The organism is Streptomyces sp. NPDC059248, from assembly GCF_042753905.1.
In the GTDB taxonomy this organism is placed as follows: Bacteria; Actinomycetota; Actinomycetes; order Streptomycetales; family Streptomycetaceae; genus Streptomyces.
In genome coordinates this window covers 1-55,384 of sequence record NZ_JBHYZV010000047.1, presented here as the reverse complement: position 1 = coordinate 55,384, position 55,384 = coordinate 1, and the positions used below count along the sequence as shown (strand labels likewise).

Here is a 55,384-nt window from a genome sequence, read left to right as displayed (position 1 = left end):
GACCGCGAAGGCCGAGGTCGGGAAGCCGCTGCGGTTCATCCGGGGCAGCAGATCCCCGTCGGCCTCGCCCGCCAGGGCGTCGGCCAGGGCGTGCATCCCGGGGTTGTGGCCGATCAGGACGAGGTCCGAGACCTCGTCGGACACCTCGTTCACCAGTGCGATCAGTTCGCCGAGCGACGCTTCGTAGAGCCGCTCCTCGTAGACCGTGCGGGGGCGGTGGGGCAGCTCGCCGACTGCCAGCTTCCAGGTCTCGCGGGTTCTGGCCGCGGAGGAGCAGAGGGCGAGGTCGAAGCTGATCCCGGTGTCGGCGAGCCGGCGCCCGGCGACGGGGGCGTCCTTACGGCCCCGCTCGGCGAGGGGCCGCTCGTGGTCGGACACCTCGGGCCAGTCGGCCTTCGCGTGCCTGAGGAGCACGATCCTGCGGGAGTCGGTGGATCCAGGGGAGTCGGAGGCTGCCCCTCCGGAAGACGTGGCGACGCTCATGTCTCCCAGCTTCGCACGAAACGGGCCAGTGGGCGCGGGGTGTTGACGTCCCGCTTTCCCGCGGAAGCGCACCCGGAGGCGGCGGAACCCGAGCACGGCGCGGCAGGGGGTCAGTGGGAGAGCAGCTGGCGGAGGTACTCCACCATCGGGGCGATGACCGGCTGCCCGTTCGCCGCCTCGGCCCGGGCCGGTTCGGCGATCAGGGCGAGCAGCAGCGCGAAGGCGAGCACCGGAAGGGCGATCCCCCACCACGGCAGTCGGCTGCCGACGCCGCGGGTCGGCGAAGGGCTGGGGAGATGGGCGGACATGGACGCCTCCTCGGGCTGGTCCGCGGCTGGGGGTGGGGTGTTCTCCACCCTAGGGACCGCGGTCGCCCGCTCCCATCCGGCGACCCACCCACTCGACCCTGAGACCAGCCCCCTAGGGGATGGTGGGGACAACCCCACCATCCGCCGCCGGGGGCGCCACCGCGCCCGGTCCCGTGAGGTCCGCGCCCGGTCCCGTGAGGTCCGGCAACCGGCCTATCCGGGCGAGGCGATGGTGGCGATGATGCCGACCACGACGAAGAAGCCGATCATCGTCGCGAAGACGAGGAGAAGCTTCCGCTGGCCGTTCTGAGGGTTCGGTTCGAGAACTGGCTGCATGGCCTCAGTCTCGCATCCCCGTCTCGTCCTCGATCGTCCGGTCCCGCCCCGCGAGCACCCCGAGGACGATCTGCGGCACCAGCAGCCCCGCCATCAGCGTCAGCGGCAGGTCCCAGCCGCCGCTCCGCTCGTACAGCACACCGACGAGCAGCGGCCCGGGTACGGAGATCAGATAGCCGGTGGACTGGGCGAAGGCGGAGAGCCTGACCACTCCGGCGGCCGAGCGCGACCGCATGCCGATCATCGTCAGCGCGAGGGGGAAGGCGCAGTTGGAGATCCCGAGGAGCAGCGCCCACGCCCAGGCGCCCCCGGCGGGGGCGACGAGGAGTCCGGTGTAGCCGGTGAGTCCGCTGAGCCCGAGGACCACCACGATCGGGCCCTGGGTGCGGAACCGGGCGGCGAGCCGGGGGATGACGAAGGCGAGCGGTACGCCCATGACCATGGTGACGGCGAGCAGCACCCCGGCGGTCCCGGCGGGTACGCCCGCGTCCCGGAAGATCTGCGGCATCCAGCCCATGGTGATGTACGCGCCGGTGGCCTGGAGTCCGAAGAATCCGGCGAGCGCCCAGGCGGTGCGGCTGCGGACGATGCCCCCCGCGGGGCGGTCCGGGGCGGTTCCGGCGGGCGCCGGGTCCGGGGCCGCGGCCGGAGACAGGTCAGGAGCCTGGGGTGTGCGGGGACTCCGACCGCGTACGACCAGGACCCAGGGGACGACGGCGACGACGGCGAGCGCGCCCCAGACCGCGAGCCCGGTGCGCCAGCCGCCGCCCAGGGCCGCCGTCAGCGGCACGGTGCCGGCCGCGGCGACGGAGGTGCCGATGGCCAGGGCCATGGAGTAGAGGCCGGTCATGGTGCCGACGCGGTCGGGAAAGTACCGCTTGACGATCACCGGCATCAGGACATTGCTCACGGCGATGCCGACGAGCGCGAGCGCCGTGGCGGCGAGGAAGCCGGGGGTGCCGCCCGCGAAGGGGCGGAGCAGCAGTCCGGCGGCGATGGCGGCCAGGCCGGCGCAGACGACGGCGGCGGGGCCGTGGCGGCGGGCCAGCCGGGGCGCGGCGATCCCGAAGACGGCGAAGGTGACGGCGGGGACCGAGGTGAGGAGTCCGGCGACGGTGCCGCTCATGCCGAGTCCGGTACGGACCTCTTCCAGCAGGGCGCCGAGGCTGGTGATTGCGGGCCGGAGGTTGAGGGCGGCGAGGACGACGGCGACCATGACGAGCCGGGCGAACCAGACCGTGCCGGGGGTGCCGGGCGCGGGTGGGGCGGCGTCGGTCGGGGCGGTCTCCCGCGCGGGTTCGGCCGGGGCGCGGACGGCGGTGGCGGGGGCGGCGGGCTCGTCGGACATGGCTCCATCATAGAATCATGGGATGATTGGTCGTCCACCTCGGCCGACCGTCGTCGTTGATCATCGGCCCGTGATCCGTCAGCCTGTGACCCACCGGTTCCGGCGGTCGGCGCTGTCGCGGGCACCGGCACCCGGCCACCGGTGGCCGGTCCGCCGATCCGGCACCGGTGGCCGATCCGCCGGTCCGCCGTCCCCGACCGGACCGGACCGGACCGGACGGCCCCGGTCCGCCCGCTCGCCCGCTCGCCCGCTCGCCACCAGGAGCATCCATGTCGTTGACCTCCCCCCGGCGCTCGGGGCTCACCGATCAGGTGATCGCCCAGCTGCGGAACCAGATCACCTCCGGTGAGTGGCCGGTCGGCTCGCGTATCCCCACCGAACCGGAGCTGGTCGAACAGCTCGGTGTGGCGAGGAACACGGTCCGGGAGGCGGTACGCGCCCTGGCCCACAACGGGCTGCTGGACATCCGCCAGGGCTCGGGGACGTACGTCGTCGCGACGAGTGAGCTGGCGGGGGTGATGCAGCGCCGCTTCGCCGGCGCCTCCCGCCGGCATGTCGCCGAGGTCCGCTCCGCCCTGGAGGCCACCGCGGCCCGGCTGGCCGCCGAGCGGCGCACCGAACGCGATCTCGGTCAGCTCGACACCCTGCTGGACCGCCGGGAGGAGGCGTGGCGCGGCGGGGACGCCGGGCGGTTCGTCGCCGCCGACATGACGTTCCACCTGGCCGTGGTCGCCGCCGCGCACAACGACGTACTCGGCGAGTTGTACGCGGACCTCGGCGATGTCGTACGGGACCGGCTGGCCGACAATGTGGGGCCCGAGCTGCGGCCCGAGCACCATATGGACCACGCGGCGCTGGTAGCGGCGATCCGCGCGGGCGACGGCGACAAGGCGGCGGCCGAGGCGGCGAGCTACCCCTTCATCTGTCCGAGCGGCCCCCGAACGGCAGATGGGTGACCCAGACCGCGCGGATCCCCTGCCAGCAGCGGTCGGTCAGTTCCACGTACTGGGCCGCGCCCACGTCGACGGGCGGGCCGTCGACGTCGACGTCCCACCAGTTGTCGCACTCGATGTGCAGCCGGACCCGGTCGGTCACCGGATAGGGGTTGTGGCAGTACGCGGTGGCGCGCGAGCCTTCGGTCTCGGTACGGCACTCCGCCTGGTACGTCCGCGCGGACCCGGCCGGCGGGCTCTCCCCCGGTCCCGGCGCGTCCGCCGCCGGCCTGCCCTGCGACACGGCGTCGGGCACCGCCCCCACCAGGACGGCGGCCAGGGTCAGCAGGGGCGCGACGAGGGCCCGTGCGGCGCGCTGGGTCGTACGCACTGACGAGACCTCCTCGGCCGTACGGCGGCCCGCAGGACCGCGGCTGCACCACAAGGGGGATGGCCTCTCCACCCTCCCCCGGGGTACGGTCCGCCGCACCCGCCGGGGGCCGAACGGGCGACGCCCCGTCCCCCGCGTACTGCGGGAAGCGGGGCGTCGTACGCCGTACGCGGGAGCCGGTCAGGCACCCATCATGTGGACGCCGCCGTCCACGTGGACGACCGAGCCGGTGGTCCGGGGGAAGAAGTCCGACAGCAGGCCCACGATGCCGCGGCCGGCGGGCTCCGGGTCCGTCAGGTCCCAGCCGATCGGCGCCCGGTGGTTCCAGATGTCGGCCAGGTCCTCGAAGCCGGGGATCGACTTGGCCGCCATCGACTTCAGCGGACCGGCGGAGACCAGGTTGCAGCGGATGCCCTGGGGGCCCAGGTCGCGCGCGAGGTAGCGGTTGGTGGACTCCAGGGCCGCCTTGGCGACACCCATCCAGTTGTACTTCGGCCAGGCGACGGTGGCGTCGAAGGTGAGGCCGACGATCGCGCCGCCCTCCTCCTCCATCAGCGGCAGGCACGCCATCGCGAGCGCCTTGTAGGAGAAGGCGGAGACATGGACGGCGGTGGAGACGTCCTCCCAGGAGGCGTTCAGGAAGTCGAAGGCGCCCTGGGGGCCGAAGGCGATCGAGTGGACGATGCCGTCGAGCCGCCCGGATTCGTCGCGGGAGTGCTCCCGGACCCGGTCCGCGAGCCCGTCGAGGTGCTCCTGGTTGGTGACGTCCAGCTCGATCACCGGCACGGGCTCGGGCAGCCGCTTGGCGATGCGCTCGACGAGGGAGAGCCGGCCGAAGCCGGTGAGGATGACCTCGGCGCCCTGCTCCTGCGCCACTTTCGCGGCGTGGAAGGCGATGGAGGAGTCGGTGAGAACACCCGTGACGAGGATGCGCTTGCCCGCGAGGATTCCGCTCATGCTGATCAGTGACCCATGCCCAATCCGCCGTCAACGGGAATGACGGCTCCGGTGATGTACGAGGCGTCGTCGGACGCGAGGAAGCGCACCGCGGCGGCGATCTCCTCCGGCTGGGCGTAACGGCCGACCGGCACCTGGGCGAGGATGCCCGTGCGCTGCTCGTCGCTGAGCGCCTGCGTCATGTCGGTGTCGACGAAGCCGGGCGCGACGACGTTGAAGGTGATGTTCCGCGAGCCCAGCTCGCGGGCGAGGGAGCGGGCGAAGCCCACCAGACCGGCCTTGGAGGCGGCGTAGTTGGCCTGCCCGGCGGAGCCGAGGAGTCCGACGACGGACGAGATGAGGACGACGCGGCCCTTCCTCGCCCGCAGCATCGCGCGGTTGGCGCGCTTCACCACCCGGAACGTGCCGGTGAGGTTGGTGTCGAGGACGGAGACGAAGTCCTCCTCGGTCATCCGCATCAGCAGCTGGTCGCGGGTGATGCCGGCATTGGCTACCAGGACCTCGACCGGACCGTGCTTCTCCTCGATCTCCTTGTACGCCTGCTCCACCTGCTCGGCGTCGGTGATGTCGCACCGGACCGCGAGGAAGCCCTCCGGGGGCTCGCCGGAGCGGTAGGTGATCGCTACCTTGTCCCCCAAGTCGGCGAAGGCGCGGGCGATGGCGAGGCCGATGCCCCGGTTTCCTCCGGTGACAAGAACCGAGCGGCTCAACGGTTCACCCTTTCGATCGACGGACTGGTACTCCCGAGTACCCCCCGAAACTATCGGTCCGGGGCGGCTCCCGGAGAATCGGGCCCTGACAGCGCCTTCGACGCGGCACTGTCGGATCCCTACAGAAGTCCGGGAGGGGTTCCCGCGGAGATCCGGTCGGACGGGTGTACGAGAACGGCCGGTCCGGGAGGCGGCTCACCGCGGTGGGCGGGACCGGGGCGCACGGCCCCGGGGCCGCCGTCCGGTGGCCGGGTAAAGGAGCTGGGCAACGGCCGCCTCCCGCGACATGATCGGGCACGACCGGTACGGGGAAGGCGAACCGCCGGTCTCGACGACAGGAGACATTGGTGCCTCATTCCATCGACGCGGCGTTCACGGCGCTGCCGCTGCGCGCGCTCGCCGACGCGGCACTGGCCCGGGCCCGGGCCCTCGGCGCCGATCACGCCGACTTCCGGCTGGAACGCGTCCGCAGCGCCTCCTGGCGGCTGCGCGACGCCCGCCCGGCGGGTTCGTCCGACACCACCGATCTCGGCTACGCGGTCCGGGTGGTGCACGGCGGGGCCTGGGGCTTCGCCTCCGGGGTCGATCTGACCATGGACGCGGCGGCCCGGGTGGCCGGTCAGGCGGTGGCGATGGCGAAGCTGTCGGCCCGGGTGATCGCGGCGGCGGGTTCGGACGAGCGGGTGGAGCTGGCCGACGAGCCGGTGCACGCGGACCGTACCTGGGTCTCCTCGTACGAGATCGACCCCTTCGACGTCCCCGGCGCGGAGAAGGCGGCCCTGCTCACCGAGTGGAGCGCCGGGCTGCTGGCCGCCGACGGGGTCGCGCACGTCGACGCGTCCCTGCTCACGGTGCGGGAGAACAAGTTCTACGCGGACACCGCCGGGACCGTCACCACCCAGCAGCGGGTCCGGCTGCACCCCGAGTTCACGGCCGTCGCGGTGGACGAGACGACCGGCGAGTTCGACTCGATGCGCACGATCGCGCCCCCGGCGGGCCGCGGCTGGGAGTATCTGACAGGTACGGGCTGGGACTGGGGCTCCGAGCTGGAGCGGATCCCGGAGCTGCTGGCGGAGAAGATGCGCGCGCCGAGCGTCGAGGCGGGCCGCTACGACCTGGTCGTCGACCCGTCGAACCTCTGGCTGACGATCCACGAGTCCATCGGCCACGCCACCGAGCTGGACCGGGCGCTGGGGTACGAGGCGGCGTACGCGGGCACCTCGTTCGCCACCTTCGACCAGCTGGGGACGTTGGAGTACGGCTCGTCGGTGATGAACGTGACCGGTGACCGGACCGCGGAGCACGGCCTGGCGACCATCGGCTACGACGACGAGGGCGTCGCGGCCCAGTCCTGGAACCTGATCGAAGACGGCAGGCTGGTGGGGTACCAGCTGGACCGGCGGATCGCGAAGCTGACCGGTCTCGGCCGGTCCAACGGCTGCGCCTACGCCGACTCCCCGGCGCATGTCCCGGTACAGCGGATGGCGAATGTGTCGCTCCGGCCGGCGCCGGGCGGACTGTCGACGGAGGACCTGATCGGCGGGGTCGAGCGGGGCATCTATGTCGTCGGGGACCGGTCGTGGTCCATCGACATGCAGCGCTACAACTTCCAGTTCACCGGCCAGCGGTTCTTCCGGATCGAGAACGGCCGCCTCGCGGGGCAGCTGCGGGACGTCGCGTACCAGGCCACGACCACGGATTTCTGGGGCTCGATGGAGCAGGTCGGCGGCCCGCAGACGTATGTGCTCGGCGGGGCGTTCAACTGCGGCAAGGCCCAGCCGGGCCAGGTCGCCGCGGTCTCCCACGGCTGCCCCTCCGCCCTCTTCCGCGGGGTCGACATCCTGAACACCACGCAGGAGGCCGGACGGTGACCGGAACACCGGAGCACCACCCCTGCCGGGGGTCCGGGGGGCGTCCCCCGGGCAAGCACAGCCTGAACACGACGCAGGAGGCCGGCCGATGAGCCGTAGCACCAAGCCGCACGAGATCGTCGAGCGGGCCCTGGAACTGTCCACCGCCGACGGCTGTGTCGTCATCGCGGACGAGCACTCCACCGCCAATCTGCGGTGGGCGGCGAACGCGCTCACCACCAACGGGGTCACCCGGGGCCGGACGCTCACCGTCGTCGCGACCGTCGACGGCGCCGAGGGGACCGCGTCGGGCGTGGTGTCGCGGTCGGCCGTCACCGACGCCGATCTGGAGCCGCTGGTACGGGCCGCGGAGGCGGCCGCCCGGGCCGCCGGGCCCGCCGAGGACGCCCAGCCGCTGGTGGTCGGCGGCTCCCCCGATCCGGCCTTCACCGAGGCGCCCGTCGAGACCTCGTCGGCGGTCTTCGAGCGGTTCGCCCCGGCGCTGGGCGAGTCGTTCGCCCGGGCCCGCGCGGGCGGGCGGGAGCTGTACGGGTTCGCCAACCACGAGCTGACCTCGACCTATCTGGGGACCTCCACCGGGCTGCGGCTGCGGCACGATCAGCCCAACGGCACGCTGGAGCTGAACGCGAAGTCCCCGGACCGCTCCCGGTCCGCCTGGGCCGGGCGCTCCACCCGCGACTTCCGGGATGTGGACCCCGCGGAGCTGGACGCCGAGCTGGAGACCCGGCTGACCTGGGCCGAGCGGCGGATCGAGCTGCCCGCCGGGCGGTACGAGACCCTGCTGCCGCCCACGGCCGTCGCCGATCTGCTGATCTACCAGCTGTGGTCGTCCGCGGCCCGGGACGCGGCCGAGGGCCGTACCGTCTTCTCCCGGCCGGGCGGCGGGACCCGGATCGGGGAGCGGCTGAGCCCCCTGCCGCTGACGCTGCGGAGCGATCCGCGCGAGCCGGGTCTGGAGTCGTCGCCGTTCGTGATCGCGCACTCGTCGGGCGACGACGCCTCGGTCTTCGACAACGGGCTGCCGGTGGGCGCCACGGACTGGATCCGGGCCGGAAAGCTGGAGCGGCTGACGACCACCCGGCACAGCGCCGGTCTCACCGGTCTTCCGGTGTCGCCGGGCGCGGGCAATCTGATCCTCGACGGCGGCGGCGACCGGTCCCTGGAGGAGATGGCCGCGTCGACGGAGCGCGGGCTGCTGCTGACCTGCCTCTGGTACATCCGGGAGGTCGATCCGGCGACCCTGCTGCTGACCGGTCTTACCAGGGACGGCGTCTATCTCGTCGAGGGCGGTGAGGTGGTGGGCGCGGTGAACAACTTCCGGTTCAACGAGTCGCCCGTCGATCTGCTCTCGCGGGCCGTGGAGGCGGGCCGTACGGAGCGGACGCTGCCGCGCGAGTGGGGCGACTGGTTCACCCGGGCCGCGATGCCCCCGCTGCGGGTCCCCGATTTCAATATGAGTTCGGTGAGCCGGGGCGTATAACCTCGAAGGGGCACGGCGCGCCCCTCGGGTGTGCGCCGCCGCCGTCCCGCGCGTCGGGACACGTGGCGCGTATGACGCGCGTCACACCTGTTGGCATCGTTTGTATGGATCGCAGAACCGAGGAGACACGAGAGTCGTGACGGACATCGTCGACGAGCTGCGGTGGCGCGGGCTGATCGCCCAATCCACCGACGAGGACGCATTGCGCAAGGCGTTCGCGGACGGTCCCGTCACGTTCTATTGCGGTTTCGACCCGACCGCGCCCAGTCTGCACCTGGGGAACCTGGTGCAGATCCTCACCATGCGCCGGATCCAGCAGGCGGGCCACCGTCCGCTGGGCCTGGTCGGCGGGGCGACCGGGCTGATCGGCGACCCGAAGCCGACCGCGGAGCGGACGCTGAACGACCCGGAGACCGTCGCGGCCTGGGTCGGGCGGGTGCGCGGCCAGATCGAGCGGTTCCTCGACTTCGAGGGCCCGAACGCGGCCACCATGGTCAACAACCTGGACTGGACGCAGGGCCTGTCGGCGATCGACTTCCTGCGGGACGTCGGGAAGTACTTCCGGGTGAACAAGATGATCGCGAAGGAGGCGGTCGCCCGGCGGCTGAACTCCGACGCGGGCATCAGCTACACCGAGTTCAGCTACCAGATCCTGCAGGGCATGGACTACCTGGAGCTGTACCGGCGGTACGGCTGCGTCCTGCAGACCGGCGGCAGCGACCAGTGGGGCAATCTGACCGCCGGTACGGATCTGATCCACCGGGTCGACCCCGAGGCGCGGGTCCACGCGCTGGCCATTCCGCTGATCACCAAGGCGGACGGCACCAAGTTCGGCAAGACGGAGTCGGGCACGGTCTGGCTGGATCCCGAGCGGACCACCCCGTACGCCTTCTACCAGTTCTGTCTGAACGCGGACGACCGGGACGTCGCCAAGTTCCTGCGGATCTTCAGCTTCCGGTCCCGTGCGGAGATCGAGGAGCTGGAGCGGCTGACGGAGGAGCGTCCGCAGGCGCGGGCCGCCCAGCGGGCGCTGGCCGAGGAACTGACGACGCTGGTGCACGGCGCCGACCAGTGCGCGGCGGCGGAGAACGCGTCGAAGGCGCTGTTCGGCCAGGCGGAGCTGGCGGAGCTGGACGAGCCGACGCTGCGGGCGGCGCTCGCCGAGCTGCCGCGGGTCCGGGTCGCCGAGCCGGGCACGGTGGTCGACCTCTTCGCCGAGGTGGGTCTGGTCGCCAGCAAGTCGGCGGCCCGGCGGACCGTGAAGGAGGGCGGGGCCTACGTGAACAACGTCAAGGTCACGGCCGAGGACGCGGTGGTCACGGCGGACGAGCTGCTGCACGGCCGCTGGCTGGTGCTGCGCCGGGGCAAGAAGAACCTGGCGGCCGTGGAGATCGGCGCGTAGCGGGCGGTCCTCGCACGCGGGAACGCGGTACGTAGCGGGCGGTCCGCGCACGCGTGAACGCGGGACGTAGCGGAGAACGGGTCCGCGCGGCGGGTGCCGCGCGGACCGGTCGCCCCGGGGTCAGGCCCGCTGTCTGTTGCCCCGCATCGCGATCCACGCCCGGTCCCCCAGAAAGACGAGGATGATCGCGGCGCCCAGCTGGAACGCGTGGCGGCTCCAGTCGATACCGGCGGTCTCCGCCACTCCCAGTCCGGCCGCGATCCAGTTGCCGATCACGGCGCCACCGATGCCGCAGATGGTGGCGAGCCACAAGGGAAGATGCTGTTTGCCCGGCAGGATCAGCTTGGCGAGCAGACCCAGCACGAATCCCACGATGATCGCCCACAACCAGCCCATGGCTGCCTCCTCGTCAGGCTCTGCGTGAGCAGGTACGCCGCCATTCTGGGCCTTTCCGCCAAATGGCGCATGTCGGGTCGGCCGTCCGTGGCTCCCCCGGTCTCGTGGGGCGCCGGTCACCGGCGTACCGTGGTCCCGGCGGAACGGGGAGTGTTCCGGAGTGTTCCGCGGACGACAGGCGGTGGAGATGTGATGCGTCAGCGGGTGGGCACGGAGGTCTTCAGGATCACCGGGGCACGTCAGGGGCTGACCGAGGACGTCCGGGGGCGACAGCGCCGGTACATCGTCTCGATGACGGTACGCACCGTGTCGTTCGTGGCCGCGGCCGTCCTGTGGAACGTCCAGCGCCCGGTGGCGATCGTGGCGATCGTGCTCGGGATGCTGCTCCCCTATGTGGCGGTCGTCCTCGCCAACGCGGGCCGGGAGAAACCCCCCGCACTGCCGTCGACCTTCGCTCTCCCGGCGGTCCCGGCCGCCCTGGGGCCGGGCTCCGCGGCGGGCGCCGGCCCGGCGGCCGGGGACCGCTCCCAAGGCTCGGCAACGGCCGGGAAAACGTCGGATCAATAGTTCAAGTTCCGGTGCACGACGGCCCGTTGGCCGTGACATACTGCCTACGCGCTCCGCATCCCCCGTCGGAGCGACGGACCGACGCCGGGCAGCTCCCCCCGTGGCTGCTCGGCGTCGCCTTGAGCGGGCACATGCGTGGAGAATATGCCGGTGCTTATCGACCCGGTGAACGACGAGAATCCCATCTGCTCCGCCAAGGGCTGCCGTACGGCCGCCGTATGGGTGCTGGCGTGGAACAACCCCAAGCTGCACACCCCCGAGCGCCGCAAGACCTGGCTCGCCTGTGACGAGCACCGCGAGCATCTGTCGCAGTTCCTCGGGGTCCGCGGCTTCCTGAAGGAGGTCGTGGCCTTCCAGGAGTGGCACGACCGCCCCGGCGCCGACGGCTGAGGCCCGGACGGGGGCGGGACCCGGGGCGGACGAGGACGGACGGACGGGGAGGGGGCGGACGGGGGCGGGACCCGGCGCCCGGGGTACCCGGTCACCCGCCGATGGCCGACATCGGCCGGTCCGGCTGGAGGAACGCGGGATCGTCGAGGCCCGAGCCCGCCTTCTTGCCCCGCATCGCCAGCCGCCAGATCCCGGCTATCTCCTCGTCCGGCCGGCCGTCCCGCAGGGCGGCCCGCAGATCGGTCTCCTCACGGGCGAAGAGGCAGGTCCGCACCTGGCCGTCGGCGGTGAGCCGGGTACGGTCGCAGGCGGCGCAGAACGGGCGGGTGACCGAGGCGATCACTCCCACGCGATGGGGCCCGCCGTCCACGGTCCAGCGTTCGGCGGGGGCGGAGCCGCGGTCGTCCTCGCCCGCGGGTGTGAGCGTGAAACGGGTCCGCAGGGATGTCAGCACGTCCCCGGCTGTGATCATGCCGTCGCGCTGCCAGCCGTGCTGGGCGTCGAGCGGCATCTGTTCGATGAAACGCAGCTCGTAGTCGTGTTCGACGGCCCAGGCCAGCAGGTCGGGGGCCTCGTCGTCGTTGAGCCCCGGCATCAGGACGGCATTGACCTTGACGGGGTCGAGTCCGGCGGCCCGGGCGGCCCGCAGCCCCTCCAGGACGTCCCGGTGGCGGTCCCTGCGGGTGAGGGTCTTGAAGACCTCGGGCCGCAGGGTGTCGAGGGAGACATTGACCCGGTCGAGGCCGGCGGCCTTCAGCGCCGTCGCGGTACGGGCGAGTCCGATGCCGTTGGTGGTGAGGGAGATCCGGGGGCGCGGGTCGAGCGCGGCGCAGCGCTCCACGATGCCGGCGAGTCCGGGCCGCAGCAGCGGTTCGCCGCCGGTGAACCGGACCTCGGTGATACCGAGGTCGGTGACGGCGATCCGGACCAGCCGGACGATCTCCTCGTCGTCGAGGAGATCCGGTTTGGCGAGCCACCGCAGCCCTTCCTCGGGCATGCAGTAGGTGCACCGCAGATTGCACCGATCGGTCAACGAGACCCGAAGGTCCGTGGCCACCCGGCCGTAGGTGTCGACGAGCACGGTCGGGCCTCCTCCCCCGATGAGACGGACGGACAGGGCGACGGGGTACCGCATCCCGGAACCCGACGTCCGTTCCGAGCCTACGTCAGGGCTGTGACAAGACCGCCGCCTCGGGCGGCGACCGGGGGCGGGGGCGCGGCCGTATCGCGTACCGCCGATACGGCCGCTCCCCGTCACCGGCCCTGTGTCGTGGCTGTGGTCGGGCAGGTCAGTGCGCGCCGACGCCGGTGAGGGACTTGACCTCCAGTTCGGCGTACTTGCCCGCGTCCGGCTTCTCCTTGGTGAGGACGGAGCCGAGCCAGCCGAGGAGGAAGCCGAGGGGGATGGAGACCAGGCCGGGGTTCTCCAGCGGGAACCAGTAGAAGTCGACGCTCTTGAACATCGACGTGGGCTTGCCCGAGACCACCGGCGAGAAGATCACCAGCACCACGGAGGAGATCAGTCCGCCGTAGATGGACCAGAGCGCGCCCTGGGTGGTGAACCGCTTCCAGAAGAGGCTGTAGAGGATCGTCGGCAGGTTCGCGGACGCGGCGACCGCGAAGGCGAGGGCGACGAGCCCGGCGACATTGAGGTCGCGGGCGAGGGCGCCGAGCGCGATGGAGGCGACGCCGATGGCGACGGTCGCCCAGCGGGCCGCGCGTACCTCTTCCTTCTCGGTGGCCTGCCCCTTGCGGATGACGTTGGCGTAGATGTCGTGGGCGAAGGAGGACGACGAGGCGAGGGTGAGGCCCGCGACGACGGCGAGGATGGTGGCGAAGGCGACGGCGGAGATCACCGCGAGCAGGATCGCGCCGGCCGTCGAGTCGGTGCCGCCCAGATGGAGCGCGAGCAGCGGTGCCGCCGTGTTGCCCGCCTTGTTGGACGCGGTGATCTCGCCCTGTCCCACGATGGCCGCGGCGCCGAAGCCGAGGGCGATCGTCATCAGATAGAACGTGCCGATGATGCCGATCGCCCAGAGCACGGACTTACGGGCGGCCTGGGCGGTGGGCACGGTGTAGAAGCGGATGAGGATGTGCGGCAGTCCGGCGGTGCCGAGGACGAGGGCGATGCCGAGGGAGAGGAAGTCCAGCTTGGAGGTGCCCGTGGCGCCGTACTTCAGCCCCGGCTCCAGGAACGCGGCGCCGTGGCCGCTCTGCTCGGCGGCGGTGCCGAGGAGGTCGGAGATGTTGAAGTCGAACTTCAGCAGGACCAGGAAGGTGATGAGCAGGGTGCCCGCGATGAGGAGCACGGCCTTCACCATCTGGACCCAGGTGGTGCCCTTCATCCCGCCGATGGTGACGTAGAGGATCATGATCAGGCCGACGAGGGCGACGATGAGGACCTTGCCGGTGTCGCTGGTGATGCCGAGAAGCAGGGAGACCAGGACGCCCGCGCCGGCCATCTGGGCGAGCAGGTAGAAGATGGAGACCACGATCGTGGAGGTCCCGGCGGCGGTACGGACCGGGCGCTGCCGCATCCGGTAGGCGAGGACGTCGCCCATGGTGAACCGGCCGGAGTTGCGGAGCGGTTCGGCGACCAGCAGCAGGGCGACCAGCCAGGCGACGAGGAAGCCGATGGAGTAGAGGAAGCCGTCGTAGCCGAAGAGGGCGATGGCGCCCGCGATGCCGAGGAAGGACGCGGCGGACATGTAGTCGCCGGAGATCGCGAGCCCGTTCTGGAAGCCGGTGAACTGCCGTCCGCCGGCGTAGAAGTCGGCGGCGCTCTTGGTCTGCCGCCCGGCCCAGACGGTGATGATCAGGGTGGCGACGACGAAGAGGCCGAACAGGGTGATGATCAGCGGCCGGTGCTCGGTGGTCGCGCTCTCGGCGGCGAGGTGGAGTGAGTGGTTCACGCCCCGGCCTCCATCCGGGCCTTGATCGCCTCGGCCTTGGGGTCGAGTTCGCGCGCCGCGTGCCGTGCGTACCACCAGGCGATGAGGAAGGTGGTGAGGAACTGGGCGAGGCCGAGGACGAGCGCCACATTGATGTTGCCGAAGAGCTTGGTGCCCATGAAGTCGCCCGCGTAGTTCGACAGCAGGACGTAGACCAGGTACCAGGCGACGAAGGCGATCGTCAGGGGGAAGGCGAAGGAGCGGTAGGAGCGGCGCAGTTCGCCGAACTCCGCGCTCCGCTGCATCTCGGCGAAGCTCTCGGTGGTGGGCTGGGCGGGGACGGAGGCGGTGGAGCTCGCGGGTGGCGGCGGTGCGTCGGTGGTCACGGACTCTCCTGTTGACGCCGGGGTCGTCGGCAGATGGCTTGACAATCCAGACAAAGCGGGCCTCGGTATTTCGGGGGGTCGGGGGGCGGTTCGATGGTGCTCCACCTCCCGACAACGGCACGGAGAGCACGCCGGGCGGGTTCAACTTCGATGATTTTTCCTCCTCCCCGATCGCCCCGATGCCGTTTGTCCGCTCGAACACATTGATGACAACCAAGATCGACGCTAAGTTCACTTGCCATGTACCCGCCCATCGGTGCATCGCGCGCGAGGGGCGGGAGCCAGTGATCCGGCACCGTATTTCGATGATGTGGAGAACCCATGGCTCATCCGGGAACCAGACGGCGGCGTGTGACGGCCCTTACCGCGGGTCTCGCGCTCACCGCCACGCTCGGCTTCCTCCCCGCGGGCGCCGCTTCGGCCGCGGACGCGGCCGTATCGGCCGGTGCGGCCGCCGCGGTTCCGGCGGCGTCGTTCGACGGCCCCCAGCTGTCGTACGTGGTCAATGTGAAGGGCGGCCACGGCACCGCCAAGTCGGTCAAGAAGGCGATAGCCGCCGCGGGCGGCTCCATAGTCATCGCCTACGACCAGATCGGCGTGATCGTCGTCCACTCGAAGAACCCGTCGTTCGGACAGACGATCCGCACGGTCCGCGGTGTCGAGTCCGCCGGTGCCACCCGTACGGCGCCGATCGCCGCCGCCACGGACACCGCGATCGACTCCGAGCGCCCGCTGACGGCCCAGGAGGCGAAGGACGCGGCCGCGGTCGCCACCGACGCCCAGGACCCGCTGGAGCCGCTCCAGTGGAGCCTGCCCGCCATCAAGGCGGACCAGGCCCACCAGCGCACCCTCGGCAGCAAGAAGGTCACGGTCGCCGTGATCGACACCGGTGTCGACGACACCCACCCCGACCTGGCGCCCAACTTCGACACCCGCGCCTCGGCCAACTGCGTCACCGGCAAGCCGGACACCACCCCCGGCTCCTGGCGCCCCGGTCCGACCGAGTCGGACCACGGCACGCATGTCGCGGGCACCATCGCCGCGGCGAAGAACGACGTCGGCGTCACCGGTGTCGCGCCCGGTGTGAAGGTCTCCGGCATCAAGGTCTCCAACCCCGACGGGTTCTTCTACACCGAGTCCGTGGTCTGCGGCTTCGTCTGGGCCGCCGAGAACGGCGCCGAGATCACCAACAACAGCTACTACGTGGACCCGTGGCTGTTCAACTGCGCCACCGACCCGGACCAGACCGCCCTGGTCGAGTCCGTCACCCGCGCCACCCGCTACGCCGAGCGCCGGGGCGCGGTGAACGTGGCCGCCGCCGGCAACTCCCGGATGGACCTGGCCGCAGACCAGCTCACCGACACCACCAGCCCCAACGACGCTCCCGCGCCGACCACGCGGACCATCGACCCGAGCGTCTGCCTCGACATCCCGACGCAGCTCCCGGGCGTCGTGACGACCTCGTCGCTGGGCGCCAAGGGCCTGAAGTCGTCGTTCTCGAACTACGGCAACGGCGTGGTGGACATCTCCGCGCCCGGCGGTGACGCCACCCGCTACCAGGCTCCCGACGGCGGCGCGGTCGACGGCCGCATCCTGTCGACGCTGCCCGGCGGCAAGTACGGCTACAAGGCCGGTACGTCGATGGCCTCCCCGCATGTCGCGGGTGTCGTCGCGCTCATCAAGTCCAAGTACCCCTACGCCCCGCCGGCGCTCGTGAAGGCGCTGCTGTACGGCCAGGCCGACGACACCGCCTGCACCAACCCGTACGACTTCAACAACGACGGCGTCGTGGACGCGGTCTGCGAGGGCGACAAGCGGAAGAACGGCTTCTACGGCGAGGGCGTCACCGACGCGCTCGACGCGGTACGCCGCTGATCCCCGCCCCGTGACACCGTCACGGGGAGCGTGAAGGAGAGGGCCGGACGGATGTCCGGCCCTCTCCCCTTTTCCCCGCCGTACGAGCCCGCGGTTTTACGGCTCCGGAGGCCTGCCGGGCCGTACCGCGGCGAGCACCCCGAGGGCGAGCAGCAGTTGCCCGGCGCTGTAGAAGAACATGATCCAGAAGTCGGGCTCGGGAAGCTGCGGCCAGTCGGCGACCCCGGTCGCGATGATCAGGTCCGAGACCAGGAACAGCGCGCCGCCGGCCCCGGCGAGCGGGCCGAGCACGGCCGACCGCCAGGCCATGACGGTCAGCAGCAGGGCGTATCCGGCGACCGGGATCCTCAGCTCGGCCGGGAGGTCGGGCCAGAGCAGGGCAACGGCCGTGACCAGGGCGACGCCGTAGACGGGCGCGGACCACGCCGGGGGCGCGGCACCGCCCCCGATCCGGGCGAAGAGCGCCAGATAGCAGAGATGGCCCACGGCGAAGGAGCCCATCCCGAGCAGAAACGCCCACTCGGCGCCGGAGAGCAGGAAGACGTCCCCGCCCCAGCCGAAGAGGAGCGCCACGACCAGGAGCCGGGGGCCGCCCCGGACCAGGACGAAGGCCGCGATCAGCGGCATCAGCAGCGGTTTGGCGATCCGGTGACCGGTCTCGGCGCCGGCCACGAGGGAGCCCAGATCGGCCAGGAGCGCCACCGCGAAGGCGGCGGTCAGCACCCGGGCGGCGAGTTCGGCCCGGTCGACGGGCGTCCGGCCGATGGGCAACCGGTCGGCCGGCGTCCGGCCGGCCCGTGGGGAGTGCGGGGAGTGCGGGGACTCGGGTATCCGCTCGGTGGTCACGCGGCACGTCCTGCGGGGGTCTCGGGGGTGGTGAAGGACTCAGGGGTGATGGGGGTCGCGGCTGTCGGGGGCTGCCAGCCGGGCCCGCGCAGCAGCCGCCCCGCCCGCTCCCGCCAGGAGGCCGCCGCCCGCAGATCGCGGACTATGGCGGCGTACTCATGGGTGGCGACCCGCAGCGGGTTGTAGGTGTCGATGTTCTTGGTCAGTCCGTAGACGGGCCGTTCGGACTCGACCGTGAACGAGCCGAAGAGCCGGTCCCAGACGATGAGGATGCCGCCGAAGTTGCGGTCCAGATAGCCGCCCTGGGAGGCGTGGTGCACCCGGTGGTGCGACGGGGTGTTGAAGAGGTACTCGACCGGCCGGGGCAGCTTTCCGATCCGCTCCGTGTGCACCCAGAACTGGTAGACGAGATTGACCGACGAGCAGAGCGCGACGGCCGCCGGATGGACCCCGAGGGCGATCATCGGCAGATAGAACGGCCAGACCGTGAGGGTGGTCCACGGCTGGCGCAGGGCCGTCGTCAGATTGAATTTCCGGCTGGAGTGGTGGACCACATGGCAGGCCCAGAGGATCCGCACGACATGGTGGCCGCGGTGGGACCAGTAGTAGAGGAAGTCCTGCGCGAGCAGCATCAGCGGCAGCGTCCACCAGAGCAGGGGGACGCGCGCCGGGGTGAGTTCGTACACCACCGTGTAGACGGCGACGATCGGGATCTTCCACAGGAAGTCGAAGACCACGCTGCCGAGACCCATGCCGACACTGGTGGCCGCGTCCCGGGACTCGTAACCCGCCGCCTCCTCGTCCGGGCGTAGCCGGTAGCTGATCATTTCCACGGCCGTGAGCAGCACGAAGGCGGGGATCGACCACAGCACGACATCGGGCGGGTTCGACATGGAAGCACCGTAGACGCGGCCCGACGGGCGGGACCAGACGTTGTTACCAACAAGTATGCGAGACTGATTGTCAGCAAGTTTTGGTGACTTCCACCAACTGGGGCGACCGGCTCCCGGCCGTCGGCGCGGGTCAGACTCCCGCCGCGCCGAGCAGCGACCCCGCCGCGTAGGTCACCGCCATCGCCAGCGCCCCGCCGCCCGCGTTGCGGAGGATCGCGGGACCGGTCCGGGCGGCGCCGAGCCGGGCGCTCCACCAGCCGGTGAACACGAGGGCCACGAGTACGGAGCCGACGGTGACCGCCAGCCGGATGTCCGCCGGGGGCAGCACGATCGCCAGCAGCGGCAGCAGGGCACCGACGGTGAAGGCGAGAAAGCTGGCGCCGGCCGCGTGCCAGGGGTTGGCGAGCGCGTCCGGGTCGATGCCCAGCTCCACCCGGGCGTGCGCGCGCAGGGCGTCGCGCTCGGTGAGCTGGACCGCCGCCTCCCGGGCCACTTCCCGGGAGAGTCCGCGCTCCGTCAGCAGCCCGGCCAGCTCCGCCAGTTCCGCCTCGGGCTCCTCCCGCAGCTCGCGCCGCTCGGCGGCGAGCGCGGCCTTCTCGGAGTCGCGCTGTGTGGAGACCGAGACGTACTCCCCGGCCGCCATGGACATCGATCCGGCGAGCAGCCCGGCAAGACCCGAGGTGACCAGGGCGGCCCGGTCATCGGTGGCGCCCGCGACCCCGACCACGAGACCGGCCGTGGAGACGATGCCGTCGTTGGCCCCGAGTACGGCGGCGCGCAGCCAGTTGAGCCGGGTGCCGAGCCCGGTGTCGTGGGGCTCGTGGTGGGGGCGCGGGGGCGGTGCCGGGGGCTCGGCCCCGGTGGCGTCGTACGTCATCACGGGGAGCGTCCCACCGGGCGGCCCGCGGTCCCGGGAGCGACCCGCCCGGAGACCGGCGGACGCGGGCGGGGTGGGGACGAGGGTGGGGACGGGGGCGGGGACGGCGGAGTGGACGGGACTCCGGGAGCTGAAGGAGCTGAGGGGGCGTAAGGGGCGCACGGGGCAGGCGGATCGGGGCGGAATCCGGATGGTGGGAGGATCGGCCACCGGAGTGTCAGTGGCGGGCCGTATTCTCTGTGACCATGCTCGACGACAGCGCGACCACAGCGGCGGACTGGCCCACCGCGTACCCCCAGGGGTATGCGGTGGTCGATGTGGAGACCACCGGACTCGCCCGGGACGACCGGATAGTCTCCGCGGCCGTCTACCGGCTGGACGCCCGCGGCGACGTCGAGGACCACTGGTACACGCTGGTCAATCCGGAGCGCGACCCCGGCCCGGTCTGGATCCACGGGCTCACCGGGGACGTGCTGGCGGGCGCCCCGCTCTTCGCCGAGATCGCCGACGCCTTCTCGGAGCGGCTGGCGGACCGGGTGCTCGTCGCGCACAACGCCCTCTTCGACTGGTCCATGATCGCCCGGGAGTACGCCCGCGCGGGCCGGACCGCGCCGGTCCGGAGCAGGCTGTGCACGATCGCGCTCGCCAAGGAGCTGGCCCTGCCGCTGCCCAATCACAAACTGGAGTCGCTCGCCGCGCACTTCGGGGTGGTCCAGCAGCGGGCCCACCACGCGCTGGACGACGCGCGGGTGCTGGCGGAGGCGTTCCGGCCGAGTCTGCGGGCGGCGGTCCGCGACGGGGTGCGGCTGCCGCTGCTGGAGTGCCGTCCGCTCACCGAGTGGTCCGACGCCCCCGCCGGGTCCCCGCGCGTCGGCTACCAGTCGTCGTACGGCCACCGTCCGTCGGGCGGCTCCGGGTACGGCGGCTGGCGCCCGTCGCGGAAGCGGCCCGCCTGCCCCCATCCGAACCCGGGGCGGTACGTGGCCGGGCAGCCGCTGCGGCAGGGGATGCGAATCGCCTTCTCCGGCGACACCTCCGTCGACCGCGAGCTGCTGGAGGACCGGGCCTTCGACGCCGGACTGCACATCGCGACCAGCGTCTCCCGGCTGACCAGCCTGCTGGTGACCAACGACCCCGAATCGATCACCTCCAAGGTGGTCAAGGCCCGGACGTACGGCACCCCGGTCGTCGACGAGGCGGCCTTCACCCAGCTCCTGCGGGACGTGGCCCCGGCGGATCCGGCCTAGTCGTATCCCGAGCCGCGTCCCGAGTCGTGGCCCGAGCCGCGTCCTGATTCACGGCCCGAGTCACGGCCCGAGTCATGGCCCGGGCCGTGTCTTGCAGTCGGGTGACGGCCGGGCGCGTCGCCGTCGCGATCGGCCGCCGCCGACCGCACTCTGTGCCCCATGGCACGTTGTGAGGTCTGCGGTAACGAGTACGGGATGTCGTTCGAGGTGCACGCGCAGGGCGCGGTGCACGTCTTCGACTGCTTCGCCTGCGCCATCCACCGGATGGCGCCCATCTGCGAGCACTGCCGGGTCCAGATCATCGGACAGGGCGTCGAGGCGGAGGGCCACTGGTACTGCGGAGCGCACTGCGCCCGGGCCGAGGGCCGGGTCGGGATCGTCGACAACGTCTGAACGTTTCCCGGGCCACGGCCCGCCGCACGGAAGGGGCCCCACCGGCGGGCGCGCCGGGGGCGACAGGTACCGTCGATCCGTGTACCGCTTCCTGTTGACCCGGCAGTGGGTGAGCCTCACCCTCATCGGGCTCGTCCTCATCCCCACGATGATCGAGCTGGGCTTCTGGCAGTTCCACCGCCATGAGCGCCGCGTGGAGCAGAACGCGCTGATCGCCCGGAACCTCGACGCGAAGCCGGTCGCGGTCACCGAGCTGACCTCCCCGGGCCACAAGGTCCCCCGCGCGGACTACTGGCGCCGGGTCGTCGCCACGGGCGTCTTCGACACCTCCGGCGAGGTCGTCGTCCGCCGCCGTACCGACTCCGACGAGCGGGTCGGTGTCCATGTGCTGACGCCGCTGGTGCTCGGGGACGGCCGGGTCGTCATGGTCAACCGCGGCTGGGTGCCGTCGGCCACCGACCCCAAGGCGTACCCCGAGGTCCCCGCCCCGCCCAAGGGCACCGTGACCGTCACCGGCAGGCTCAAGGCCGACGAGACCACGGCGGCCAGCGGAATCAAGGACCTCGCCGGGCTGCCGCCGCGACAGGTGATGCTGATCAACAGCGGGCAGCAGGCGGAGCTGCTGGGCAAGGAGGTGCTCGGCGGCTATGTCGAGCTGACCGGTCCCGAGCCCGTGGACGGCAAGCCCGAGATGATCGGCTCCCCGGACCACGACTCCATCGGCGCGCACATGGCGTACGCCGTCCAGTGGTGGCTGTTCACGGCCGCCGTCCCCGTCGGCTGGGTGATCCTGGTCCGCCGCGAGATCCGCGACCGGCGGGCCGCCGCGGAGGCCGAGGCCGCGAAGGCGGGGGCGGAGGCGGCGGAGGAGTCCGCGGCCGCGGGGGCCGCGGGGGCCGCGAACGAGGAGACCTCGGCCGGGGAGCCGAAGGAACCCGCGACGACCTGAACCCGCCCGTCCCGGTGGCCCCTCCCGCCCCGGGCGGATCGGGCACCCGGCTGATTGACCCTCGTACGCAACGGGAACACGCGAAACGTGACCCTACGCATCGAGGACTACGCCCTCATCGGCGATCTCCAGACGGCGGCCCTGGTCGGTACGGACGGCTCCGTCGACTGGCTCTGCCTGCCGCGGTTCGACTCCGGCGCGTGCTTCGCCGCCCTGCTGGGCGACAAGGAGAACGGTCACTGGCGGATCGCCCCCAAGGGGGCGGAGCGCTGTACGTCCCGCCGCTACATCGGCGACACCCTCGTCCTCGAAACCCGCTGGGAGACCAGGACCGGCACCGTCAAGGTCGTCGACTTCATGCCCCAGCGGGACATCACCCCCGATGTCATCCGGATCGTGGAGGGCGTCACCGGAACGGTCGAGATGGAGTCCGTCCTGCGGCTCCGCTTCGACCACGGCTCGATCGTGCCGTGGATGCGCCGCTCCGAAGGCCACCGGGTGGCGGTCGCCGGCCCCGACTCCGTATGGCTGCGCAGTGAACCGCCGGTACGGACCTGGGGGCAGCAGTTCAGCACGGTCTCGTCGTTCGCCGTCGGCGAGGGCGACCGGGTGGCGTTCGTCCTCAGCTGGCACCCCTCCCACGAGCAGCGCCCCGATCTCCTCGATCCGCACGAGGCCCTGCGGTGCAGCCTCGCGGACTGGGAGGGATGGTCCGCCACCTGCCGTACCCGGGGCCGTTACCGGGAGTCCGTGGTCCGCTCCCTCATCACCCTCAAAGCCCTCACCTACGCCCCCACCGGCGGAATCGTCGCCGCCCCCACCACCTCCCTCCCCGAGGAGATCGGCGGCGTACGGAACTGGGACTACCGCTTCTGCTGGCTGCGGGACTCCACCCTGACCCTGGGCGCCCTGCTCGCCGCGGGCTACCAGGAGGAGGCGGCGGCCTGGCGCGACTGGCTGCTGCGGGCCGTCGCCGGCGACCCGGCGGACCTCCAGATCATGTACGGGCTCGGCGGCGAGCGCCGGCTCCCCGAGACGGAGCTGCCGTGGCTGGCCGGCTACGGCGGCTCCGCCCCCGTACGCGTCGGCAACGCGGCCGTGGACCAGCTCCAGCTCGATGTGTACGGGGAAGTCATGGACTCCCTCTTCCTCGCGGAACAGCAGGGCATCCCCGGCGAGAGACACGCCTGGTTCATCCAGCTCAGCCTGCTGGGATTCCTGGAGTCCAAGTGGCGCGAGCCCGACGAGGGACTGTGGGAGGTACGGGGGCCCCGGCAGCATTTCGTGCACTCCAAGGTGATGGCCTGGGTGGCCGCGGACCGGGCCGTACGAACCCTGGAGGCCGACCCCGGCCTGCGCGGGGACGTCAACCGCTGGCGGGCCATGCGGGACGAGGTGCACCGGGAGGTCTGCGAACGGGGGTACGACCCGGCGCGCAACACCTTCACCCAGTACTACGGATCACGCGAACTGGACGCCGCGACCCTGCTGATCCCCCGGGTCGGTTTTCTGCCGCCCGACGACCCCCGGGTCGTCGGCACCGTCGACGCCGTCCGCGCCGAACTGGGCGCCGCGGGTGGTCTCGTACGCCGCTACAGCACCGAAGGCACCGCGGTCGACGGGCTGCCCGGATCCGAGGGCGCCTTCCTGGCCTGCTCCTTCTGGCTCGCCGACGCCCTGCGGATGACGGGCCGCGACACCGAGGCCCGGGAACTCTTCGAGCGGCTGCTCGCGCTCAGGAACGACGTGGGACTGCTGGCCGAGGAGTACGACCCCGGGGCCCGGCGGCAGCTGGGGAACTTCCCGCAGGCGTTCAGCCATATCGCCCTGGTGACGACGGCCCTCGCGCTCTCGGGTGACGACGCGGCAGGATAAGCCCATGGATCTTGGACTGAAGGACCGTGTGTACATCGTCACCGGGGGCTCCCGCGGACTGGGCAACGCGTCCGCGCGGGCGCTGGTCGCCGAGGGCGCGAAGGTCGTCGTCTCCGGACGGGACGAGAAGACCGTCGCGGACGCGGCGGCCGAACTGGGCGCCGACGCGGTCGGCGTCGCCGTCGACAACGCCGACCCCGAAGGCGCGGAGCGGCTGCTGGCCGCCGCGCGGGCGCACTTCGGCCGGGTCGACGGCGTCCTGATCAGCGTCGGCGGCCCGCCGCCGGGGTCGGCGGGCGACAACACCGACGAACAGTGGCGGGGAGCCTTCGAATCCGTCTTCCTCGGCGCCGTACGGCTGGCGCGGGCCGCCGTCGGGGCGCTCGGGGAAGGCGGTGTCGTCGGATTCGTGCTCTCCGGCTCCGTCCACGAACCGATCCCCGGCCTCACCATCTCCAACGGCCTGCGCCCCGGCCTGGCCGGCTTCGCCAAATCCCTCGCGGACGAGGTCGGCCCGCGCGGCATCCGGGTCGTGGGCCTGCTGCCCGCCCGGATCGACACGGACCGGGTCCGCGAACTCGACGCCCTGACGGGCGACGCCGAATCGTCCCGGGCGGGGCACGAGTCGCGGATTCCGCTGCGGAGGTACGGGGCGCCGGAGGAGTTCGGGCGGGTGGCCGCGTTCCTGCTGTCGCCGGCGGCGTCGTACCTCACGGGTGTGATGCTGCCCGTCGACGGGGGCGCGCGACACGGCTTCTGACGCGGGGTGTTGTGCGGGGTGTTGTGCGGGGTCTTGTGTGTCTTGTTGGCTGGCCGCACTCCCGGACCCTGCGGGTCGCCCGTGCGGCGCGGGTTGGTCGGTCGGTCCCGGGGTCACCTCCTCGCCGTCGGCGGAACCCTGGGCCTTGGAAACGGTCACCGCTGCCGTACCGCCGACGGCTGCGGGGGCGACCCCGCACCCGCCCTCCCCACGACGACGGACATGACCGCTCAGCCCAGGGGCTCTTAGAAGCGCGGCACCCGGAGAGGGAAACGTCAGGCGACGCGGGTCGGGGCGTGGCGGGAGGCGTGGAGGCGGGTGGTGGTGGGGAGCGTCGCGAGGCCCGTGGAGGCGCGGGCGTGCTCCACCGCCTCCGCCGTCAGCGCGCGCAGCGTCCCCGCCGGGGAGGCGTGCGGTTCCAGCTTGAGCCGTACCCGCGCCTCCGGCTCACCCCCGCGGCGCCGTAGCGCGATCCGCGCGCGGGCGACGCCGTCGAGCGACTCGGCCTCCGCCTCCATCGCCTGTTCGAGGGCCCGGCCCCGCACCCGTGCGATGTCGCCGTCGGAGCCGGTGTCGACGACGACATCGGCGAGCCGGGCGCGGCGGAGCTGGGCCAGCAGCAGCCAGAGCGCGAGCAGGACCAGGACGGCGAGGGCGGCGATGACGACCGGCCACCACCAGCTCTCGGACCGCCAGCGGTCCCGGTCCGCCGTGCTGAGCGGGACGTCGCCGGGGCCGTACCAGGGCCACCAGGACGGTACGGAGAGCCCCGCGCCCGCCGCGAGGGCCGCGCCACCGACGGCCAGCAGCACCACTCCGGCGAGTCCGAGTGCCACTCGGTTGACGGTCCGCAGCATCGGTTCACCTCTTCTTGCGGGGCGGCCGCGCCACCCGTACCGACGGCACCGGCGGCTTCGCCAGGCCGAGTTCGCCGACGGCCCCGTCGAGGGCCGTGTCCAGGTCGGCGCGGACCTCGTCGAGGTCGCGGAAGTGGGACCGCGCCCGTACGGACGCCTTGCGGCGCCCCACCCGTACCCGTACGGACTGCACGCCCGGCACCTCCAGTGCCCGGTCGCGCAGGTACAGGGCCGCCGCGTCGCGGGCGAGGGCCGCGTGTACGGGCCCGGGGGCGGCCGGGTCGGCGTCGCGGCGCATGGGGAGCAGGGCGCGGAGGCCGGGGGTGAGGGCGAGGATCAGCAGCCAGAGGCCGATGGCGGCGACCGCGGCCGCGACGGCCATGGCCCAGGTGTCGTCGAGGGGGCGGCTCGCGAGGTCGTCGGCGGCCGTGCGCCGCCAGGCCATGCCGGGCCGGCCGGCGCGTACCGCCGCGATGTCGTAGAGCAGGATCCCGGCGCCGCCGAGGACGACGAGGGCCAGCAGCGCGGCGGGCAGGCGCCGGGTGGACCAAGGGCGCCGCGCCTTCGCGGCGGCGGCGCCGGGCGCGGGCACGGCCGCGATGTCCGGGCCGGAACCGGAGTCGGGGTGCGTCATCGGACGTCACGCTCCCCCGCCGCCCGCGCGTGCGCCGGGTGGAGACCTTCGACGGAGACGTCCACCTCGGGTACGTCCATGCCCGCCAGGCTCGTCACCCGCTCCACGACCCGGCGGCGTACGGCGGCGCACCGCCGGCCGATGTCGGCGGGGTAGTCGAGGTCGAGGCTGATCCGTACGCGCGCGGTGTCGTGGTGGACGACGACCCCGGCATGCGGCGCCGAGCCGCCTTTCGGAATCCGGCCCAGCGCCTCCCGCGCCGCCTGTGCGGCGATCTTGGCGACGACCCGGTCGGCGACCACGGTCGCGCCCCGGTCGCCCGCGGCGACCGGGGCCGTACCAGCGGTATCGGACGGGCCGGCTCCGAGGCCGCCCCGTTCACCCGCCACCCGCGTCACCGGGGCCGGTCGCCGCGGTCGCGGCTCCGGAAGAAGTCACCGGGTTCGAGGTCGCCCTCCAGAAAGCGCCCCACCACGAACCCGACCGCCCCGAGCGCGGCGACCAGCAGAAACGCGCCGAAACCGCCGAAGTACCCGGCGAAGCCGAGTGCCATTCCGGCCACCAGGCCGACCGCGGACATACTCATTCCCAGCTCCTTCGTCCGGACCACCGGAACCGCGGCCCTCGGCTACTGGAGCCGGGGCTCCTCTTCGTCGTCCTCCTCCTCGGGGAGCTTCACATCGCTCACGGCGATGTTCACCTCGACGACTTCGAGGCTCGTCATCCGCTCCACCGCCGAGATCACGTTCTCCCGTACCGCGCGGGCCACATCGGTGATCGACACGCCGTAGTCGACGACGATCTCCAGGTCGATGGCCGTCTGAACCTCGCCGACCTCGGCCTTCACCCCACGGGTGACGCTGGATTTGGCGCCGCCCGGTACCCGGTCGCGGACCGCGCCGAAGGTCCGGGACAGTCCGCTGCCCATGGCGTGGACGCCGACGACGTCCCGGGCCGCGAGTCCGGTGATCTTCTCGACGACGCCGTCGGCGATGGTGGTACGGCCCCGGGAGCCGGGGTCGCCGCCGCCCCGCTTGCTCACGGACGTCCTCCTCGGCTCGTCGCCCGAGCCGGATCCACTGCTGGCGGTGTCACTCATACCGGTGTCCTTTCCAGGCCCTGCCGAACATTCGGGTGCCGACGACGGTGGGCCGTAGCGCCATGATTGCCGCCTTTACACCCTTATGTCCCCACACTAAGGCGGAATGCCGGGTCTCGCGCCGGGGATACGGCAGGGTGGGGGCATGACCACTGCCGAAGCGGTACGGGCCCGGCTCGGCCCGGGCCGGCTGCTGCCACTGGGCCGGGCCGAGGACGGCGCCTGGCTGGCGGAACGGGCCGCCGGAGCGGTACTGATCCGGGCGGCGGCCGGAATCGGGGGCGTACGTCCGGGCGGGGTGAGGCTCGGGCTCGCCGATCCCCCGGCGGCGCTCGCCCCGGCGGTACCGGCCCCGCCGAGCGCCCTGCCGTACGGCCCGCTGCGGATCGAGGCGGAGTTCGCGGCGGACCGGGCGGCGCTGGCCCGGCAGTCACTGGCGGCGCTGGGCGCGGCGGTACGCGGCGCCCTGCTCACGGCGGCGCGGGACACCCTGGACCTGGTGGTGGCCGGGATCGATCTACGACTCACGGATGTGCTGGACGCTTCGGCGGACCCCGGCCGCGCCGATGGACCGACCGGGCGACGGGACGGGTCGACGGCCGGTGTGCCCCCGTCCGACTACGCGGACGACCCGGTCGCCGTCGCCGTGGCGCGGGTCCCGGGTGTGGCCGGGCTGACCGGGGTCCTGGGCGCGCCCGTGCACCGGGCGTCCGATCATGTGCGGGTGGAGTGCGCGATGGCGGGTGATCACCGGCCGCTGGCGGTGGTACGGGCGGTCCGGGCGGCGGCCCTGGCGGCGCTCGGGGCGGATCTCCCGGTATCAGTCCTGGTCACGGCGGTGGACCGGCCGGGCCCCCGGCGCTGATCCGGGTTCAGTCGCCGAGGCCCGCCAGATCCCGGAGACGGCGCGCCTGGGCCGCGCGCTCGGCGGCGCGCTGATCCTCGTACGAACGGTGCACCGCGCCCTGGAGCAGCGCCTTCGTCTCCACGACGGCGTCCCTGGGCGCGGCCAGCAGGGCCGTGGTGAGGTCGTGGACGGCCGCGTCGAGTTCGGCGGCCGGGACGACGAGATTGGCCAGGCCGGTGCGCTCCGCCTCGTCGGCGTGGACGAACCGCCCGGTGGCGCAGATCTCCAGCGCGCGGGCGTAGCCGACGAGGGAGACCAGGGGATGCGTACCGGTCAGATCGGGGACCAGACCGAGGCTGGTCTCCCGCATGGCGAACCGCGCGTCGTCGGCGAGGATCCGCAGATCGCAGGCGAGGGCGAGCTGGAAGCCCGCCCCGATGGCATGCCCCCGCACCGCGGCGACGGAGACGAGATCGCTCCGGCGCCACCAGGTGAACGCCTCCTGGTACTCGGCGATCGCGGCGTCCAGCGCCGCGTCGTCACGGCGTGCCAGGTCGATGAACGACGGCTCGCCGCCGAAGCCCTCCGGGGTGAACCCCTGGCGGTCGAGTCCGGCGGAGAAGGACGGGCCCTCTCCGCGCAGCACCACGACCCGGACCGACCCCGGCAGCGACCGTCCGGCCCGGGCCAGGGCCCGCCACATCGCGGGCGACTGGGCGTTCCGCTTGGCCGCGCGGGCCAGCGTCACCGTGGCCACCGCGTCCGCGATGGTGAGCCGTACGCCGTCCTCGTCCAGCACGGTCTCCGGCACGTCGTCGCGCGGGGTGTCCTGTACGGATTCGGGCGTGGTCATGGGGCGCCTCCGGGTCGGTGCGGCACGGTGCCAGTCCACGGTAGACTAAGCGACCGCACAGTAACCACCCGGCGGACCAAGCGAATCCCGCCGGGCGCACACCCGGCGACCGGGGGGATGACCCCGCCCGGCACCGGAGAGCCGTCCGGCGACGGGCCGCCCATGACCTGCGCGGACCCGACGCGCGAGCCGTGTCGACCCAGCGCGCCCGGATCCGGCGGGCGTCCGGAGGAACGACGCGGGAGCGCCCGAAGGCGACTCCGCGCGTCAGGCCGAGGCGGCCTTCTTTCCCCGGGTCGCGCCACCGCGTCCGCGGAGGACGACTCCGGACTCACTCAGCATCCGGTGGACGAATCCGTAGGACCGGCCGGTCTCCTCGGCCAGCGCCCGGATACTCGCACCGGAGTCGTACTTCTTCTTCAGGTCTGCCGCGAGCTTGTCGCGCGCGGCGCCGGTCACCCGGCTGCCCTTCTTCAGAGTCTCGGCCACCCGTGCCTCCTCATGGGAAGTGCGCTCTGGACTTCTCATGATCACCCCTTGCGGCTCTCCTGGCCACCCATTCGGCAAGGTCCATGGGACGAGCTTCACGGTGCAAAGCCGCCCCCAGCAGGCCGGAATCCTGGATTCCGACGGCCCGTGGATCCGCTCCGAAATCCGGATCGGGAAAGAGACACCAGGTCAGAGCCGGTGCGCGGGGAGGCGCACCGGGCCGCGACCTGGCTGGTGGAAAATGTTCGGCCTGCGCCAGCAACCACACCGGGGTACCAGAGCGTCTCACTCAGATGACGGATCACCCGTGAGCCGAATGATCCCTACGGAAGTGATCATCAACGCCCGTCGCGCCGAGCGCGGGGGTACCGCGCCCGGCTCCGGCGGGATCAGGCGAGCGCCACCAGGTCCGCGTAGTCCGCGCCCCACAGGTCCTCGACGCCGTCGGGCAGCAGAATGATCCGCTCCGGCTCCAGCGCCTCCACCGCGCCCTCGTCGTGCGTGACCAGGATGACCGCGCCCTTGTACGTCCGCAGCGCGCCGAGGATCTCCGCGCGGCTGGCCGGGTCGAGGTTGTTCGTCGGCTCGTCGAGCAGCAGTACGTTCGCCGCCGACACCACCAGCGTGGCCAGGGCCAGCCGGGTCTTCTCACCACCGGAGAGGACCCCCGCCGGCTTGTCGACGTCGTCGCCGGAGAAGAGGAAGGAGCCCAGTGTCTTCCGTACCTCGACGAGGTCGAGGTCGGGCGCGGAGGACCGCATGTTCTCCAGGACGGTGCGGTCGGGGTCGAGGGTCTCGTGCTCCTGGGCGTAGTAGCCGAGCTTCAGACCGTGACCGGGGGTGACCGCGCCGGTGTCGGGGTCCTCGACCCCGGCGAGCAGCCGCAGCAGCGTCGTCTTGCCGGCGCCGTTGAGGCCCAGGATGACCACCCGGGAGCCCTTGTCGACGGCCAGGTCGACATCGGTGAAGATCTCCAGCGACCCGTAGGACTTGGAGAGCCCTTCGGCCCGCAGCGGGGTCTTCCCGCAGGGCGCGGGTTCGGGGAAGCGGAGCTTGGCCACCTTGTCGGCGACCCGGGCGTCCTCCAGGCCCGACAGCAGCCGCTCGGCGCGCCGGGCCATGTTCTGCGCGGCGACCGTCTTGGTGGCCTTGGCGCGCATCTTGTCGGCCTGGGCGTTGAGGGCGGCGGCCTTCTTCTCGGCGTTCTGGCGCTCGCGCCTGCGGCGCTTCTCGTCGGCCTCGCGCTGCTGCTGGTAGAGCTTCCAGCCCATGTTGTAGACGTCGATGGTGGCGCGGTTGGCGTCGAGGTAAAAGACCTTGTTGACGACGGTCTCGACCAGGTCGACGTCGTGGGAGATGACGATGAAGCCGCCGCGGTAGGTCTTCAGATAGTCCCGGAGCCAGACGATCGAGTCGGCGTCGAGGTGGTTGGTCGGCTCGTCGAGGAGGAGCGTGTCGGCGTCCGAGAAGAGGATCCGGGCGAGTTCGACACGGCGGCGCTGACCACCGGAGAGGGTGTGCAGCGGCTGGCCGAGCACCCGGTCGGGCAGTCCGAGGGCGGCGGCGATGGTGGCCGCCTCGGCCTCGGCCGCGTAGCCGCCCTTGGTGAGGAACTCGGTCTCCAGGCGCTCGTACTTCTTCATCGCCTTCTCGCGCGTGGCGCCCTGGCCGTTCGCCATCCGGTCCTCGTTCTCCCGCATCTTGCGGAGCACGGTGTCCAGCTCGCGGGCGGAGAGGATGCGGTCGCGGGCGAGGGCGTCGAGGTCGCCGGTGCGCGGGTCCTGCGGGAGGTAGCCGACCTCGCCGGAGCGGGCGATGGCGCCCGCGGCGGGGATGCCCTCACCCGCCAGACACTTGGTGAGGGTCGTCTTCCCCGCGCCGTTGCGGCCGACGAGGCCGATGCGGTCGCCCTTGGCGACCCGGAAGGAAGCGGACTCGATGAGGACACGGGCGCCGGCGCGCAACTCGATGCCGGAAGCGGTGATCACGGACAGACTCCAGAAACAGCGGTATGGACGGCGGAGGGGTGGGCGTGCGCTGCTACGACGCCGTCTATTGCGCGAGGAGAATGGCCATAGGGCCAGTCTAACGGGGCGTGCAAGTGCTTTTACCGGCCGCACGGCGGCCACCTGGCGGCCCCGGGCAGGACGGCAGTGCGGCGGTGCGGCGGTGGCCGGGTTCCGCTCCCGGTGCGGGGGTCCGTGCCGGGGGCGTCGGTACGGGGCCGGAGGCGCGCGCTCCCGGCCCCGTACCGGCGGATCCGGCACGGGGGCGGGGTCAGGCGCCGCCGGTGTGGACCTGGAAGGCCGCGCGGCGCAGCGCCTTGGCGAGCGCCGGGTCGGGGTGCGCGGCGGCGAGGGCGACCAGGACCTGGACCGTACGCGGGTGGCCGCCGGAGCGGACCTCGTCCAGCAGCGCCGGGACCGTGCCCTGGACCGCCGCGTCGAGATGGCGCAGCAGGAGCTGGGGCTCCCCGTGGTCGGCGACGGCGGCGGCGGTGTCGACCCAGAGCCAGGTGGCCTCCTCGCGGGTGAGGGCGTCATGGGCGTCCTCGGGGTCGACGCCGTCGTACTCGGCGAGCCAGAGCAGGGCGTACGGGCGCAGCGACGGCTCGCCGGACGCGGCCCTGACCTCGCCCTCGGCGGGGGCGCCGACGACACGGAGGGCCTCGAAGGCGAGGCCGCGCAGCAGGGCGTCCTCGCCGCGTGCGACGGTGAGCAGTTCGGCGACGGCCCCGGCGACCGTACGGGCGGCGAGCCAGGCGCGGTATTCGGCGCGGGCGGGTCCCGGGGTGAGCCGGGCACAGCCGCGGAGCATGTCCTCGGCGGGCTGTTCGATGTTCCCGGCCGGGCTCTGGGCGGCGACGCAGATCTGCTCCAGCTTGACCCAGACCGCCCAGTTGCCGAGGGGGGTGAGGGTGGCGGAGCGGCCCCGGTCGAGGGTGAGGGCGCCGACGGCGGCGAGGCCGTCGAGCGCCCAGTCGAGCAGGGGGGCGGCCGTGCCGGGCGGGGGGACGGCGGCGACTCCCGCGATCGGGGAGCCACCCGGGGCGACCGTGACCTCCGTGACGATCGCGACCTCGGTGACGGCCGGGTTCCGGGAGTCGGTCGGGGTCCGGGAGTCGGTCGGTGCCTCCGGGTCGGTTGGTGCGGACGACACGGACACGGAGACGGTGGCGGGGACGGTCGATGCCGCGGGGCCCGTAGAGCCCGTTGAACCCGTAGATCCGGCAGATCCGGCAGATCCCTCAGGTGCAGCCGATGCCGCTGTTACCTGCGGGACAGCGGGGGCGTCCGGGGCGCCGGGGGCCGTCGGGGCGAGGGCGACCTCGCAGCGTTCCTCGCGCAGCTCGGCCACCCGCTGCTCCAGCAGGTCGAGCAGGGCCGGTACGAGGACGGGGCCGGCCGACAGCTGGAGGAGGGACAGCAGCTGGGGCACGGCCTCGACGACTTCGGCGACGGCGGTCGGCGCGGTGCCGCCGGGGGCGGGATGCGCCAGCGACCAGGCGTCGAAGAGGGCGACCCAGCCCCGCAGGACGGCCATGTCGTCGCGGTCCCAGGCCCTCAGCCGCCAGCCGGGGCGCGCCGTGTCGCCGTGGAGTTCGACGAGTCCGGCGAGCCGGGCGCGGTCCCAGCCCGCGCGGACCTGCCGCGGGGTCAGTCCGAGCGCGGCGGCGGCCCGCTCCTCGGTGGTATCGGTGAGCGGGACCGTACCGGCGGCGTCGCCGTCGACGGCGGCCCAGCGGGCGACGCGTACCGCGTCGGAGAGGACCGTACGGGCCTGGCGGGCCAGTTCGGCGGGGGGCGGTGTGCCCTCGGGGGGCCTCGGCGCGGGCCGGGTGCGCCGGGTGGTCACGGCCTTGCGTGCGCTGGTCAGCGGTCGCGGGCGGACGAGACGGAGTCTGGGGTTGCGCGCCAATTGCTCATCAGGCTTTCGGGACGTCACGGGGAGCAGTCTTCCCGTTGACGGCCCGAAAGCCCAAACGGAACGGGACGGACCGCGTTCAGCGGGTGGTGGCCGGGGCCTCGGGACGGCACCCGGAAGACCCCGGCCGGGCCCGTCCCGGCCGCTACATCAGAGGGGTGAGGAAGCGACGCAGCGCCTCCTCGTAGGCGGCGGGGTCGGTGTTCCACATCGCCGCGTGCGGGGCGTCGAGGACGGTTCGCAGGGTGACCAGGTCCGGACGGGCAGCGGCGAGTTGCCGGGAGGGGCCCCAGGGGGCGAGCGTGTCGTCGGGGCCGTGCAGGATCAGGGTCGGTACGCGGACGGCCTGGGCGTCGGCGGCGACCGGCAGCCGGTCGCGGTAGAGCCCCGCCCGGCCGCGGGCGGCCCGGACGACGAGGGGCACCAGGGGGCCCGGGACGTGCCGGGCGCGGGCCAGGGCGCGCAGGGCCGCCTCCTGGTCGAGGACCGGGGAGTCGAGGACCAGGCCCGTGACGTGCTCGCGCAGGGCCGAGTTGGCGGCGGTGTGGAGGGCCATGGTGGCGCCGGTGGACCAGCCGTGGAGGACGACGCGGCGGGCGCCGCGGGAGACCGCGTACCGGAGGGCCGCGTCGAGGTCGCGCCACTCGGTCTCGCCGAGGTGGCCGAGCCCGTCGGGCGAGCGGGGCGCTCCGGGGTCGCCGCGGTAGCCGACGGCGAGGACGGGCAGGCTGCGGCCGTGCAGGAACGGCAGCAGGTTCAGGGCCAGCTCGCGGGTGGTGCCGAGGCCGTGGACGGCGATCACCCAGAGGTCGCGGGTGCCGGGGACGAACCAGGCCGGGAGGGCGCCCAGCTCGCCGGGGACGGTGACCTCCTCGTAGGCGATGCCGAGTGCGGAGTCGGGGTCGCCGGTGTGCAGCCCGGTGCTCATCCGCACTTTGGTGCCGGGCTCGGGGGCGGCGGGGCCGACCGCGTCGAGGCGCCGGACGACGGTGTCGGGTGTGGTGGCGGGATCGTCGATCACGGGGCCCGCGACGGCGTGGACACCGGGGCCGGTGAGGCCGTACGTCCCGGGTCTGCGGGATGCCAGGGCGCGGGTGAGGGTCACCCGGCCGGGGCCGACGGCGTGGACGGTGAGCCGGGGGTCGCCGGGGAGCGGCCGGTCGGGCGCGGGACGCAGGGTGGCGTCGACGGCGCGGCGGGCGAGGGCCGCGGCGGTGCCGATGCCTGCGACTGCGACTGTGGTGACGGCGGCGGCCGTCGCGGTTACCGGGCGCACCGTTCCAGTGTGGGGACCGGCGCGCCCGGCTGCCAGTGGGGCGCCGCCCACCGGGGTACGGGACGCCGGGCGCGGGCTGCCCCGGCACGGCCGCGGGAGAGCCGGTGCGCGCGGCCGGGCGCGCCGCCCCGGCGGGGGCGGTGAGCGGGAAGCCCCGGCGGGGGCGGTGAGCGGTCGGCCGGGGCGGTGGGCGGTCGGCGGGGTCCGTCGCGTCAGGCGGTCGGCGACGCGCGCTGTTCGGGCGCGGGGCGCGGTCGTCGGGCGGGCTGGCCGTACGAGCGGAGCCGGTCCGCCGTCTCGGCGAGCTGGTCGCGGGTGAGGAGGCGCGGGGCGAGTCCGGGGACCGAGGCGGCGAGGAGCCAGACCCGGCACATCCACTCCAGCTGCGCCGTCCGGTCGTACGCCTGCTCCAGCGTCGCGCCGACCGCGACGGTGCCGTGGTTCCCCAGCAGGCAGGCCTCCCGGTCGCGGAGGGCCGTGAGCATGTTCCCGGCCAGCTCGTCGGAGCCGTAGACGGCGTACGGCGCGACCCGTACCGGACCGCCGAGGTCCGCCGTCATGTAGTGGACCGGGGGCACCTCGGCGACCAGGGCGGAGACCGCGGTGGCGTGGGCCGCGTGGGTGTGGACGACGGCACCGGCGTCGCGCGACCGGTGGACCGCCAGGTGCAGCGGCAGCTCACTTGTGGGCTTCAGCTCCCCGATCACCTGCCGTCCTTCGAGGTCGACGGCGGTGAGGTCACGCTCCGTGAGCCGGTCGTAGGGCACTCCGCTGGGGGTGACGAGGACCAGTTGCCCCACGCGCGCGGAGACATTGCCGGAGGTCCCCACGACCAGTCCCTCCGCGGCCGTTCTGCGGGCCGTTTCGACCAGTTGCCGCCAGGTGTGTTCGAGAGCGCCGTCGGACGTGTGTGCGGTCGGTTCGGTCATGGGGGCGATCCTGTCAGCCGGGGTTCCGGGGGGACAGGGCCCCCGTGATGGATATCACCACAAGATCGGATGAATCGCTCTTTCTGCCCGGGAGAGCCCCGCCGGCCCCGGCGGAGACGCCCCCAAGAGGTCCCCGAGAGGCCCCGGAAACCGAAGCGGAATCGCGAGAACCGCTTGGATACACCCTCAGTCCGGCCCCAGTTCACCTTCCGTTCACCCAGGTTACTTACGTTCGGCGAGCCACTGACCTCCAAAGATTGCCTGGGTAAATGGAACACATCACGCTGCTGCTCGCGATAGTGATCGTGACGGCTCTCGTGTTCGATTTCACGAACGGTTTCCATGACACCGCCAACGCGATGGCGACGACCATCTCGACCGGCGCCATGAAGCCCAAGACCGCGGTGGCCATGTCCGCCGTGCTCAACCTCGTCGGCGCGTTCCTGTCGGTGGAGGTCGCCAAGACGATCTCCAGTGGCATCGTCGACGAGGCAGGCATCACCCCAGAAGTCATCTTCGCGGCGCTCGTCGGCGCCATCCTTTGGAATCTGCTGACCTGGCTGGTCGGACTGCCGTCCAGCTCGTCGCACGCCCTGATGGGCGGTCTGATCGGTGCGACCGTCGCCTCCGTCGGCTTCAGCTCCGTCAACGGCGGCACGGTGATCACCAAGGTTCTGATCCCGGCCATCGCCGCTCCCCTGGTCGCCGGCCTCGCCGGTTACATCGGCACCCGGATGACGTACCGCATCGGCCGCAACACCGACCTGAAGGCCACCGACAAGGGGTACAAGGCGGGTCAGATCGCCTCCGCGGGACTGGTCTCCCTGGCACACGGCACCAACGACGCCCAGAAGACCATGGGTGTCATCACCCTGGCCCTGGTCGCCGGCAACGTCCTCGCCCCCGGCTCCAACCCCCCGATGTGGGTCATCGTCTCCGCGGGTGTCGCCATCGCCCTCGGTACGTACCTCGGAGGCTGGCGCATCATCCGCACCATGGGCAAGGGCCTCACCGACCTCCAGCCGCAGCAGGGCTTCGCCGCCCAGACCAGCGCCGCGACGGTCATCCTGGCCTCCTCGAACCTCGGCTTCTCCCTCTCCACCACGCACTCCTGCTCCGGCGCCGTCATGGGCGCCGGCCTGGGCCGCAAGGGCGGTGTGGTCCGCTGGTCCACCGCCACCCGGATGTTCGTCGCCTGGGGTCTGACCCTGCCGGCCGCCGGTCTGGTCGCCGCCGCCTCCGAGTTCGTCACCAAGCAGGGTGACTGGGGCGTCGCCGCCGTCGCGGTCTTCCTCGTGGCCTCCTCCGCCGCGATCTGGGTGATCTCGCGCCGCCAGGTCGTCGACCACACCAATGTGAACGACGTCGAGGACGGGACCGCCGCCTCCGACGGCGACTCCACGGACTCCCCCGGTGTCGTCACCACCGCCATGGCGGCCGTCACCCCGCCGCCCGCCGGTGTCGTCGAGCACGACGAACTGAAGACCACCATCCCCTCCTCCCCCACCTCCACCCCTTCTCCCGCGCCGTCGGCCCCCGAGACCGGTCCGGCCAGCCCGGCCGCGGTGTAAGGACAGATCACCATGAAAATCGACTGGGAAGCCCTCGGCTCCGTCTTCGGTGTCAGCCTCGTCGGCACCGTGTTCCTCGTGGGCCTGTTCGCCCTCGGAGTCATCGGCCTGACCAAGCAGGACGCCGCCGCGGCCAACGGGGGCTCCGCGCCCCTGGCCCGTACCGGCGCCTATGCCTGCTTCACGCTCTGCACGCTGGCCGTGGCGTACGGGATCTACCTGATCATCACCTGATCCCCCGCCCCGACCTGCTCGGTGCCCGGCCGTCCCCACGGCCGCGGTGAGCCGGGTCCGACACCCTCGCGGGTCGGGCCCGGCTCTTCGCGTATCCGGCTCCCGAACCGGGGATGTGGCTCTGCGCACACTGCTCCGTCGCAGGTCAGGGGCGAGTTGACGGCCGTTCTCACCCCGTGGTGGACTGCCGGGGCCACTACGGAGGCAGCAGAGGAAGCCGGTGCGAATCCGGCGCGGTCCCGCCACTGTCACCGGGGAGTACGTCCCCGGGAGCCAGGAACTCTCGCCGCCGTTTCACGTCGAACCAGGGCGCGGACACCCTGAGTGAGGACAATTCGCCATGCGCGGCATCGTCTCGGCCCCCGCTCACGGGAGCGCGTCGCGGTCCCTCCGGGGTCCGCTGAATCCTTCCGGCACGCATCGCTCACCGTCCCCTCCGGCCCCCCTCCGCCTTTCGCCGACCGGTCCCGGACCAGCTCCCGCCGCCGGCTCTCCGGCCGTCTCCCACGGGCGCTGAGCGATGCGTGCCGACCGGGTCTTCGCGTACGGCGCCACGGCCGGCCTCCTCGGCGACCTGCTGCTCGGCGACCCGCGCCGGGGCCACCCCGTGGCCGCCTTCGGGCGGGCCGCGGGCGCTGCCGAGCGCCTGCTGTGGCGTGACCACCGCGGCTGGGGCGCCCTCTACGCCGCCGCATGCGCGGGCGGCGCCGTCGCCGTGGCCGCCGTGGCGGCGCGTGCGGCGCGCCGGGAGCCCGCCGCGGCCGTGGCCCTGACCGCCGCCGCCACCTGGGCCGTCGTCGGGGGTACGTCCCTCGCCCGGGAGGCCCGGGCGGTGGGCGACGCGCTGGCCGCGGGCGACCTGGAGGCCGCCAGGGAGCGGCTGCCGCATCTGTGCGGGCGGGATCCCCAGGCGCTGGACGGGCCGGAGATCGCCCGTGCCGTGGTCGAATCCGTCGCCGAGAACACCTCCGACGCGGTGGTCGGCGCCCTGGTGTGGGGCGCGGTGGCGGGAGTGCCCGGTCTGGTCGGGTTCCGCGCGGCCAACACGCTGGACGCGATGGTGGGGCACCGTTCGCCCCGGTACCGCAGGTTCGGCTGGGCCGCGGCCCGGCTCGACGACCTGGTCGGCGCGCCGGGCGCCCGGCTGACGGCGGCCCTCGCCGTGGTCGCGGGCGGCGACGCGCGGGGTGCCGTACGGGCCTGGCGGGCGGACGCGCACGGGCATCCCAGCCCCAACGCGGGTCCGGTCGAGGCGTCGTTCGCCGGGGCTCTCGGCGTCCGGCTCGGGGGCACGCTGGCCTACGGCGGCCGGGTCGAGCACCGGGCCGTGCTGAACGGCGGGGCGCGGCCGGTCGCCACCGGGGACATCGAGCGCGCGGTACGGCTGTCGCGGCGGGTGGGCGCGCTGGCCCTGGGGGTGTGCGTGGCGGGCCGTCTGCTCGCCGGGCGGCTGGGGGCGGGGCGGCCGGGGGCCGGGCGCGGTACGGCCGTACCGGGTCTTCCGGCGGGGGTCGTCGCCCCGGGAGGGTGACGGAGTTTTCCACAAAGGGGCGGTAGCCCACAGGGGCCGACGGGATGTTGGTACGAGGCCCCAGCATGGGGTTCCGGACGCGTGGACCGAACGGTCCGGGCACGAGACATCGGTCGGGGATTTCGGGCACGGCCTCGCACGAGGCATCCGATCAGGACGGAAGGGGGTGGCGGCGATGGCCGGACGGAAGCGGGGCGGCGGGTTGCTGGTCGCCGGGACGACGTCGGACGCGGGCAAGAGCGTCGTCACGGCGGGGATCTGCCGCTGGCTGGCGGGCCGGGGCGTGAAGGTCGCGCCGTTCAAGGGGCAGAACATGTCCTTGAACTCGTTCGTGACCCGGGACGGCGCGGAGATCGGCCGGGCGCAGGCCATGCAGGCGCGCGCGGCGCGGATCGAGCCGAGCGCCCTGATGAATCCGGTGCTGCTGAAGCCGGGGGGCGACCGGACGAGTCAGGTGGTGCTGCTGGGCAGGGCGGTCGGCGAGATGAGCGCCCAGGGCTATTTCGGCCGCGGTGGGCGGCGTTCCGAGCTGCTGACCACGGTGCTGGAGTGCCTGGAGGAGCTGCGGAGCACGTACGACGCCGTGATCTGCGAGGGCGCCGGCAGTCCCGCGGAGATCAATCTGCGCCGTACGGACCTGGTGAACATGGGGGTCGCGCGGGCGGCCGACCTCCCGGTGCTGGTGGTCGGCGACATCGACCGCGGTGGGGTCTTCGCCTCCTTCTTCGGTACGACGGCCCTGCTGGACGCGGTGGACCAGCGTCATGTGGCGGGGTATCTGATCAATAAGTTCCGGGGGGACGTGGGGCTGCTGCGGCCGGGGCTCGACATGCTGACGTCGGTGACGGGCCGCCCGTTCTACGGGGTGCTGCCGTACGCCCACGGTCTCGGTATCGACGAGGAGGACGGGCTGCGGGTGTCGCTGCGGGGCGCGGTCCGCGAGTCGATGGTGGCGCCGCCGGTGGGCGCGGAGATCCTGCGGATCGCGGTCTGCGCGGTGCCGTTGATGTCCAACTTCACCGATGTCGACGCGCTGGCGGCCGAGCCCGGTGTGGTCGTGCGGTTCGTGGACCGGCCCGAGGAGCTGGTGGACGCCGATCTCGTGGTCGTGCCGGGCACCCGGGGCACGGTCAGGGCGCTGGACTGGCTGCGCCGCAGGGGTCTCGCGGACGCGCTGGCGCGCCGGGCCGCCGACCGCCGTCCGGTGCTGGGGATCTGCGGCGGCTTCCAGCTCCTGGGCGAGCACATCGAGGACGAGGTCGAGTCCCGGGCCGGTGCGGTGGAGGGGCTCGGACTCCTTCCGGTACGGGTCAGGTTCGCGGCCGCCAAGACCCTGGCGCGGCCCTCGGGTTCCGCGCTCGGCGAGCCCGTCGAGGGGTACGAGATCCATCACGGGGTCGCCGAGGTCCTCGGGGGCGAGCCGTTCCTCGACGGCTGCCGTGTCGGGGAGGTGTGGGGCACGCATTGGCACGGGTCGCTGGAGAGCGACGGCTTCCGGCGGGCGTTCCTGCGGCGGGTGGCCGAGGCGGCGGGGCGGCGCTTCGTGCCCGCTCCCGACACCTCGTTCGACGCGCTGCGCGAGGAGCAGCTGGACCGGCTGGGCGAGCTGATCGAGGAGCACGCCGACACGGACGGGCTGCTGCGCCTGATCGAGGGCGGCCCGCCGCCCGGTCTGCCGTTCGTACCGCCCGGCGCGCCCGGAACGCCCGAGCCGATTCCGTCGGAGCCGGGTCCCGTCCCTTCGGCGCCCGGTTCGGTGCCATCGGCATCCGAGCCGGTGCCGTCGACGTCCGGGCCGGTGCCATCGGTATCCGCGCAGACGGCGTCGGCGCCCGAGCCGGTGCCGTCGACGTCCGGGCCGGTGCCGCCGGCGCCCGGTCCCGTCGCCGGGATGCCGCGATCGCGGCGATACGACGATCAGAAACCGGACAACGCCCCGGAGGGGGAGGCATGAGCACGATGCCCTATCCGTTCACGGCCCTCGTCGGCCAGGACGATCTGCGGCTGGCGCTGCTGCTGAACGCGGTCTCACCGCGGGTCGGCGGGGTGCTGGTGCGCGGCGAGAAGGGGACCGCGAAGTCCACCGCGGTCCGGGCGCTGGCGGCGCTGCTGCCGTCGGTCGCGGTAGTGCCGGGCTGCCGGTTCTCCTGCGACCCCCGGGAGCCCGACCGGGGCTGTCCCGACGGCCCGCACGAGCCCGGCACGGGCGATGAGCGGCCCGCGCGGATGGTGGAGCTGCCGGTGGGCGCTTCCGAGGACCGGCTGGTGGGCGCGCTCGACATCGAGCGGGCCCTGGCGGAGGGGGTGAAGTCCTTCGAACCCGGTCTGCTCGCCGACGCGCACCGCGGCATCCTCTACGTCGACGAGGTCAACCTCCTCCACGACCATCTGGTGGACGTGCTGCTGGACGCGGCCGCGATGGGTGCCTCGTATGTGGAGCGCGAGGGCGTCTCGGTCCGGCACGCGGCCCGTTTCCTGCTGGTCGGGACGATGAACCCGGAGGAGGGCGAGCTGCGTCCGCAGCTGCTGGACCGGTTCGGGCTGACCGTCGAGGTGACGGCGTCCCGGGAGCCGGAGCAGCGGGTGGAGGTCGTACGGCGCAGGCTGGCGTTCGACGACGACCCGGCGGCTTTCGCCGCGCGCTGGGCGGGCGACGAGGAGGCGCTGCGGGAGCGGATCACGGCCGCGCGCGCCCGGTTGCCGCGGGTACGGCTCGGGGACGGCGCGCTGCGGCAGATAGCCGCGACCTGTGCGGCGTTCGAGGTCGACGGTATGCGGGCGGACATCGTGATGGCCCGGACGGCGACGGCGCTGGCGGCGTGGGCGGGCCGGGAGGACGTGCTGGAGGAGGACGTCCGGCGGGCGGCCCTGCTGGCGCTCCCCCACCGGCGGCGGCGCAATCCCTTCGACGCGCCCGGCCTGGACGAGGAGAAGCTCGACGAGACGCTGGAGCGGTTCGCCGACCCCGGTGAAGGACCCGACGACGACCCGGACCCCGGTGGGGACGGGACGGACGGCGACGGTCCCGACGGGGGTGGTCCCGACGGGGGTGGCGGGGCGCCGCCGCCTCCTCCGGGCGCGCCCGACGCGCCCGACGAGCGGGACGGAACGGACGGCCGGGACGACGCGCCGCGCGAGCGCGAGGAGGAGGGCTCCGAGGGGGACGCCCCGCCGGAGGGCGGTGCGGGGGCCGCGCCGTCCGGCGGCGGGGAGCGGCGCCCGGTGGCCTCCGGTGAGCCGTTCCGTACGAAGGCGCTGACCGTGCCCGGTACGGGTGAGGGGGCCGCGGGCCGCAGGTCACGGGCGCGGGCCGAGCACGGCAGGACGACGGGGTCGCGCCGTCCCCGGGGCGCTCTGGGACGGCTGCATCTGGCCGCGACGATACGGGCGGCGGCGCCGCATCAGCGGGCCCGGGGACGCGGCGGTCCGGGTCTCGTGGTGCGCCGGGAGGACCTCCGACAGTCGGTCCGGGAGGGCCGGGAGTCCAATCTGGTGCTGTTCGTGGTGGACGCTTCGGGGTCGATGGCGGCCCGGCAGCGGATGGGCGCGGTCAAGGGCGCGGTGCTGTCGCTGCTGCTGGACGCCTATCAGCGCCGGGACAAGGTCGGTCTGGTGACGTTCCGGGGCCGGGAGGCGGAGCTGGCGCTGCCGCCGACGAGTTCGGTGGACGCGGCGGCGGCCCGGCTGGACCGGCTGCCGACCGGGGGGCGTACGCCGCTGGCGGCGGGGCTGCTGAAGGCCCATGACGTCCTGCGGGTGGAGCGGTTGCGCGATCCGTCGCGGCGTCCGCTGCTGGTCGTGGTGACCGACGGCCGGGCGACCGGTGGTCCTGAGCCGGTGGCGCTGGCGTCCCGGGCGGCCCGGCTGCACGCCGCCGACGGGACGGCGTCGGTGGTCGTGGACTGCGAGTCCGGTCCGGTCCGGCTGGGGCTGGCGCGGGGGCTCGCGGGTGAGCTGGGCGGTACCGCCGTGACCCTCGACGGGCTGCGGGCCGAGGCGATCGCCGGTCTGGTGAAGGACGTTCGAACCGCTGGTGACAGCAGAAAGGCAGCGTGAGCTGATGCCGCAGGGACAGCCGTCCGTCGTTCCGGACGACGGACTCACCACCCGGCAGCGCCGTGCCAGGCCGCTGGTCATGGTGCATACGGGTGTGGGCAAGGGGAAGTCGACGGCCGCGTTCGGGCTCGCGTTGCGAGCCTGGAACCAGGGCTGGCCGGTCGGGGTGTTCCAGTTCGTCAAGTCGGCGAAGTGGAAGGTCGGTGAGGAGCGGGCGCTGAAGGTGCTCGGCGCGACCGGTGAGGGCGGCGCCGTGGACTGGCACAAGATGGGCGAGGGCTGGTCGTGGGTGCAGCGCGACCGGCAGTTCAGCAACGAGGAGGCGGCCCGGGAGGGCTGGGAACAGGTCAAGCGGGATCTGTCCCGGGAGGCGTACCGGCTGTACGTCCTCGACGAGTTCGCGTATCCGCTGCACTGGGGGTGGGTGGACACCGAGGAGGTGATCTCGGTGCTGCGGGACCGGCCGGGCAACCAGCATGTGGTGATCACGGGCCGGAACGCCCCCGACGAGCTGTTGTCGTTCGCGGATCTGGTGACGGAGATGACGAAGGTGAAGCACCCCATGGACGCGGGGCAGAAGGGCCAGCGGGGCATCGAGTGGTAGCACGTCTCGTCGTCGCGGCGCCCGCTTCGGGCAGCGGCAAGACCATGGTGGCGACCGGGCTGATGGCCGCGTTCGCGGAGGCCGGGCTCGCGGTGTCACCGCACAAGGTCGGCCCGGACTACATCGACCCGGGGTACCACGCGCTGGCCACCGGGCGGCCGGGCCGGAATCTGGACGCCTATCTGAGCGGGCCCGAGCTGGTGGCGCCGTTGTTCGCCCATGGCTCGGCGGGCTGCGACCTGGCCGTCGTGGAGGGCGTGATGGGCCTCTACGACGGGGCGTCGGGGCTGGGTGAGCTGGCGTCGACGGCCCATGTCGCGAAGCTGCTGCGGGCGCCGGTGGTCCTGGTCGTCGACGCGTCGTCGCAGTCGCGGTCGGTGGCGGCGCTGGTGCACGGCTTCGTGTCGTGGGACCCGGAGGTCAGGATCGGGGGGATCCTCCTCAACAAGGTGGGGTCGCCGCGCCACGAGGAGCTGTTGCGGGACGCGCTGGAGTCCGTGGGTGTCCCGGTCCTGGGGGCACTGCCCCGGGGGCCGGAGGTGGCGACGCCGTCGCGCCATCTGGGTCTGGTGCCGGTGGCGGAGCGGAGCGCGGACGCGACGGCGGCGGTGGCGGCGGTGGCCGCTCTGGTACGGGCGCACTGCGACCTCCCGGGCCTGCTGGCCCTGGCCCGCTCGGCGCCCCCGCTGATCACCCCGGCCTGGAGCCCGGAACCGGCCGGGGAGCCCGCCGCGGCGGTCGGGCCGCCGGCCGCGGGGACGCCCGTGGCGCGCTCGGCGGAGAGTGTGCCGGTCGCGGCCGGGGCGCGGCACGCGGGGGCATCGGAGGTGTCCTTCGGCGGCGGAACGCCGGGCGCGGCGGGTGGCGTCGGACCGGGCGCGGCGGGTGCCGTCGGGCCCGGGCGTTCCGCCGGATCCGGCCCGCTCATCCGGGACGGGCAGGGCTCCGGGCCCGTGCGGGGGCCGGGGGAGCGGCGGGTGGTGGTCGCCGTCGCCGGGGGCGCGGCGTTCACCTTCGGTTACGCGGAGAACGTCGAGCTGCTGCGGGCGTACGGCGCGGAGGTCGTGGTCTTCGATCCCGTACGGGACGAGGCGCTGCCCGACGGCGCGGCGGGGATCGTCGTCGGGGGCGGGTTCCCCGAGGTGTACGCGGACGCGCTGTCCGCGAACGAGCCCATGCGGCGGGCCGTCGCGGCGTTCGCCCGTGAGGGCCGTCCCGTGGCCGCCGAATGCGCGGGGCTGCTGTATCTGACCCGGTCGCTGGACGGGCTGCCCATGTGCGGGGTGCTCGACGCCGACGCCCGGATGACGAAGCGGCTGACCCTCGGCTACCGGGAGGCCGTCGCCGTCGGCGACAGCGCGCTGGCCGTCGCGGGTACCAGGATCCGGGGCCACGAGTTCCACCGGACCGTGGTCGAGCCGGGCGCGGGCGCCGCGCCCGCGTGGGGGTTGCTGCGGCCCGAGCGGCGGACCGAGGGGTTCGTCCAGGGTGGTGTGCACGCCAGTTATCTCCATACGCACTGGGCGGCCACGCCCGGTGTCGCCCGGCGCTTCGTGGAGAGATGCGTCCGATGAACGAACGGGCGGGGACGGGGACGGGGACAGGGTTCGGAGCCGTGGCGGCCGGGGGCGGGGGCGTCGACCGTGCGACGGCCTCGTCCTCCGTGTCGCCGGTGTCCCCCGTGTCCGCCACAGCGGCCGACGGCTTTGCAGAATCGTTTTTCCAACCGCCCGTGACGCCGGGCCGCCCTCCCCCGTGGGCGGCGGGGTCACTGGCCGAGTCCCACCACCAGCCAGATGAAGGCGACCCCGCCGACCGTGCAGAGCAGGGTGGAGCGTGCGGGGTGGGTGTGATGCGCCTCGGGCAGGATCTCGGCGGCGGCGAGATAGAGCAGGGCGCCGCCGAAGAAGCCGAGGTACGCGCCGAGGGCCTCGACCGGGATGGTGAACAGCAGGGTCGACGCCGCCCCGACGACCGGGGCGCAGGCGTCGGCGAAGAGCATCGCGAGCGCCTTCTTGCGGGTGTTCCCGTAGGCGCTGGTGAGTGTGTAGGTGTTGAAGCCGTCGGCGAAGTCGTGGGCGACGACCGCGAGGGCGACGGTCAGCCCCATCGCCTCGCCGACCTGGAAGGCGGCGCCGATCGCGATGCCGTCCATCAGGCTGTGGCCCACCATCGCGGCGGCGGCCGTGAGTCCGATCTGGGGGACCCGGGGGCGCCCGCCGGGTCCGGTCGGGCCGGCCCCGGGTGTGCCGCCGGGCACGGGGGCGGTGGCGGGTTCCTTCGCGCCGTGCGAGGCGCTGCGTACGGCGAGGAGACGTTCCACCAGATGCGCGGCGAGGAAGCCGCCGACGAACAGCAACAGGGCCTGGGGGACGCCGAAGACCGGTGGCCCGGCCGCCTCCAGCGCCTCCGGCAGCAGATCGAGGCCGACGACTCCGAGCATCAGCCCGCCCGCCAGCCCCAGGACGAGGTGACGGCGGTCGGTGACGCGATGGGCCGCCCAGCCGCCGACCAGCGTCATCAGGAACGCGCCGAGCGCGACGAACACCGCCATGCGCCCTTGCTAGCGGATTGTGCCCCTCATATCTCCCTCACACCCGCCCCCTTCACCCGATTGTCCGAACACCGGGAGCCCCGGGCCCGCGCCGTCGCGAACCATGGTCCGTGAGACCGCGGGAGTGAGACCGTGACCCGGATTCCGGGAGCCCCGGAGGACTCTCCCATGTCAGAACCCCCGCCCGACCTCGTGTCCGATGCCGTACGGGCCCCTGGCGACGCCGCCTGGTGGCCCGGGCTGCCCGTGGAGGGCGCCGTCGCCGCCGTGTCCGGGGCCGTGGCGGCCGGTGCCCCGGTCGAGCTGCGGCCGGACGCCGTACACCCGTTGCCACCCCTGCCGCCGAATGTGGCCGCCGGGATGCCGGGCGACGCCGTTCTCCGGATCACGGACCGGCTGGTCGACCTCGACCTCGACCTCGACCTCGGCCGCCGCCTCGGCCCGGCGACGGCGGTCCTGCGCCCGCCGTCGCTGGTCGTGGGCGTCGGCGCGGCCCGCGGGGTGTCCGCCGAAGAGGTCGTCGGACTCGTCCGGGACGCCTTGCGCGACGCGGGCCTTTCGCCGCTGAGCGTCGCCCGGCTCGCGACGGTGGACGCGAAGGCCGGGGAGCCGGGCCTGCTGGGCGCGGCGGAGTCGCTGGGGGTGCCCCTGGTGGCGTATCCGGCGGAGCGGCTCGCGGGGATCGCCGTACCGCACCCGTCCGAAGCGTCGCTGGCGGCCGTCGGAACCCCGTCGGTGGCGGAGGCGGCGGCCCTGGCGGACGGCGGTGAACTGCTCGTACCGAAGCGGAAGTCGGCGCCCCCGGGGCGGCCGGCCGATGCGACGTGCGCGGTGGTGCGCCGGGCGCCGCGCGGACGGCTCGCCGTCCTCGGTACGGGCCCGGGCGCCGCCATGGACCCGCTCACCCCGCACGCGGTCGCCGAACTGCGCCGGGCGTCCGTCGTGGTGGGGCCGGAGCGGTACGCGGCCCGGATCCGCGAGCTGCTGCGGCCGGGCACCCTGTTCCTGGCGCCGGGCGGGACCGCGGACGACGAACGGTGCCGTACGGCGGTGGAACGGGCCGTGGCCGGGCACGCGGTGGCGCTGATCGGCAACGGTGACGCGGGGGCGTACCCGACGGACGCCGTCGATGTCGTTGACGTCGTCGTTGTCCCCGGGGTCCGGGCGGCGACGGCGGCCGGGTCGGCCGGACCCGGGCGGGAAGGGCCGGAACACGTCTGCGTCGCGCTGGCCGATGCCTACGCGCCGTGGGGATCCGTCGAGCGCCGGGTACGGGCCGCGGCGACGACGGGCGCGGCCGTGACGCTCTACGGCCCGTGCGGCGGGGGGCGTGACGGGGAGTGGGTGAGGGCGCTGGGCGCTCTGGCGGAGCACCGGCCGTCCGACACGCCGGTGATGATCGTCCGAAACGCGTCGCGGCCGGATGATTCCGGCCGACTGACCACCTTGGGCCGAGTGGATCCGGCGTGCGTGGACATGATGACCGTCGTGACGGTCGGCAACACGGCCACCCGCGCGCTCGCGGGCCACGCGGTGACCCCGCGCGGCCACCGGTGGCAGTCATGACGGCGGACACCCCACCGCCGCGGAGACCCGGCGCCCCCAGGACGGGGGCGCCCACCGGTGCTTGGCGGCACGTTCCGGAGGACCCGCGGAAACGGTCCGGCAGGCTCCCGGCGGCCGGTGCCCGGCGGCACGTTCGGGCCCTCCGGGCCTCGCGGACCAGCCGCGTCGGGGGATACGCCGGATGCCTGGCTCGTCAGGCCCGGCGGGCGAGCCGTACCGTACGCCCCGGCGTACTCCGGGAGCGCTCGCGACGGGTCGTGGCAGGGCAGGTGTTCCCGGGTACGCCGGGGCACGGGCGGCGGGCGGAAGTGCCCGGTGCTTGGGAGGCCGCCGGACGGGTACTCCCCCGGAATCCACCGGAATCCACCGGAGTCCGTCGGAATCCCCGGACGCGGGCGAAGTGCCAAGCCGGGTTCCGTTTTTGGTGTCCGCCGTGGGACCGTCGTCCTTCGGCCATCCCCCGGCGGGTTCCCCGTCGTACGTCCCCCCACCGTCTCCACCTCCGTCTCCGCCTCCGTCTCCGTCCGTTCGACCGCCGCACCGTCGTCCGGTGCCCTCTCGCAACCCCCCACCCTCACCCCGGAGTCGACTCATGAGCCGTGCCGTCCACCCGATCGAGCGGGAGCCGTACCGCATGCCCCGAGCCCGGCGCGAGGCGGTCCGCCGCCCCGGCGACACCGTCGCGTCCGCGCTCCACCCCCTGCCGCACCGCCCCTTCCCCCTGATCGAGGAGAACGCGTGAACACCCCGCCCGTACTGCTGATAGCCGGCCTCGGCGCCCGGGACGACACCGGTGCCGAGGAGCGGTCGATCGCCGAAGCGCTCGGCGCAACCGCCGGTGAACCGGGCGGGACGGCCGTGGCCGACCGGTCCGATGTGACGATTCTGCTGGTCGGCCGGGGATCGACCGGCCGGAACGGCGAGCCCGGGGTACGGGAGACGGCCGCGCGGCTGTCACGGCGCGGGGGGTACGCGGCGGTGGAGACCGCGTACGTCTCCCTCGCCGTACCCGATGTGCCGAGCGGTCTCGACCGCTGTCTGCGCTCGGGGTCGCGCCGGATCGTCGTCGTACCGTACGTCCCCCTCACCGGCGCCCTGCCGGAGCGGGTGGCCAAGCAGACGGCGCGCTGGGCCGCGGACCATCCGGAGGCGGATGTGGTGACGGCCGGGGCCGTCGATCCGGCCGGAGACCCCTCCGAAGGCAAGGCGGACGGCCCGGCGGACGGCGCGCCCCGGGAAGCGGATCGCGGGCACGACACCCACAACGGGTACGACAGGCATGACGAACACGGCCAGCACGGCAATATCAGCGCACACGATGGGCACGACGGGCACGATGAGCACAGACGAACGGGCGGACACGGGGGACAGGACATCGGCGGGGGACTCGGCCGACACGGCAGCCATGCACACGCCCACTGACCCATTCGACCTGCGCCACCACGGTGACGCGGAGATGCGGGACGCCGCTGCGGGCCTGACCGACCTCGCGGTGAATGTGCGGACCGGCACTCCCCCGCCGTGGCTGCGCGACCGGATCGCCGATTCGCTGGCGTCCCTGGCGGCCTATCCGGACGGCCGTGCCGCCCGGGCCGCCGTCGCCGAGCGGCACGGGCTCGCCCCGCAGCGGGTGCTGCTGACGGCCGGGGCGGCCGAGGCGTTCGTCCTGATCGCCCGGGTCGCCCGGGAGCTGGGCGTGCACCGGCCCCTGGTCGTCCACCCCCAGTTCACCGAACCGGAGGCGGCCCTCAGGGATGCCGGGTTCGAGGTGTCCCGGCTGCTGCTGCGCGAGGCCGAGGGCTTCGGCCTCGACCCCGCGCGGGTGCCCGAGGACGCGGACCTGGTGGTGGTCGGCAATCCGACCAACCCGACATCCGTGCTGCACCCGGCGTCCGCGATCGCCGCGCTGGCCAGGCCCGGCCGGCTGCTGGTGGTCGACGAGGCGTTCATGGACGCCGTACCGGACGAGGTCCAGACCCTGGCGGACCGTACCGATGTCCCCGGCCTGATCGTGCTGCGCAGCCTCACCAAGACCTGGGGTCTGGCGGGCCTGCGGATCGGGTACGTCCTCGCGGATCCGGGCACGGTACGCGCCCTGGAGCGGGCCCAGCCGCTGTGGCCGGTGTCGACCCCGGCGCTCGCGGCGGCCGAGGCGTGTATGGACCCGGCGGCCCTGAAGGAGGCCGAGCAGGCGGCCCGGCGGATCGCCGTGGAACGCGCCCATCTGCTGGCCGGACTGGCGGAGTTCGAGGAGGTACGGGTGGTGGCGGCGGCGGAGGCGTCGTTCGTGCTGCTGCACGTACGGCGGGGCGCGCAGGTACGGGAGCGGCTGCGGCGGCTCGGGTTCGCGACCCGGCGCGGCGACACGTTCCCCGGCCTGGGACCCGGCTGGATCCGGATCGCGGTCCGGGACCGGGCGACGACGAACCGGTTCCTCCAGGCCCTGGACCAGGCGCTGGCGATGGTCGGCCCCTGAGCGGACCGGCCTTCGGGCCGAAGGGGCGCGGGCGCCGCGGATCGTTCTCCGCCGCGCCGCCCGCGCCCCTTCCGCCGCGTGGCCCCGCCCGGTGCCACCCGGTGCCTCCCGCAGGCAACCGGACCGTGCTGCGCCACGAACCGAACCGAGCCGAGCCGGCTCGCCACCGGTCCGGTTCCGCTCGATACGGATCGATTCCGCTCGGTACGGATCGAGTCGTTTCGTTTCGGACCCTCGTCCGTGTACGGCCCGAAACCCGAACCGGAATCACACACCCGACCCGCACCGGTCAACGCTCCCACCTGCCCCGCACCTGGTCACCGGTGTGATCGAGGGCTGTTGAAGCGCCCCACACCACCCCTTCGCGGAGGTCTTCCGGAACGGTGCTCGCGCGCTCGGTGCCTGATACCGCGTCAGCCGGACGCCTGGTGGGTATAGGACGTTCGCCCGGCGGACTCCCGCCGAGGCGTACCGACCGGAAGGGCCCGGGTATGAACCGGAACCGACGTCGCGCGCTCGTCGCCGCCGCCGTCCTCTTTCTGGCCGCGGAGGCGGCCGTCGTCCAGTTGCTCCTCCCGGTGGCGCAGGAGATCCGGTTAGCCGTCTGCGGAGTGCTCGCGGGCGCCACCGCGTTATGGCTCCGGGCGGCCCTGCTCCACCGTCCGGAGGACGACGAGCCCTCCTGTCCGAGACCGGAGCGGGCTCCCGGGACGCCCCGTTGCGAAGGGGGGCGGGTCACCGGGGCCCGCGCGCGGGGTCGCGGCACACCCCTGCCATGAGCCCGGACGCCGCCGTCGTCCGGCGTCCGGGGGCTACCGGTAGCCGGTGAGACCGTCGGCGACCTCCGCGTCGTCGCCGTCCCGCAGGCCGTACAACGCCTGTTGGAGGGCGAACGTGCCCCGGATCGCCGCGATCCGGTCCGTCGTCGCGCCGTCCGTCCAGCCGCCCAGCTCCCGCACCCGGGCCAGCAGGTCGTCACCGTAGCTCGCACCGACGGCGGCCAGGTCGACGGCCGGATCGCCCAGACAGACCTCGTCCCAGTCCACGACACCGCTCAACCGCGGCGGCCCGGCAGCCTCGCCTTCCCTCTCCTCTGCCGTCTCCCACAGCACGTTCTCGCCGCCGAGATCCCCGTGGACCACGGCTCCGGTGAGGGGCGTGAGGACGTCGAGGGCGGCCAGTTCGCGGCCCGCCCTGGTCCGGCCCGCTTCGGACATCAGCGGGAACAGCGACGCGCGCGTCCCGGCGGCGAACTCCCGCCACTCCCCCTCGGGGGCCGGGCGCAGTACGGCGCGCAGCCCGGCGTCCGCGCCCGCGGTACGGAGCCCGGTGAGCAGGGTCGCGTACTGCCGGGCCACCGCTTCGAAGGCCCCGGGGCTCCGGAGCGTGTCCGCCGCGAGCGGTGCCCCGGGGATCCGGGTGAGCATCAGATACGGCGGCCCTTCCCCTTCCCCGGCCCCGTCCCCCGCGACGGGGACAGGGAGCGGTCGCGGGACGCGGAAGCCCAGTTCGATGCCGGACAGGGCGCGCAGCGCCGCCGCCCGCGCGGGCAGCCGGGCCTCGGCCGCCCCGGTCCTGGCGAAACACACGACCCGGTCCGCGCCCATCACGACGCGATGGAACTGCCCCTCGTGGACGGTGAGCGGATCGGGCACCCCCTCCGGCAGGACACGGGCCAGCAGTTCGGGGTACGGCACGGGGTCTCCCATGGTGGTGACGCCTCTCCTCGGTGGCGGCTCCCGGTCCCGGCCCCGGCAGGTCGGTGGGCCGTCCGCGGGTGATGGTCGGGCGGTGGTGGTCCCCGATCGGTCGTGGCCGGGGAGGACGATCGCCGCCGGGCGCGATCGCGGAGCCTTTGCCATCCTCCCCGTACGACACCACCCCGTCATGCGCGTTTCGGCCCGCCCGGCAACCTCGTCCGCCCTCGGCCCACCCGGCTCCCGTACGCCTATCACCGCGTACGCGCCGCCGCGCCCGGTCATTTCCGGTCGTCGTCGGTCCCCTTCCGCCACTTTCCGGCCGTAGTCGGGCCGTCGCGCGTACCACCGTGTCAGCTGGCCATGATCGGCACGGACGCGACGGAGCGCCCCGCCGCCGGCCAGGACCGGGCGACGTCCGCCCGTACACGCCGGCCACCCCCAATCACCGCTATCGCCCGGAGGAGTGCCCGATGCCCACCGCCCGTGCACGAGTCAGTTCGGCCGTGATGACCCACCCCGTACGCCGCGCCCAGGCACAGGAGTTGTGCGACCGGCTGGGGCTCGGAGGGCTGGCGATGGATCCAGAACCGGACGGGCCGCCGTCCGCGCTGCGGACGGCGCTGGTGGCGTGGTCGCGGATCGCCGACGGCGCCACGCACCAGCTGATGATCCAGGACGATGTCGCCGCGCCCGACGACTTCGTCGACCTGGTGGCGCACTGCGCCGACCGGTTCCCCGCCGACGCCCTCGCGTTCTACACCAACTGGCACGCCCGCAACGGCGCGGCGGCCCGGCTCGCCGCCCTCGCGGGCGCGGGCTGGGTGCGGGCCGCGCCCGAGGAGTTCACCCCGACCCTGGCGATCACCCTGCCGGTCGCGGTGGCGGCCGAGTACGGACGGTACGCGCGGGCGACCGGCGAGCGGCACGACGACGAGGTGATGGCGGCGTTCCTGAGCGGCCGGGGCCGCAGCGCCCTGCTGGCGGTGCCGACCGTCACCGAGCACACCGGGACCAGCAGTATCAACGGCCACGGCGACGTACAGGGGGTACGGCTCGCGGTCTGCCCGACACGGTCCGAGGACGCCCGGCCGCTGCTGATGGACGGCTGGGTGCTGGAGGAGCTCGACTGGCTGCCGTACATGCGGTACGGGGAGGGCTTCGTCCGGCTGCCCGGCCAGGAGAACACGCCCCTACCGCGCCACCACTTCACCTGGCGGGAGGCGCTGCCCCGGACGGACCTGGGCGGGGACGCGGTGGCGACGGCCCTCGGCACGCTGGACGACCGGGGCCCGGAGGCCGGGCGGTGGGCGCGGGACATCGCGAAGGTGTTCGGGGAGTCCTACGCCGACGAGTTGTGGATCCACTGCGTGCTGCTGGGACGGCAGGCGCGGGTCACCGCCCGGCGCCACGCGCCCGGGGCCCCGTATCCGCCCCGGGGCCCGGCGGCGGCGCGGCTGCGGGAAGCCGCCGTGTCCACGGTCGGCCCGGCGGGTCTCTCACCGGAGCGGCGCCACGAGGCGGGGCACGGGCACACCGGGCTGCTGGCCGACTACGCGTCGGCCGCCGTCAGCCTCGGGGAGGCCCTCGCGGACCAGTAGCCGGGCCGAGGCCGGGCCGGGGTCCGGGGCGGGGTCCTGACCCCGCCCCGGCTCCCGGCTCCCGGCTCCCGGCTCCCGGCTCCCGGCTCCCGGCTCCCGGCTCGGTCTACCGCAGGTCGTAGGTGACCCAGACGGCCGGTTCCCAGTAGACCGCCCGGTCGGCGGCCCGGTCCACCCTCAGCGGGGCGAGCCCCTCGGGGAAGATGTGGTCGCCGTCCCCGGGGAAGACCATCCCGGTCCAGCTCTCCCACTCGGCGACCGTGCCGCTGATCCGGGAGGACCGTTCCATCGCCGCGGTGATCGTGCCGCCGAGCCGCACCTGGGCGCGGATCCACGGATCGAAGGGCTCGCCGTCCTCACGGGTCCAGTGGGCGTACTCCTCGATCGGCGCGAGGGGGTAGCGGTGCTTCCAGATGGGGCGCAGGGGGACGATGAGATGGTCGAGCCCGTCGCGCCGGGCCAGGTCGAGCAGCTGGGTCAGCAGCGCCTTGGAGTGGCCGCCGCCCTGGTGGGCCGGGGAGACCTCGACACCGAGGGCGACCAGGGCGGTCGGCACAAGACCCTCGTCGCGCGCGGCGAACGCCGCGTCGATGGAGGCGTCGAGGCCGGAGCCGAGGCCCTCGGGGGTGCCGTCCCAGACCCGGGGCAGGGATCTGCCCGTGCCCAGGACCGCGTCGCGCTCCTCGTCGTACAGCACGAACTGGTGGTCGCGGAAATCTTCGAAGAGCCGCTTCCAGAAAGTCGCGCTGATGTCACCGTGCAGATTGTACTCGGGGATGATTCCGGCGAACTCTTCGTCGATTCTGTCCCAGAGTTCGGGACGCTCGGAATGCAGAACGAACCGAGGGCTCACGCGGTCGCTCCTCCGATCGGCTTGACGGCTTCCCAGACGATGACAATGGGAATGTCCCGCCAGGCCGCCCTGGCCGCCTCCGCGACGTATTCCTCGTATCCGCCGGGGGCCAGACTTCCGTTGAACAGCGGCTCGACGCAGGCCCTGACGACAAGTCCGGCGGCCGTGAATGCCCGGAGATAGTCGCTCGCCAGATGGACATGGTTACGGACGAACGCCAGCGCGTCGTCGCCCGCGACGAAGTGACACTGCCCCTGGAGGCTGATGACGAAGGGGTGCAGATCGGAGACGATCACCCGGCCGCCGGGCCTGACCACCCGGGCCAGCTCGGCGACGGCGTCGGTCAGATCGGGCAGATGGGTCAGGGCGAGCGTGGAGACGGCGAGATCGACGGAGGCGTCGTCCACCGGCAGCTTCTCCAGACGGCCCTCTCGGAAGTCCGCGTCCGGCACCTTGCTCCGGGCCTGTTCCAGCATGTCAGGGGATTGATCGACCCCGATGACGCGATAGCCGCGGGCGGCCAGCGCCACGGTCTGGCGGCCGGTTCCGCAGGCGGCGTCGAGCGCCGTGCCGACCGGCCCCTGGTCGTAGAAGCCGTGCACGATCGGCTCCTCGACCTGGATGAAGGAGCTGGGCAACGAGTCGTAGGAGCCCGCCCATGCCGCGTATCCGGCGCCCGGGTCCAGCTCGCCGACCGACGCCCCGCCGCCCGGCATCCCCTCGTCCGCCCCGTTCGCGAACTTCCTGATCTCCGCGACGCGCCGCGCCACGAAATCGTCGTCCGCGTCGTTGGCGTTACGCAGCAGCGCCAGCCCTTCGATACCGAGGACGAGTTCCCTCACCCGGAATTCCGATGCCATCGACACCCTCTCGAACGGGGTTTCCGTATCGGAAACCCACCAGTTCCCACCCAACGCTTCCCAGTGCTTCCCAGTTACCTCTCGGCGCTACCCAAGCCCCTCCCCCACCACTCTTGAAACGTTTCAATTGGCCAGAATTCACTGGCGGAAGTCCGATCTTCCCCGGGTGTGTTGTTGCATCCGACACCTTCTCTTACCATCGGGCGCCGTCGGGCCGCGGTAGACGGGGACCGGTGGGGGGGGGCACGAGGAGGGTGGGGTGGGCGGGGCGGGGGAGGGGGAGGGGGGGCGGGGGGCTGGCGAGCCATGT

The 55,384-nt window shown here is 73.3% G+C and carries 55 protein-coding genes and 1 riboswitch (1 of these 56 cut by a window edge); of the genes, 26 read left to right on the top strand and 29 right to left on the bottom strand.

Annotated features, from left to right (window positions below):
* The 4 genes from ACFXG1_RS20930 to ACFXG1_RS20915 form a co-directional block, all read right to left on the bottom strand.
* Positions 1-483 carry the 5' portion of a SixA phosphatase family protein gene (locus ACFXG1_RS20930; RefSeq protein ID WP_384722154.1) on the bottom strand. Its footprint begins 78 nt before the window's first position, so only the first 483 of its 561 coding nucleotides appear in the window; its start codon is at positions 481-483; its stop codon lies beyond the left edge, outside the window.
* A gap of 110 nt (positions 484-593) precedes the next feature.
* On the bottom strand, positions 594-791 hold the full coding sequence (locus ACFXG1_RS20925; protein WP_384722157.1) for a hypothetical protein: 198 nt from the start codon (positions 789-791) through the stop codon (positions 594-596).
* Between the two features lie 213 nt (positions 792-1,004).
* Positions 1,005-1,127, bottom strand: coding sequence for an SGM_5486 family transporter-associated protein (locus ACFXG1_RS20920; RefSeq protein WP_384722160.1), 123 nt, complete (start codon positions 1,125-1,127; stop codon positions 1,005-1,007).
* 4 nt (positions 1,128-1,131) lie between these two features.
* Entirely contained in the window at positions 1,132-2,475 is a 1,344-nt protein-coding gene (locus ACFXG1_RS20915; RefSeq protein WP_384722164.1) for a CynX/NimT family MFS transporter, read from the bottom strand.
* A 269-nt stretch (positions 2,476-2,744) separates the two neighbouring features.
* On the opposite strand from ACFXG1_RS20915, the gene ACFXG1_RS20910 reads away from it, so the two are divergent.
* Complete coding sequence (locus ACFXG1_RS20910) at positions 2,745-3,431, top strand: FadR/GntR family transcriptional regulator (RefSeq protein ID WP_384721146.1); 687 nt, start codon at positions 2,745-2,747, stop codon at positions 3,429-3,431.
* Here ACFXG1_RS20910 and ACFXG1_RS20905 read toward each other — a convergent pair.
* The 3 genes from ACFXG1_RS20905 to fabG all read right to left on the bottom strand — a co-directional run bounded on the left by ACFXG1_RS20905 (position 3,394) and on the right by fabG (position 5,465).
* Positions 3,394-3,798 carry a hypothetical protein gene (locus ACFXG1_RS20905; protein ID WP_384721143.1) on the bottom strand — a complete coding sequence of 135 codons (405 nt, stop codon included), beginning with the start codon at positions 3,796-3,798 and terminating at the stop codon, positions 3,394-3,396. The two genes, ACFXG1_RS20910 and ACFXG1_RS20905, sit on opposite strands and share 38 nt — an antisense overlap.
* 180 nt (positions 3,799-3,978) lie before the next feature.
* Entirely contained in the window at positions 3,979-4,755 is a 777-nt protein-coding gene (gene fabI / locus ACFXG1_RS20900; RefSeq protein WP_384721140.1) for an enoyl-ACP reductase FabI, read from the bottom strand.
* A 5-nt stretch (positions 4,756-4,760) separates the two neighbouring features.
* Positions 4,761-5,465, bottom strand: a complete 705-nt coding sequence (fabG, locus tag ACFXG1_RS20895) for a 3-oxoacyl-[acyl-carrier-protein] reductase (protein WP_384721137.1) — start codon at positions 5,463-5,465, stop codon at positions 4,761-4,763.
* 347 nt (positions 5,466-5,812) lie between these two features.
* Here fabG and ACFXG1_RS20890 point away from each other — a divergent pair, with 347 nt between their 5' ends.
* The 3 genes from ACFXG1_RS20890 (at position 5,813) to tyrS (ending at position 10,218) form a co-directional block, all read left to right on the top strand.
* Complete coding sequence (locus ACFXG1_RS20890; RefSeq protein WP_384744043.1) at positions 5,813-7,336, top strand: TldD/PmbA family protein; 1,524 nt, start codon at positions 5,813-5,815, stop codon at positions 7,334-7,336.
* Positions 7,337-7,424: 88 nt separating this feature from the next.
* Positions 7,425-8,816, top strand: coding sequence for a metallopeptidase TldD-related protein (locus ACFXG1_RS20885; RefSeq protein ID WP_384717227.1), 1,392 nt, complete (start codon positions 7,425-7,427; stop codon positions 8,814-8,816).
* Between the two features lie 136 nt (positions 8,817-8,952).
* Positions 8,953-10,218 carry a tyrosine--tRNA ligase gene (gene tyrS / locus ACFXG1_RS20880; RefSeq protein WP_384717224.1) on the top strand — a complete coding sequence of 422 codons (1,266 nt, stop codon included), beginning with the start codon at positions 8,953-8,955 and terminating at the stop codon, positions 10,216-10,218.
* 120 nt (positions 10,219-10,338) lie between these two features.
* On the opposite strand, the gene ACFXG1_RS20875 is transcribed toward tyrS, so the two are convergent.
* Positions 10,339-10,614 carry a GlsB/YeaQ/YmgE family stress response membrane protein gene (locus ACFXG1_RS20875; protein ID WP_384717221.1) on the bottom strand — a complete coding sequence of 92 codons (276 nt, stop codon included), beginning with the start codon at positions 10,612-10,614 and terminating at the stop codon, positions 10,339-10,341.
* A gap of 192 nt (positions 10,615-10,806) precedes the next feature.
* Between ACFXG1_RS20875 and ACFXG1_RS20870 the strand changes: the two genes are divergently transcribed.
* On the top strand, positions 10,807-11,181 hold the full coding sequence (locus ACFXG1_RS20870; protein ID WP_384717218.1) for a DUF3099 domain-containing protein: 375 nt from the start codon (positions 10,807-10,809) through the stop codon (positions 11,179-11,181).
* Between the two features lie 165 nt (positions 11,182-11,346).
* Positions 11,347-11,571 carry a hypothetical protein gene (locus ACFXG1_RS20865; protein ID WP_384717235.1) on the top strand — a complete coding sequence of 75 codons (225 nt, stop codon included), beginning with the start codon at positions 11,347-11,349 and terminating at the stop codon, positions 11,569-11,571.
* Between the two features lie 91 nt (positions 11,572-11,662).
* On the opposite strand, the gene moaA is transcribed toward ACFXG1_RS20865, so the two are convergent.
* The 3 genes from moaA to ACFXG1_RS20850 form a co-directional block, all read right to left on the bottom strand.
* Positions 11,663-12,652, bottom strand: a complete 990-nt coding sequence (moaA, locus tag ACFXG1_RS20860) for a GTP 3',8-cyclase MoaA (RefSeq protein ID WP_384717232.1) — start codon at positions 12,650-12,652, stop codon at positions 11,663-11,665.
* Positions 12,653-12,860: 208 nt separating this feature from the next.
* On the bottom strand, positions 12,861-14,483 hold the full coding sequence (locus ACFXG1_RS20855) for a cation acetate symporter (RefSeq protein ID WP_384722292.1): 1,623 nt from the start codon (positions 14,481-14,483) through the stop codon (positions 12,861-12,863).
* Positions 14,480-14,848, bottom strand: a complete 369-nt coding sequence (locus ACFXG1_RS20850; protein ID WP_384744039.1) for a DUF485 domain-containing protein — start codon at positions 14,846-14,848, stop codon at positions 14,480-14,482. Before ACFXG1_RS20850 ends, ACFXG1_RS20855 begins: the two co-directional genes overlap by 4 nt.
* A 321-nt stretch (positions 14,849-15,169) precedes the next feature.
* Here ACFXG1_RS20850 and ACFXG1_RS20845 point away from each other — a divergent pair, with 321 nt between their 5' ends.
* Positions 15,170-16,723 (top strand): S8 family serine peptidase, encoded by a 1,554-nt coding sequence (locus ACFXG1_RS20845; RefSeq protein WP_384744037.1) that lies wholly within the window; start codon positions 15,170-15,172, stop codon positions 16,721-16,723.
* A gap of 96 nt (positions 16,724-16,819) precedes the next feature.
* Here the strand turns inward: ACFXG1_RS20845 and ACFXG1_RS20840 are convergent, their stop codons facing one another.
* The 3 genes from ACFXG1_RS20840 to ACFXG1_RS20830 all read right to left on the bottom strand — a co-directional run bounded on the left by ACFXG1_RS20840 (position 16,820) and on the right by ACFXG1_RS20830 (position 19,339).
* Positions 16,820-17,494, bottom strand: coding sequence for a lysoplasmalogenase (locus ACFXG1_RS20840; protein WP_384719881.1), 675 nt, complete (start codon positions 17,492-17,494; stop codon positions 16,820-16,822).
* 71 nt (positions 17,495-17,565) lie between these two features.
* Complete coding sequence (locus ACFXG1_RS20835) at positions 17,566-18,462, bottom strand: sterol desaturase family protein (protein WP_384719875.1); 897 nt, start codon at positions 18,460-18,462, stop codon at positions 17,566-17,568.
* A 130-nt stretch (positions 18,463-18,592) separates the two neighbouring features.
* Positions 18,593-19,339 carry a VIT family protein gene (locus tag ACFXG1_RS20830; RefSeq protein ID WP_384719877.1) on the bottom strand — a complete coding sequence of 249 codons (747 nt, stop codon included), beginning with the start codon at positions 19,337-19,339 and terminating at the stop codon, positions 18,593-18,595.
* Positions 19,340-19,584: 245 nt separating this feature from the next.
* Between ACFXG1_RS20830 and ACFXG1_RS20825 the strand changes: the two genes are divergently transcribed.
* From ACFXG1_RS20825 to ACFXG1_RS20805, 5 genes are all read left to right on the top strand, one after another.
* On the top strand, positions 19,585-20,586 hold the full coding sequence (locus ACFXG1_RS20825; protein WP_384719879.1) for a DEDDh family exonuclease: 1,002 nt from the start codon (positions 19,585-19,587) through the stop codon (positions 20,584-20,586).
* 159 nt (positions 20,587-20,745) lie between these two features.
* Positions 20,746-20,979, top strand: a complete 234-nt coding sequence (locus tag ACFXG1_RS20820; protein ID WP_384744034.1) for a hypothetical protein — start codon at positions 20,746-20,748, stop codon at positions 20,977-20,979.
* 79 nt (positions 20,980-21,058) lie between these two features.
* Positions 21,059-21,928, top strand: a complete 870-nt coding sequence (locus ACFXG1_RS20815) for an SURF1 family protein (protein WP_384721661.1) — start codon at positions 21,059-21,061, stop codon at positions 21,926-21,928.
* A gap of 87 nt (positions 21,929-22,015) precedes the next feature.
* On the top strand, positions 22,016-23,803 hold the full coding sequence (locus tag ACFXG1_RS20810) for a glycoside hydrolase family 15 protein (protein WP_384721658.1): 1,788 nt from the start codon (positions 22,016-22,018) through the stop codon (positions 23,801-23,803).
* A gap of 4 nt (positions 23,804-23,807) precedes the next feature.
* A complete protein-coding gene (locus ACFXG1_RS20805; RefSeq protein ID WP_384744032.1) occupies positions 23,808-24,563 on the top strand; it encodes an SDR family oxidoreductase in 756 nt (251 codons plus the stop codon).
* Positions 24,564-24,838: 275 nt separating this feature from the next.
* Here ACFXG1_RS20805 and amaP read toward each other — a convergent pair whose 3' ends face one another.
* The 5 genes from amaP to ACFXG1_RS20780 are packed head-to-tail and all read right to left on the bottom strand — an operon-like array spanning position 24,839 to position 27,153.
* Complete coding sequence (gene amaP, locus ACFXG1_RS20800) at positions 24,839-25,420, bottom strand: alkaline shock response membrane anchor protein AmaP (RefSeq protein ID WP_384744030.1); 582 nt, start codon at positions 25,418-25,420, stop codon at positions 24,839-24,841.
* Positions 25,421-25,424: 4 nt separating this feature from the next.
* Positions 25,425-26,054 (bottom strand): DUF6286 domain-containing protein, encoded by a 630-nt coding sequence (locus ACFXG1_RS20795; RefSeq protein WP_384744028.1) that lies wholly within the window; start codon positions 26,052-26,054, stop codon positions 25,425-25,427.
* Positions 26,051-26,443 (bottom strand): Asp23/Gls24 family envelope stress response protein, encoded by a 393-nt coding sequence (locus tag ACFXG1_RS20790; protein ID WP_384744026.1) that lies wholly within the window; start codon positions 26,441-26,443, stop codon positions 26,051-26,053. The genes ACFXG1_RS20795 and ACFXG1_RS20790 overlap by 4 nt, the downstream gene beginning before the upstream one ends.
* Before the next feature lie 5 nt (positions 26,444-26,448).
* On the bottom strand, positions 26,449-26,640 hold the full coding sequence (locus tag ACFXG1_RS20785; protein ID WP_384719083.1) for a hypothetical protein: 192 nt from the start codon (positions 26,638-26,640) through the stop codon (positions 26,449-26,451).
* Positions 26,641-26,682: 42 nt separating this feature from the next.
* Positions 26,683-27,153, bottom strand: coding sequence for an Asp23/Gls24 family envelope stress response protein (locus tag ACFXG1_RS20780; RefSeq protein ID WP_384744023.1), 471 nt, complete (start codon positions 27,151-27,153; stop codon positions 26,683-26,685).
* A gap of 145 nt (positions 27,154-27,298) precedes the next feature.
* Here ACFXG1_RS20780 and ACFXG1_RS20775 point away from each other — a divergent pair, with 145 nt between their 5' ends.
* On the top strand, positions 27,299-28,018 hold the full coding sequence (locus tag ACFXG1_RS20775) for a hypothetical protein (RefSeq protein WP_384719079.1): 720 nt from the start codon (positions 27,299-27,301) through the stop codon (positions 28,016-28,018).
* A 7-nt stretch (positions 28,019-28,025) separates the two neighbouring features.
* Here ACFXG1_RS20775 and ACFXG1_RS20770 read toward each other — a convergent pair whose 3' ends face one another.
* The 6 genes from ACFXG1_RS20770 to ACFXG1_RS20745 form a co-directional block, all read right to left on the bottom strand.
* Positions 28,026-28,853: an enoyl-CoA hydratase/isomerase family protein gene (locus ACFXG1_RS20770; RefSeq protein ID WP_384719077.1), complete on the bottom strand. Its 828-nt coding sequence runs from the start codon at positions 28,851-28,853 to the stop codon at positions 28,026-28,028.
* 267 nt (positions 28,854-29,120) lie between these two features.
* Positions 29,121-29,342: a helix-turn-helix domain-containing protein gene (locus ACFXG1_RS20765; protein ID WP_005319113.1), complete on the bottom strand. Its 222-nt coding sequence runs from the start codon at positions 29,340-29,342 to the stop codon at positions 29,121-29,123.
* A gap of 389 nt (positions 29,343-29,731) precedes the next feature.
* Complete coding sequence (locus ACFXG1_RS20760; RefSeq protein ID WP_384744021.1) at positions 29,732-31,330, bottom strand: ABC-F family ATP-binding cassette domain-containing protein; 1,599 nt, start codon at positions 31,328-31,330, stop codon at positions 29,732-29,734.
* 289 nt (positions 31,331-31,619) lie between these two features.
* Entirely contained in the window at positions 31,620-33,197 is a 1,578-nt protein-coding gene (locus tag ACFXG1_RS20755) for a hypothetical protein (protein ID WP_384744051.1), read from the bottom strand.
* Positions 33,198-33,411: 214 nt separating this feature from the next.
* Positions 33,412-34,542 carry an alpha/beta hydrolase gene (locus tag ACFXG1_RS20750; RefSeq protein WP_384719947.1) on the bottom strand — a complete coding sequence of 377 codons (1,131 nt, stop codon included), beginning with the start codon at positions 34,540-34,542 and terminating at the stop codon, positions 33,412-33,414.
* Positions 34,543-34,754: 212 nt separating this feature from the next.
* Complete coding sequence (locus ACFXG1_RS20745; protein WP_384719945.1) at positions 34,755-35,471, bottom strand: class II aldolase/adducin family protein; 717 nt, start codon at positions 35,469-35,471, stop codon at positions 34,755-34,757.
* Between the two features lie 269 nt (positions 35,472-35,740).
* Here ACFXG1_RS20745 and ACFXG1_RS20740 point away from each other — a divergent pair, with 269 nt between their 5' ends.
* The 7 genes from ACFXG1_RS20740 to ACFXG1_RS20710 all read left to right on the top strand — a co-directional run bounded on the left by ACFXG1_RS20740 (position 35,741) and on the right by ACFXG1_RS20710 (position 45,041).
* The gene (locus ACFXG1_RS20740) at positions 35,741-37,042 is read left to right on the top strand and encodes an anion permease (protein WP_384719943.1); all 1,302 of its coding nucleotides are present in this window, start codon (positions 35,741-35,743) and stop codon (positions 37,040-37,042) included.
* Between the two features lie 12 nt (positions 37,043-37,054).
* Positions 37,055-37,276: a hypothetical protein gene (locus ACFXG1_RS20735; RefSeq protein WP_384744018.1), complete on the top strand. Its 222-nt coding sequence runs from the start codon at positions 37,055-37,057 to the stop codon at positions 37,274-37,276.
* 171 nt (positions 37,277-37,447) lie between these two features.
* A riboswitch (cobalamin riboswitch) is annotated at positions 37,448-37,579 on the top strand.
* Positions 37,580-37,796: 217 nt separating this feature from the next.
* Positions 37,797-38,807, top strand: a complete 1,011-nt coding sequence (locus tag ACFXG1_RS20730) for a cobalamin biosynthesis protein (RefSeq protein WP_384744016.1) — start codon at positions 37,797-37,799, stop codon at positions 38,805-38,807.
* 175 nt (positions 38,808-38,982) lie between these two features.
* On the top strand, positions 38,983-40,761 hold the full coding sequence (locus tag ACFXG1_RS20725) for a cobyric acid synthase (protein ID WP_384744014.1): 1,779 nt from the start codon (positions 38,983-38,985) through the stop codon (positions 40,759-40,761).
* Positions 40,758-42,863: a putative cobaltochelatase gene (locus ACFXG1_RS20720; protein ID WP_384722551.1), complete on the top strand. Its 2,106-nt coding sequence runs from the start codon at positions 40,758-40,760 to the stop codon at positions 42,861-42,863. Before ACFXG1_RS20725 ends, ACFXG1_RS20720 begins: the two co-directional genes overlap by 4 nt.
* 4 nt (positions 42,864-42,867) lie before the next feature.
* Positions 42,868-43,467 carry a cob(I)yrinic acid a,c-diamide adenosyltransferase gene (gene cobO, locus ACFXG1_RS20715; RefSeq protein ID WP_384744049.1) on the top strand — a complete coding sequence of 200 codons (600 nt, stop codon included), beginning with the start codon at positions 42,868-42,870 and terminating at the stop codon, positions 43,465-43,467.
* Complete coding sequence (locus tag ACFXG1_RS20710) at positions 43,461-45,041, top strand: cobyrinate a,c-diamide synthase (protein ID WP_384744012.1); 1,581 nt, start codon at positions 43,461-43,463, stop codon at positions 45,039-45,041. Before cobO ends, ACFXG1_RS20710 begins: the two co-directional genes overlap by 7 nt.
* A 194-nt stretch (positions 45,042-45,235) precedes the next feature.
* On the opposite strand, the gene ACFXG1_RS20705 is transcribed toward ACFXG1_RS20710, so the two are convergent.
* A complete protein-coding gene (locus tag ACFXG1_RS20705; protein WP_384744010.1) occupies positions 45,236-46,021 on the bottom strand; it encodes a ZIP family metal transporter in 786 nt (261 codons plus the stop codon).
* A gap of 168 nt (positions 46,022-46,189) precedes the next feature.
* Here ACFXG1_RS20705 and ACFXG1_RS20700 point away from each other — a divergent pair, with 168 nt between their 5' ends.
* The 5 genes from ACFXG1_RS20700 to ACFXG1_RS20680 all read left to right on the top strand — a co-directional run bounded on the left by ACFXG1_RS20700 (position 46,190) and on the right by ACFXG1_RS20680 (position 50,842).
* Positions 46,190-47,587, top strand: a complete 1,398-nt coding sequence (locus ACFXG1_RS20700; protein WP_384744008.1) for a cobalamin biosynthesis protein — start codon at positions 46,190-46,192, stop codon at positions 47,585-47,587.
* A 592-nt stretch (positions 47,588-48,179) separates the two neighbouring features.
* Positions 48,180-48,329: a hypothetical protein gene (locus tag ACFXG1_RS20695; protein WP_384744006.1), complete on the top strand. Its 150-nt coding sequence runs from the start codon at positions 48,180-48,182 to the stop codon at positions 48,327-48,329.
* Positions 48,326-49,009, top strand: coding sequence for a CbiX/SirB N-terminal domain-containing protein (locus tag ACFXG1_RS20690; protein ID WP_384744004.1), 684 nt, complete (start codon positions 48,326-48,328; stop codon positions 49,007-49,009). The genes ACFXG1_RS20695 and ACFXG1_RS20690 overlap by 4 nt, the downstream gene beginning before the upstream one ends.
* Positions 48,993-50,063, top strand: a complete 1,071-nt coding sequence (gene cobC / locus ACFXG1_RS20685) for an Rv2231c family pyridoxal phosphate-dependent protein CobC (protein ID WP_384723654.1) — start codon at positions 48,993-48,995, stop codon at positions 50,061-50,063. Before ACFXG1_RS20690 ends, cobC begins: the two co-directional genes overlap by 17 nt.
* 491 nt (positions 50,064-50,554) lie before the next feature.
* Complete coding sequence (locus ACFXG1_RS20680) at positions 50,555-50,842, top strand: hypothetical protein (protein WP_384744001.1); 288 nt, start codon at positions 50,555-50,557, stop codon at positions 50,840-50,842.
* Between the two features lie 33 nt (positions 50,843-50,875).
* Here the strand turns inward: ACFXG1_RS20680 and ACFXG1_RS20675 are convergent, their stop codons facing one another.
* Entirely contained in the window at positions 50,876-51,772 is an 897-nt protein-coding gene (locus ACFXG1_RS20675) for an aminoglycoside phosphotransferase family protein (RefSeq protein WP_384743999.1), read from the bottom strand.
* Between the two features lie 461 nt (positions 51,773-52,233).
* On the opposite strand from ACFXG1_RS20675, the gene ACFXG1_RS20670 reads away from it, so the two are divergent.
* Positions 52,234-53,361 (top strand): hypothetical protein, encoded by a 1,128-nt coding sequence (locus ACFXG1_RS20670; protein WP_384743997.1) that lies wholly within the window; start codon positions 52,234-52,236, stop codon positions 53,359-53,361.
* Positions 53,362-53,467: 106 nt separating this feature from the next.
* Here ACFXG1_RS20670 and ACFXG1_RS20665 read toward each other — a convergent pair whose 3' ends face one another.
* Together ACFXG1_RS20665 and ACFXG1_RS20660 are read right to left on the bottom strand one after the other, a co-directional pair.
* Positions 53,468-54,214, bottom strand: coding sequence for a GNAT family N-acetyltransferase (locus tag ACFXG1_RS20665; protein ID WP_384723548.1), 747 nt, complete (start codon positions 54,212-54,214; stop codon positions 53,468-53,470).
* Complete coding sequence (locus tag ACFXG1_RS20660) at positions 54,211-55,074, bottom strand: class I SAM-dependent methyltransferase (protein WP_384723545.1); 864 nt, start codon at positions 55,072-55,074, stop codon at positions 54,211-54,213. Before ACFXG1_RS20660 ends, ACFXG1_RS20665 begins: the two co-directional genes overlap by 4 nt.
* Positions 55,075-55,384 lie beyond the last annotated feature (310 nt).

What these genes read in the sequence shown, in the direction of transcription:
- ACFXG1_RS20915 (WP_384722164.1), bottom strand. Translation starts at nt 2,475, where the DNA reads ATGTCCGACGAGCCCGCCGCCCCCGCCACCGCCGTCCGCGCCCCGGCC.
- ACFXG1_RS20785 (WP_384719083.1), bottom strand. Translation starts at nt 26,640, where the DNA reads ATGAGTATGTCCGCGGTCGGCCTGGTGGCCGGAATGGCACTCGGCTTC.
- ACFXG1_RS20805 (WP_384744032.1), top strand. Translation starts at nt 23,808, where the DNA reads ATGGATCTTGGACTGAAGGACCGTGTGTACATCGTCACCGGGGGCTCC.
- ACFXG1_RS20675 (WP_384743999.1), bottom strand. Translation starts at nt 51,772, where the DNA reads ATGGGAGACCCCGTGCCGTACCCCGAACTGCTGGCCCGTGTCCTGCCG.
- ACFXG1_RS20845 (WP_384744037.1), top strand. Translation starts at nt 15,170, where the DNA reads ATGGCTCATCCGGGAACCAGACGGCGGCGTGTGACGGCCCTTACCGCG.
- ACFXG1_RS20680 (WP_384744001.1), top strand. Translation starts at nt 50,555, where the DNA reads ATGAACCGGAACCGACGTCGCGCGCTCGTCGCCGCCGCCGTCCTCTTT.
- ACFXG1_RS20825 (WP_384719879.1), top strand. Translation starts at nt 19,585, where the DNA reads ATGCTCGACGACAGCGCGACCACAGCGGCGGACTGGCCCACCGCGTAC.
- ACFXG1_RS20780 (WP_384744023.1), bottom strand. Translation starts at nt 27,153, where the DNA reads ATGAGTGACACCGCCAGCAGTGGATCCGGCTCGGGCGACGAGCCGAGG.
- ACFXG1_RS20770 (WP_384719077.1), bottom strand. Translation starts at nt 28,853, where the DNA reads ATGACCACGCCCGAATCCGTACAGGACACCCCGCGCGACGACGTGCCG.
- ACFXG1_RS20925 (WP_384722157.1), bottom strand. Translation starts at nt 791, where the DNA reads ATGTCCGCCCATCTCCCCAGCCCTTCGCCGACCCGCGGCGTCGGCAGC.
- ACFXG1_RS20695 (WP_384744006.1), top strand. Translation starts at nt 48,180, where the DNA reads ATGAGCCGTGCCGTCCACCCGATCGAGCGGGAGCCGTACCGCATGCCC.
- ACFXG1_RS20660 (WP_384723545.1), bottom strand. Translation starts at nt 55,074, where the DNA reads ATGGCATCGGAATTCCGGGTGAGGGAACTCGTCCTCGGTATCGAAGGG.
- ACFXG1_RS20775 (WP_384719079.1), top strand. Translation starts at nt 27,299, where the DNA reads ATGACCACTGCCGAAGCGGTACGGGCCCGGCTCGGCCCGGGCCGGCTG.
- cobO (WP_384744049.1), top strand. Translation starts at nt 42,868, where the DNA reads ATGCCGCAGGGACAGCCGTCCGTCGTTCCGGACGACGGACTCACCACC.
- ACFXG1_RS20730 (WP_384744016.1), top strand. Translation starts at nt 37,797, where the DNA reads ATGCGTGCCGACCGGGTCTTCGCGTACGGCGCCACGGCCGGCCTCCTC.
- ACFXG1_RS20735 (WP_384744018.1), top strand. Translation starts at nt 37,055, where the DNA reads ATGAAAATCGACTGGGAAGCCCTCGGCTCCGTCTTCGGTGTCAGCCTC.
- ACFXG1_RS20910 (WP_384721146.1), top strand. Translation starts at nt 2,745, where the DNA reads ATGTCGTTGACCTCCCCCCGGCGCTCGGGGCTCACCGATCAGGTGATC.
- ACFXG1_RS20795 (WP_384744028.1), bottom strand. Translation starts at nt 26,054, where the DNA reads ATGACGCACCCCGACTCCGGTTCCGGCCCGGACATCGCGGCCGTGCCC.
- ACFXG1_RS20870 (WP_384717218.1), top strand. Translation starts at nt 10,807, where the DNA reads ATGCGTCAGCGGGTGGGCACGGAGGTCTTCAGGATCACCGGGGCACGT.
- ACFXG1_RS20705 (WP_384744010.1), bottom strand. Translation starts at nt 46,021, where the DNA reads ATGGCGGTGTTCGTCGCGCTCGGCGCGTTCCTGATGACGCTGGTCGGC.
- ACFXG1_RS20740 (WP_384719943.1), top strand. Translation starts at nt 35,741, where the DNA reads ATGGAACACATCACGCTGCTGCTCGCGATAGTGATCGTGACGGCTCTC.
- ACFXG1_RS20835 (WP_384719875.1), bottom strand. Translation starts at nt 18,462, where the DNA reads ATGTCGAACCCGCCCGATGTCGTGCTGTGGTCGATCCCCGCCTTCGTG.
- ACFXG1_RS20670 (WP_384743997.1), top strand. Translation starts at nt 52,234, where the DNA reads ATGCCCACCGCCCGTGCACGAGTCAGTTCGGCCGTGATGACCCACCCC.
- ACFXG1_RS20885 (WP_384717227.1), top strand. Translation starts at nt 7,425, where the DNA reads ATGAGCCGTAGCACCAAGCCGCACGAGATCGTCGAGCGGGCCCTGGAA.
- ACFXG1_RS20745 (WP_384719945.1), bottom strand. Translation starts at nt 35,471, where the DNA reads ATGACCGAACCGACCGCACACACGTCCGACGGCGCTCTCGAACACACC.
- ACFXG1_RS20875 (WP_384717221.1), bottom strand. Translation starts at nt 10,614, where the DNA reads ATGGGCTGGTTGTGGGCGATCATCGTGGGATTCGTGCTGGGTCTGCTC.
- ACFXG1_RS20820 (WP_384744034.1), top strand. Translation starts at nt 20,746, where the DNA reads ATGGCACGTTGTGAGGTCTGCGGTAACGAGTACGGGATGTCGTTCGAG.
- ACFXG1_RS20720 (WP_384722551.1), top strand. Translation starts at nt 40,758, where the DNA reads ATGAGCACGATGCCCTATCCGTTCACGGCCCTCGTCGGCCAGGACGAT.
- cobC (WP_384723654.1), top strand. Translation starts at nt 48,993, where the DNA reads ATGCACACGCCCACTGACCCATTCGACCTGCGCCACCACGGTGACGCG.
- fabI (WP_384721140.1), bottom strand. Translation starts at nt 4,755, where the DNA reads ATGAGCGGAATCCTCGCGGGCAAGCGCATCCTCGTCACGGGTGTTCTC.
- ACFXG1_RS20700 (WP_384744008.1), top strand. Translation starts at nt 46,190, where the DNA reads ATGTCAGAACCCCCGCCCGACCTCGTGTCCGATGCCGTACGGGCCCCT.
- amaP (WP_384744030.1), bottom strand. Translation starts at nt 25,420, where the DNA reads ATGCTGCGGACCGTCAACCGAGTGGCACTCGGACTCGCCGGAGTGGTG.
- ACFXG1_RS20920 (WP_384722160.1), bottom strand. Translation starts at nt 1,127, where the DNA reads ATGCAGCCAGTTCTCGAACCGAACCCTCAGAACGGCCAGCGGAAGCTT.
- ACFXG1_RS20725 (WP_384744014.1), top strand. Translation starts at nt 38,983, where the DNA reads ATGGCCGGACGGAAGCGGGGCGGCGGGTTGCTGGTCGCCGGGACGACG.
- ACFXG1_RS20830 (WP_384719877.1), bottom strand. Translation starts at nt 19,339, where the DNA reads ATGACGTACGACGCCACCGGGGCCGAGCCCCCGGCACCGCCCCCGCGC.